48 protein-coding genes, 1 tRNA gene and 1 pseudogene (2 of these 50 only partly in view) are annotated in these 57671 nt (G+C 39.1%); 20 read left to right on the top strand and 30 right to left on the bottom strand.

The window, feature by feature from the left end; genetic code table 11:
* The 4 genes from FZF08_RS04775 to FZF08_RS04760 all read right to left on the bottom strand — a co-directional run.
* A protein-coding gene (locus tag FZF08_RS04775) for a FecR family protein (protein WP_159467500.1) crosses the window boundary here: on the bottom strand, positions 1–84 show its 5' portion. It extends 999 nt beyond the left edge of the window; only the first 84 of its 1083 coding nucleotides appear in the window; its start codon is at positions 82–84; its stop codon lies beyond the left edge, outside the window.
* 182 nt (positions 85–266) lie between these two features.
* Positions 267–878, bottom strand: a complete 612-nt coding sequence (locus FZF08_RS04770; RefSeq protein ID WP_159467499.1) for an RNA polymerase sigma factor — start codon at positions 876–878, stop codon at positions 267–269.
* Positions 879–1047: 169 nt separating this feature from the next.
* On the bottom strand, positions 1048–3042 hold the full coding sequence (locus FZF08_RS04765) for a plastocyanin/azurin family copper-binding protein (RefSeq protein WP_159467498.1): 1995 nt from the start codon (positions 3040–3042) through the stop codon (positions 1048–1050).
* Positions 3043–3086: 44 nt separating this feature from the next.
* Entirely contained in the window at positions 3087–4811 is a 1725-nt protein-coding gene (locus FZF08_RS04760; RefSeq protein ID WP_159467497.1) for a family 16 glycoside hydrolase, read from the bottom strand.
* 565 nt (positions 4812–5376) lie between these two features.
* On the opposite strand from FZF08_RS04760, the gene FZF08_RS04755 reads away from it, so the two are divergent.
* A complete protein-coding gene (locus FZF08_RS04755; protein WP_159467496.1) occupies positions 5377–5550 on the top strand; it encodes a LysR family transcriptional regulator in 174 nt (57 codons plus the stop codon).
* Between the two features lie 15 nt (positions 5551–5565).
* Here FZF08_RS04755 and FZF08_RS04750 read toward each other — a convergent pair whose 3' ends face one another.
* Positions 5566–5955, bottom strand: coding sequence for a hypothetical protein (locus FZF08_RS04750; protein ID WP_159467495.1), 390 nt, complete (start codon positions 5953–5955; stop codon positions 5566–5568).
* 127 nt (positions 5956–6082) lie between these two features.
* Here FZF08_RS04750 and FZF08_RS04745 point away from each other — a divergent pair, with 127 nt between their 5' ends.
* Entirely contained in the window at positions 6083–6991 is a 909-nt protein-coding gene (locus FZF08_RS04745) for a LysR substrate-binding domain-containing protein (protein ID WP_159467494.1), read from the top strand.
* A 70-nt stretch (positions 6992–7061) separates the two neighbouring features.
* The gene (locus FZF08_RS04740; protein WP_159467493.1) at positions 7062–8252 is read left to right on the top strand and encodes a threonine synthase; all 1191 of its coding nucleotides are present in this window, start codon (positions 7062–7064) and stop codon (positions 8250–8252) included.
* A gap of 121 nt (positions 8253–8373) precedes the next feature.
* Here the strand turns inward: FZF08_RS04740 and FZF08_RS04735 are convergent, their stop codons facing one another.
* The 3 genes from FZF08_RS04735 to polA form a co-directional block, all read right to left on the bottom strand.
* The gene (locus tag FZF08_RS04735; RefSeq protein ID WP_159467492.1) at positions 8374–9954 is read right to left on the bottom strand and encodes a SusD/RagB family nutrient-binding outer membrane lipoprotein; all 1581 of its coding nucleotides are present in this window, start codon (positions 9952–9954) and stop codon (positions 8374–8376) included.
* Between the two features lie 20 nt (positions 9955–9974).
* Positions 9975–13328: a SusC/RagA family TonB-linked outer membrane protein gene (locus FZF08_RS04730; protein ID WP_229216415.1), complete on the bottom strand. Its 3354-nt coding sequence runs from the start codon at positions 13326–13328 to the stop codon at positions 9975–9977.
* Positions 13329–13888: 560 nt separating this feature from the next.
* The gene (gene polA / locus FZF08_RS04725; protein WP_159467491.1) at positions 13889–16771 is read right to left on the bottom strand and encodes a DNA polymerase I; all 2883 of its coding nucleotides are present in this window, start codon (positions 16769–16771) and stop codon (positions 13889–13891) included.
* A gap of 161 nt (positions 16772–16932) precedes the next feature.
* Between polA and FZF08_RS31500 the strand changes: the two genes are divergently transcribed.
* Positions 16933–17481: a hypothetical protein gene (locus FZF08_RS31500; protein WP_200837029.1), complete on the top strand. Its 549-nt coding sequence runs from the start codon at positions 16933–16935 to the stop codon at positions 17479–17481.
* Between the two features lie 102 nt (positions 17482–17583).
* The gene (locus tag FZF08_RS04715; RefSeq protein WP_159467490.1) at positions 17584–19734 is read left to right on the top strand and encodes a S9 family peptidase; all 2151 of its coding nucleotides are present in this window, start codon (positions 17584–17586) and stop codon (positions 19732–19734) included.
* A gap of 121 nt (positions 19735–19855) precedes the next feature.
* Here the strand turns inward: FZF08_RS04715 and FZF08_RS04710 are convergent, their stop codons facing one another.
* From FZF08_RS04710 to FZF08_RS04690, 5 genes are all read right to left on the bottom strand, one after another.
* Positions 19856–20401 carry an NADPH-dependent FMN reductase gene (locus tag FZF08_RS04710; protein ID WP_159467489.1) on the bottom strand — a complete coding sequence of 182 codons (546 nt, stop codon included), beginning with the start codon at positions 20399–20401 and terminating at the stop codon, positions 19856–19858.
* A gap of 21 nt (positions 20402–20422) precedes the next feature.
* Positions 20423–21388, bottom strand: coding sequence for a hypothetical protein (locus tag FZF08_RS04705; RefSeq protein ID WP_159467488.1), 966 nt, complete (start codon positions 21386–21388; stop codon positions 20423–20425).
* Between the two features lie 112 nt (positions 21389–21500).
* Positions 21501–22451, bottom strand: coding sequence for a YafY family protein (locus FZF08_RS04700; RefSeq protein WP_159467487.1), 951 nt, complete (start codon positions 22449–22451; stop codon positions 21501–21503).
* A gap of 23 nt (positions 22452–22474) precedes the next feature.
* Entirely contained in the window at positions 22475–23488 is a 1014-nt protein-coding gene (locus FZF08_RS04695; protein WP_159467486.1) for an LLM class flavin-dependent oxidoreductase, read from the bottom strand.
* Positions 23489–23845: 357 nt separating this feature from the next.
* Positions 23846–24190, bottom strand: coding sequence for a DUF2141 domain-containing protein (locus tag FZF08_RS04690; protein ID WP_159467485.1), 345 nt, complete (start codon positions 24188–24190; stop codon positions 23846–23848).
* A gap of 319 nt (positions 24191–24509) precedes the next feature.
* Here FZF08_RS04690 and FZF08_RS04685 point away from each other — a divergent pair, with 319 nt between their 5' ends.
* Positions 24510–24740, top strand: a complete 231-nt coding sequence (locus FZF08_RS04685; protein WP_159467484.1) for a hypothetical protein — start codon at positions 24510–24512, stop codon at positions 24738–24740.
* Positions 24741–24805: 65 nt separating this feature from the next.
* Here FZF08_RS04685 and FZF08_RS04680 read toward each other — a convergent pair whose 3' ends face one another.
* Positions 24806–25399, bottom strand: coding sequence for a peptidylprolyl isomerase (locus FZF08_RS04680; protein ID WP_159467483.1), 594 nt, complete (start codon positions 25397–25399; stop codon positions 24806–24808).
* 170 nt (positions 25400–25569) lie between these two features.
* Here FZF08_RS04680 and FZF08_RS04675 point away from each other — a divergent pair, with 170 nt between their 5' ends.
* Together FZF08_RS04675 and FZF08_RS04670 are read left to right on the top strand one after the other, a co-directional pair.
* Positions 25570–27693 (top strand): Tex family protein, encoded by a 2124-nt coding sequence (locus FZF08_RS04675; RefSeq protein ID WP_159467482.1) that lies wholly within the window; start codon positions 25570–25572, stop codon positions 27691–27693.
* Between the two features lie 129 nt (positions 27694–27822).
* Complete coding sequence (locus tag FZF08_RS04670; protein ID WP_159467481.1) at positions 27823–28278, top strand: SRPBCC family protein; 456 nt, start codon at positions 27823–27825, stop codon at positions 28276–28278.
* Between the two features lie 76 nt (positions 28279–28354).
* Here the strand turns inward: FZF08_RS04670 and FZF08_RS04665 are convergent, their stop codons facing one another.
* The 6 genes from FZF08_RS04665 to FZF08_RS04640 all read right to left on the bottom strand — a co-directional run bounded on the left by FZF08_RS04665 (position 28355) and on the right by FZF08_RS04640 (position 35476).
* Positions 28355–29686, bottom strand: a complete 1332-nt coding sequence (locus FZF08_RS04665; protein WP_229216414.1) for a porin — start codon at positions 29684–29686, stop codon at positions 28355–28357.
* Positions 29687–30220: 534 nt separating this feature from the next.
* Positions 30221–30658 carry an SRPBCC domain-containing protein gene (locus tag FZF08_RS04660; RefSeq protein ID WP_159467480.1) on the bottom strand — a complete coding sequence of 146 codons (438 nt, stop codon included), beginning with the start codon at positions 30656–30658 and terminating at the stop codon, positions 30221–30223.
* Positions 30659–31202: 544 nt separating this feature from the next.
* A complete protein-coding gene (locus tag FZF08_RS04655; protein ID WP_159467479.1) occupies positions 31203–31856 on the bottom strand; it encodes an NAD(P)-dependent oxidoreductase in 654 nt (217 codons plus the stop codon).
* A gap of 68 nt (positions 31857–31924) precedes the next feature.
* Entirely contained in the window at positions 31925–32335 is a 411-nt protein-coding gene (locus FZF08_RS04650; protein ID WP_159467478.1) for an Rrf2 family transcriptional regulator, read from the bottom strand.
* Between the two features lie 396 nt (positions 32336–32731).
* Positions 32732–33154 (bottom strand): DoxX family protein, encoded by a 423-nt coding sequence (locus tag FZF08_RS04645; protein ID WP_159467477.1) that lies wholly within the window; start codon positions 33152–33154, stop codon positions 32732–32734.
* A gap of 114 nt (positions 33155–33268) precedes the next feature.
* Positions 33269–35476: a gliding motility-associated C-terminal domain-containing protein gene (locus tag FZF08_RS04640; RefSeq protein ID WP_159467476.1), complete on the bottom strand. Its 2208-nt coding sequence runs from the start codon at positions 35474–35476 to the stop codon at positions 33269–33271.
* 61 nt (positions 35477–35537) lie between these two features.
* Here FZF08_RS04640 and rlmD point away from each other — a divergent pair, with 61 nt between their 5' ends.
* The gene (gene rlmD / locus FZF08_RS04635; RefSeq protein WP_159467475.1) at positions 35538–36941 is read left to right on the top strand and encodes a 23S rRNA (uracil(1939)-C(5))-methyltransferase RlmD; all 1404 of its coding nucleotides are present in this window, start codon (positions 35538–35540) and stop codon (positions 36939–36941) included.
* A 161-nt stretch (positions 36942–37102) separates the two neighbouring features.
* Here rlmD and dnaB read toward each other — a convergent pair whose 3' ends face one another.
* The gene (dnaB, locus tag FZF08_RS04630; RefSeq protein ID WP_159467474.1) at positions 37103–38734 is read right to left on the bottom strand and encodes a replicative DNA helicase; all 1632 of its coding nucleotides are present in this window, start codon (positions 38732–38734) and stop codon (positions 37103–37105) included.
* 237 nt (positions 38735–38971) lie between these two features.
* Here dnaB and FZF08_RS04625 point away from each other — a divergent pair, with 237 nt between their 5' ends.
* The 3 genes from FZF08_RS04625 to FZF08_RS04615 are packed head-to-tail and all read left to right on the top strand — an operon-like array spanning position 38972 to position 43337.
* Complete coding sequence (locus FZF08_RS04625) at positions 38972–39919, top strand: PhoH family protein (protein ID WP_159467473.1); 948 nt, start codon at positions 38972–38974, stop codon at positions 39917–39919.
* The gene (locus tag FZF08_RS04620) at positions 39900–41234 is read left to right on the top strand and encodes a M43 family zinc metalloprotease (protein ID WP_159467472.1); all 1335 of its coding nucleotides are present in this window, start codon (positions 39900–39902) and stop codon (positions 41232–41234) included. The genes FZF08_RS04625 and FZF08_RS04620 overlap by 20 nt, the downstream gene beginning before the upstream one ends.
* A gap of 9 nt (positions 41235–41243) precedes the next feature.
* Complete coding sequence (locus FZF08_RS04615) at positions 41244–43337, top strand: ComEC/Rec2 family competence protein (RefSeq protein ID WP_159467471.1); 2094 nt, start codon at positions 41244–41246, stop codon at positions 43335–43337.
* On the opposite strand, the gene FZF08_RS04610 is transcribed toward FZF08_RS04615, so the two are convergent.
* Positions 43326–44441 (bottom strand): hypothetical protein, encoded by a 1116-nt coding sequence (locus tag FZF08_RS04610; protein WP_159467470.1) that lies wholly within the window; start codon positions 44439–44441, stop codon positions 43326–43328. The two genes, FZF08_RS04615 and FZF08_RS04610, sit on opposite strands and share 12 nt — an antisense overlap.
* A 42-nt stretch (positions 44442–44483) precedes the next feature.
* On the opposite strand from FZF08_RS04610, the gene FZF08_RS04605 reads away from it, so the two are divergent.
* Positions 44484–44957, top strand: a complete 474-nt coding sequence (locus FZF08_RS04605) for a dCMP deaminase family protein (protein WP_159467469.1) — start codon at positions 44484–44486, stop codon at positions 44955–44957.
* Between the two features lie 79 nt (positions 44958–45036).
* Here FZF08_RS04605 and FZF08_RS04600 read toward each other — a convergent pair whose 3' ends face one another.
* On the bottom strand, positions 45037–45552 hold the full coding sequence (locus FZF08_RS04600; protein ID WP_159467468.1) for a peptidylprolyl isomerase: 516 nt from the start codon (positions 45550–45552) through the stop codon (positions 45037–45039).
* A gap of 99 nt (positions 45553–45651) precedes the next feature.
* On the opposite strand from FZF08_RS04600, the gene FZF08_RS04595 reads away from it, so the two are divergent.
* Positions 45652–46248: an ACP phosphodiesterase gene (locus FZF08_RS04595; protein ID WP_159467467.1), complete on the top strand. Its 597-nt coding sequence runs from the start codon at positions 45652–45654 to the stop codon at positions 46246–46248.
* A gap of 52 nt (positions 46249–46300) precedes the next feature.
* The gene (gene holA / locus FZF08_RS04590; protein WP_159467466.1) at positions 46301–47320 is read left to right on the top strand and encodes a DNA polymerase III subunit delta; all 1020 of its coding nucleotides are present in this window, start codon (positions 46301–46303) and stop codon (positions 47318–47320) included.
* A 198-nt stretch (positions 47321–47518) separates the two neighbouring features.
* Here holA and FZF08_RS04585 read toward each other — a convergent pair whose 3' ends face one another.
* The 3 genes and pseudogenes from FZF08_RS04585 to FZF08_RS04575 form a co-directional block, all read right to left on the bottom strand.
* Complete coding sequence (locus FZF08_RS04585; protein WP_159467465.1) at positions 47519–48229, bottom strand: 2OG-Fe(II) oxygenase; 711 nt, start codon at positions 48227–48229, stop codon at positions 47519–47521.
* Between the two features lie 113 nt (positions 48230–48342).
* Positions 48343–50121, bottom strand: coding sequence for an ABC transporter ATP-binding protein (locus FZF08_RS04580; protein WP_159467464.1), 1779 nt, complete (start codon positions 50119–50121; stop codon positions 48343–48345).
* Positions 50122–50339: 218 nt separating this feature from the next.
* A pseudogene (locus FZF08_RS04575) lies at positions 50340–51092 on the bottom strand (SDR family NAD(P)-dependent oxidoreductase).
* Positions 51093–51222: 130 nt separating this feature from the next.
* Between FZF08_RS04575 and FZF08_RS04570 the strand changes: the two are divergent.
* Complete coding sequence (locus tag FZF08_RS04570; protein ID WP_159467463.1) at positions 51223–51579, top strand: helix-turn-helix domain-containing protein; 357 nt, start codon at positions 51223–51225, stop codon at positions 51577–51579.
* 96 nt (positions 51580–51675) lie between these two features.
* Here the strand turns inward: FZF08_RS04570 and FZF08_RS04565 are convergent, their stop codons facing one another.
* From FZF08_RS04565 to FZF08_RS04550, 4 genes are all read right to left on the bottom strand, one after another.
* Entirely contained in the window at positions 51676–52104 is a 429-nt protein-coding gene (locus tag FZF08_RS04565) for a VOC family protein (RefSeq protein WP_159467462.1), read from the bottom strand.
* A 291-nt stretch (positions 52105–52395) separates the two neighbouring features.
* Positions 52396–53535, bottom strand: a complete 1140-nt coding sequence (locus FZF08_RS04560; protein ID WP_159467461.1) for an FAD-dependent monooxygenase — start codon at positions 53533–53535, stop codon at positions 52396–52398.
* 78 nt (positions 53536–53613) lie between these two features.
* Positions 53614–54477, bottom strand: coding sequence for a helix-turn-helix domain-containing protein (locus FZF08_RS04555; protein ID WP_159467460.1), 864 nt, complete (start codon positions 54475–54477; stop codon positions 53614–53616).
* 236 nt (positions 54478–54713) lie between these two features.
* Positions 54714–54787 (bottom strand) — tRNA-Met (locus FZF08_RS04550).
* 199 nt (positions 54788–54986) lie between these two features.
* Between FZF08_RS04550 and FZF08_RS04545 the strand changes: the two genes are divergently transcribed.
* From FZF08_RS04545 to pnp, 4 genes are all read left to right on the top strand, one after another.
* On the top strand, positions 54987–55379 hold the full coding sequence (locus tag FZF08_RS04545) for an START-like domain-containing protein (protein ID WP_159467459.1): 393 nt from the start codon (positions 54987–54989) through the stop codon (positions 55377–55379).
* On the top strand, positions 55379–56875 hold the full coding sequence (locus FZF08_RS04540) for an LptF/LptG family permease (RefSeq protein ID WP_159467458.1): 1497 nt from the start codon (positions 55379–55381) through the stop codon (positions 56873–56875). Before FZF08_RS04545 ends, FZF08_RS04540 begins: the two co-directional genes overlap by 1 nt.
* Positions 56876–56975: 100 nt before the next feature.
* The gene (gene rpsO / locus FZF08_RS04535; protein ID WP_159467457.1) at positions 56976–57251 is read left to right on the top strand and encodes a 30S ribosomal protein S15; all 276 of its coding nucleotides are present in this window, start codon (positions 56976–56978) and stop codon (positions 57249–57251) included.
* Between the two features lie 117 nt (positions 57252–57368).
* Positions 57369–57671, top strand: partial view of a polyribonucleotide nucleotidyltransferase gene (pnp, locus tag FZF08_RS04530; RefSeq protein WP_159467456.1) — the beginning only. Its footprint extends 1833 nt past the window's final position; only the first 303 of its 2136 coding nucleotides appear in the window; it begins with the start codon at positions 57369–57371; its stop codon lies off the right edge, out of view.

The raw sequence follows: 57671 nt of genomic DNA, 5'->3' as shown, positions 1-57671 counted from the left end.
TTCACCAGATGGATCAAGCACCCATTGCCGAAATTTTTCATCGGTAGCGAATTCTTCAACAGAATAATTACGGTAATTGATCATAGAATTTTTGCAATAGAAATTATTGTCAGGTTTAGGAGTTGTGTGAATAGTGCAAGTTAAAATTTGTATTTCACCATTATTGTGATGCTTTTAGTATGTATGTCAGGTTTTTGATCATGGATAACCAAAAAAATCAAAATATTTTTTGAAATAATGCTATAAACTTTTGGAGCGGTTGAAAATCAGCAGAATGCGATAAAAATAAGTCCCCAGAAAAATTCTGCGGGCATCCAGATATCCTTGATTTCCTTGATGGTGCGGTGTAAAAGATTGGCCACGCTTTGACGGCCAAGGCTCATGATCTGAGCGATATCTTCATTTTCCAAGTTTTGATAAAAGCGCAGATATATGATTTCCTGCTGCCTTTTGGTAAGGTGGGATACGATTTGATTTAACCGTTTAATCTGATGTTTCAGATGTTCGTTTTCAATGATTAGCGATTCAATGGACAGGTCAGCCTCATCCGCGTCAAATGATAATTCTTTGGGTTCCTTGAATCTTTTTAAGCGGATACTTTCTTTGATAAGTTTATGCCGAAGTGCTTTAAGAAGATAAGATTTTACAAAAGCGGTTTCTGATAAAAACGACCGGCGTTCCCAGAGTTCCAGGTACAATTCCTGAATGCAGTCTCTGATAAATTCCGAGTCGGAAGAGAATTTTGTAGCATAGTTGTATAACGCACGGTAGTGTACCTGTGCCAGTTCGCCAAAAGCCGCCGCATCGCCTGACTTGAATTTAAGCCAAAGGTTTGCGTTTGGATCTGAGGTTCCAGATATTTTTATATCGTTATTCAAATGAAAATCTGGTAGGTAATGTTTAAATAAATCAATAAATAGTTATATTTTAAAAATCGTGTTTTTATTTCTCCGTTTTTAATTTATTATTTTAAAATAATTTGATATGGGGAGATAATCAATAATTATCTCCCTGCCATTTTGAAAAGGCAGGGAGATATGGGAGGTTTTACTTAATAACTTTTAGTTTTCCCTGCATCAACATGTAATGACCTGGGAACGAGCACAGATATTGATAAATACCAATTTGCTTCGGTGCAACGAAATAAATAGATTCTGTTTTTTCGGGTTCTACGATATTCGTATGGAAAAGAACATCATTTGTTTTTGGAACGTAATTCATTTCAGTTCCTTTCAAACCAAGATTAAGCCCCAGTTCACCAACAGTATTGGCGGTACCCGGTTTTACAATAACCAGATTATGAAGCATATCGTCGTTGTTGTTCAGGTTGAGTCTGATCTTGCTTCCTGCCTTCACCTGAATTTCGGAAATGTCAAATTTAAGACCTGGAACAGTTCCGATATTTATTACCTGATCAGGACCATTTGTCCATGATGCTGGCATTTGGGTAACACGTTTGGCAGAATTTGTTTCAGAACCTTTGGAATCAGAAGCCGTCATTGCACTCATATCATGCGCCATCGCAGGTTTTGTGCTGGCCGTATACTGTGAACTTGTTAAAGCCGCACCGCCTGCAATTTCATTCAAAGTATAATAACCAATGTTATGCAAAAGCGAAAGTCCTTCGGTTGACTGAACACCTTCTGCTTTTAATTCATGAATATATCCTTTTCTTAAAGTAGCCGGATCAAGAACAATACGCGCACGAAGTCCATCTTCTGATACTGAGATTCCTTTGATAACCAGTTCGTTTGTGTTGATAATCGGGCTACCGTAAATGTGGTGGTATTTGTAAGTGAAACTGCTCAGTTTATAAGAATCAGATTTTGAAGCCGTTGCTTTGTCAACCGGAGAAGTGAAAGTTACTTCAAAACCATCGGGCATTGAACGTATATTTTTCATTTCAAAAGGTGTTTGACCTGTCCAAACCAGACGCTGAATACCAAAATCGGCTTTCCCCGTTGCCGACCATCCACGACTTGTTTGGCCTACAAACATAGAACCGTCCAATCCCCAGACCATACGGATTATACCTGATTCAAAACCTTCACGGAATGGGAAACAAGCGCCTTGATAAACGCCATTTACTTTTTCCATATCTACGCGCATCACTTTGCTATGGCCCTGATCGCCAACAAATACTTGTCCCTGGAAAGGTCCGAAAGCTCCGCCTGTTGTATCTTCTTTAAAGTCAGAAGTTGAAATTCCCATCAAAGTATGCGGAAACCATACCGCTGGTGGTTTGATTCCCGGAACACGTTTGGCAACATCATAAAGTGGCTCTCCTGTGTCAGGTACATCTTCGGCTTTCAATTTTACGGGTGAACCCGGTTCACTGCTCCATCTCAATCCGGCAACATTTCCTGCAAAATCACCTTTTTCCAAATGCGTCATACGGCCTGAACCAACCCAGTCGCCTTGATTTTCCGTATAGAAAATATCTCCTTTGTAAGATCCAAATCCGGCAGGGGAACGAAGCCCTGTTGCATAAGGTGTTAAGGAACCGTCCTGACCAAGTTTCAGCATCCATCCCCTCCATTTTGACTGACTCGCACCACGCCCGATCCAGTCAAGGTTAAGGGTCACCAGCATTTCTCCATTCGGCATTGGAATAGGTCCGTATGAATACTGGTGATAATTGCCGGATAATGGCCAGCGCGCAAACGAATCATAAACATCTGCTACGCCATCATTATCCGTATCAACCAATCTGGTAACTTCTCCGCGCTGTGATAATAAAATGTCTTTTCCACGATAAAACAGACCTAGCGGCTCATGCAATCCGGAAGCAAAACGGTGGAAAGTTGGTTGTCCGTCACCTTTCATATAAGGATTGGAAATCATCCATACCTCCCCGCGACGTGTTGATGCGGCCAGTCTTCCATCAGGTAAAACCGCCAGTCCGCCTACTTCCATCTGAATATTTTGTGGAATCGGCATCGTGATGATCCGGTAATAATCATCTTCGGTTTTTGCTTTGCTCTGCGCCTGTGCAGCGAGACAGCCAAGAGAAAGCAGGGTGGTTATAACTATATTTTTCATTTACTACGATATAAAAATTTTAGACAAAAAGATAAAAAGAGAAACTACCAGAACATGGAGTAACTGCTTGCATTGGACACCGGCAGCAGCAATTCCTGGCCATCGCCGGAAGTTCTCAAAACCACTTTTGCCTTTTTATCAATTTGTATGTAATAACGGTTATCAATCTGATACAGGCCTTTTTCAATCATCTGAATTTCTTTTCCGCTTGCAAGCAGAGAAAACAGCGAACCGGCTGGCGTACCTTTTACTTCATAGGTTACAGTCAGTGCATCATTTGTTGCTGTGATGTGATCGCTCACGGTAGCAGAAGCAATAGCGTAGCGTATTGCAGGATAGCCTTGTGCATCCAATGTATAACCAAGATAATTGACATTTGCGGAATCTGGCCAGGCAGCTTTTTCATTTTCAAGAACGGCAAGATTACTTTTTCCTGAAACAGGAACTTTCAAACCTGCCGGTTCAAGTAGTTGTGGTTCACCGCGCTCATACCACATTTCGGTTACGTTAGCAAATTGTCCTTTCCATGCCTGTAATAAAGCACCCCGGTTAAGATCCATTGTGTAGCTCCATCCCGCAGGACTTCCCACAGAAATACAATGTGTCCGTTTGTACTTTTCACCATCCAAAAGAACAAATGAACGTACCATTTCAGGGCGTAACTCTGGTGTAACACCAATGTAAGGTTTTGGCTCAGGTTCAGGCAGTGAAGAAAGTGCGTGTAAGTCGTATGTACGAATTCCGGCTTTCTGAACTCTCAAACCCAATGCAGGCTGGCGCCATGGGAAACGCGAATAATGAATTTTAAATTTGTGCGTACCTTTTGTAAGATTTACAGAACCAGAATGAGATTCCTGAGATGTGCTTTCTCCGGCAGTAACGATCGGTTTTCCATCAATATCAAGTGTAAAAACATTCCCGGAATAAATTGAAGTGAAAACATAATCGCCATCTTCTTCAGCAAGCATTTCACCTTCATAAATCAGGTGGAATTCACGCATTCCGTTGGTTACCTCCTGTGTCAGACTGTTTGTTTTATCTTCTTTTTCTAGTTTTGAATAAGAAGTAGCATCCCATTTGTCGGAATACAGTTTATAACTTAGATTGTGCAGAGTCAATGGCTTACGGTCATTCAAAAGCTGATAACCAACGTTACGAAAAGCAATAGTGCCTTTTGTAACTTCCAAACCCAGCGCTTGGGCATCACTAACTGATTTTGACAGTGGCAAATACACACTTTCCAGGACAATTACACCATTTAATTTCAGAGAATTTAGACGGCCCGAATTTTTGATAGTCGCCACAGAAGCATCGTAAGCAAGTTCTATGGTTTGCCATAAACCTGGTGCTTTTGAAGCGTTTTGAATTGGGAACTGCCCGATATAACCACTGGTAAGCGCACTTGTTTCCAGTTGTTTGTTATCTGCAATACGAACACGTTGTCCGCCAGGAAGAATTATACTTCCTTCGGCTCCCGGTGAAAGCATGAATTCCGTATAAAAACGTAAATCTTTTGCTTTCACTTTTGTGGTTATGGCTGCACCAGCTGAGCCAATCAGGGTACCTTCGCCATTTTGGGTTTTGGCAGCTTCGGATTTTATTGGATGCATGGAAACATTCCCCTTAACAGACCAGTTTGAGCCAGCATTCTCGAAGGATGACAGATCTTTTAAAGCAATGGGAGAATAGTTTCCCTTTCCTGTTTGTGCTGTAACCGCGAGGGGAAAAGCAACGAGGAAAAGACAGAGTTTTTGAATGGTTGAACGCATTTTAAATATTAAGTGTAATGTTCACATTTAAAAAGCGAAGTTCGCGTTTTTTTCTACTATTATAATATGATTTATTATAAATTTTTTTAAACTGAATAATTTTAAAACAAAATTTGTAGTTTGATATTTTCAACCTGACAATATCAAAAAGGTCTTACTATTTAGGGCCGGTTTTACCTTTTTAGTTTAAGTCATTAGGTTTTGAGATTTAAGGTTTTTAGAAATACCTGAATTGTAATTTACCACTAAGCGCACTAAGTTTTACACGAAGGTTACAAAGTGTAAGAAATATAAAAATGGTATTTCCATTATTCCCGGAAAAATTAAAATGCAAATTTTGTACATCTTTGTCTAAAACTTTGTGCGCTTAGTGTTTAATTTCTGCCATAGCACGCAGAGAAACACCGGGCAAAAGTTATGTTATCAGATGTATTTACTTTTTGCTACCTCGTCATACTTTCATGTTTGTACCTCTATTGAAACAGAAAGCTGTCGGAATCCTTTTATATTTTTACCTCGTTGATCAGCTTAAAACAATACCTTTTAAAAACTGATTTTTAAATAAATGATCTCCTTCCGGCACGAAGTTTTTTTTGAGGTTGCAAATCATCTGAGCTTTGCAAAAGCCAGTCAGGTGTTAAATCTTAGTCAGCCTGCGACCAGCCGTCATATCAAATCGTTGGAGGAACTTTATAAAACCAGTTTATTCGGGCGGGTTGGGAACGCTTTTGTTACTTGATCATGGATTAAACAATTAATTGCAGCCTATTGACGTACATAATTCTGTACTATGTCCTGCCACGAGAGTTAAGTCCACAGAATTGGAGCCTAACATATAGTTTAGTCTTAGTGTTTGTCCATCTTTTGAAAGATTTCCATTCAAGGCAATCGTATCATTACTAAATCCGGAACCATCAAATGAGTGGTAAATTGCCATTGTTTCAAAAGGCTTGTCTTTCTGGATTCTTAAATTAGGTACATCCATGAATTGACAAGGTAAACCTCCAAGCTGATAGCCGTCCAGATTTTCTCTAAATGAAATACAATTTCGGTGCCATTCGCCTTCTGGAAAAATCTCTTTTTCTGATTTGCACGAATTTGACAGAACTGCGCAGATTGTCAAGGAAATAAATAGTTTTTTCATGGCTTAATTGATTTGGATACATTTCTTTAAGAGACACGGAAATGAGAAATACGTTGGAATCGTTTTGAAATTAGCTTCTATGGATCAGCTTAAAACAATACCTTTGAAAAACTGATTTTGAAAAATAATGATCTCCTTCCGGCACGAAGTTTTTTTTGAGGTAGCAAATCATCTGAGCTTTACAAAAGCCAGTCAGGTACTGAATCTAAGTCAGCCTGCGATCAGCCGTCATATCAAATCGTTGGAGGAATTATATAAAACCAGTTTATTCGAGCGCGTTGGAAATGCTGTGAAATTGACGTTGCCGGGAAATCTACTTCTTGATCATTTACGCCAGGCGAAGGAAGTCCAGATCCGTTTGTCTTATGCCCTTAGTACACATCACGACGAATATAATGCAAAAGGCGAATTGCGCTTAGGAGCCAGTACGACCGTCGCGTTGTATATCATTCCGGAAATTTTATCAGCCTTTCGTCAAAAATATCCCAATGTAAGGATCACACTTTTAAACCGGAATTCTGAAAATGTTTTGAAGGCTTTGGGGAACAATGAAATTGATCTGGGAATTATTGAAGGTCAAACAAAAACCACATCTGTAAGTTACCGGTACTTCCTTTCCGATGAAGTAATTGCTGTTTGTTCTCCCAAAAGTGAACTCTGGTTCCGGGAATCGATTACTTTGGAAGAATTGAAAAACTATCCCGTTGCGTTGCGGGAGCGTGGTTCCGGAACGCTGGACTCCGTAAAAGCGTCTTTGGCAGAAGTTGGAATGAAAATCTCGGATCTTAAAAACAATATATCTCTGGGTGGGACTGAGGCGTTAAAGAACTTTTTGCTCGTGGATGATTGTCTTGGTTTTTTACCGTTGCGATCTGTTCAAAAAGAGCTGGCATCAGGTACTTTAAAACAGGTTTTAATTGAAGGCCTGCATGTTGAGCGGGAATTTTATTTTATCCAGCGGCATGGTTCTGAAAGTGATCCGTTTGGACAGGCTTTTGTACGATTTGCTTTACTGGGTTATAACAAGACGTTATAGTGTATATTGAAATAGCATTGGTTTTGCTATACTTGAACATCTACTTTTGACAAAAAATAATGTCAAAAGCATGGAAAATACGATGACACTTACTTCGCATGTTTCGCACCTGGAATGTGCTGTCAGCAAAAAGGAATTTGATCACCGCCAGATACAGACTTTCTGCTCCAATGATGCCGAAGGCTGGAAAGCGCCCCTGTTTGCCAAATACGATTTTTCTCAATATGTTGATAAAGAGGTTCTTTTAGACAGGGAATCGTCACTTTGGCGATATTTTGAATTTTTGCCTGTACTTGATCCTGCTAATATTGTAACGCTTGGCGAAGGCATGACACCACTTTTGCATCTGGAAAACCTTGCCAAAGAATTCGGTATCAATAAATTATTGTTAAAGGACGAATCACTTAATCCTACCGGATCCTTTAAAGCGCGTGGCCAGGCGGTTGCTGTTTCGAAAATGAAGGAATTGGGGATAAAACAATGTATCGTTCCAACAGCCGGAAATGCAGGTGGTGCCTTGGCTGCTTATGGAGCAAAAGCAAATATTGAAGTGACCGTTGTAATGCCTCGTTTAACGCCCGAAATTTTTAAACAGGAATGCCGCTATTTTGGTGCGGAGCTTATTCTGGTTGATGGTTTGATCAACGACTGCGGAAAGCTGGTTGCAGAAATGAAAGCCGAAAACGGCTATTTTGATGTTTCTACAATGAAAGAACCTTACCGTTTGGAAGGAAAGAAAACGATGGGTTTTGAAATTGCAGAACAAATGAACTGGGAATTACCGGATGTAATTTTTTACCCGACGGGTGGAGGAACAGGACTGATCGGTCTTTGGAAAGCATTTGAAGAAATGAAGCAAGCTGGCTGGATAACCGGGAAATTTCCACGACTGATAGCTGTTCAAACCGAAAACTGTCAGCCTATTGTCTGGTCGTATGAGGGAAAGCATAAAAATGCATCAGCTTACCAGGCAAAACCTTCGATGGCAAATGGACTGGCCGTTCCGTCTCCTTTTGCAGAAAGACAAATTTTGGAAATCCTGAAAGAATCCAACGGATTTGCTATTGCCGTAAGTGAGCAAGAGCTGCTTGATGGTGTTAAAACTTTGTCGAGAAGAGAAGGATTATTTGTGGCACCGGAAGGAGGCGCACTTATTCCCGCAATGAAAAAGGCGATCGAAAATAAATGGGTCAGCCCTGACGAAACGATTTTACTGCTAAATACAGGAAGCGGCTATAAATATGCCGAAAACCTGCTATGATATTACCATTCCTAAATCCTGCCTTTTAAAAAAAAGCGGCCCGAAATATTTTCGGGCCGCTTTTTTATGCTTTGAAAGTCGATATATATAACTTTCAACTCAATTTCAATTTCAAAAATAACTATTTTAAAATCCACATTACTCCATTAATATCATCATTACCAGCAAATTGACTAGTGAGTGCTGATTTGTAATTAACGGTGTTGGCAGTTCTTTCAGTTGAAATATATTGAAAACGTTTTGCGATACGCTCACTGTTTCCTGTTCCTGGTCCCGTTGTAAAATTAGGAACGCCAGTACGACGATAGGTGAAATAAGATTCCAAACCTGAGTGACGGAATAAGGCCAGATAACGTTGGTTCAATATTTCTGTCAAACCCGTAGCACCTGCTGCATATTTAACAGACGACTGAGCATAGTACGTATCAAAAGGTGTATTGACCGGATAGCTATTGTAAACAGCCGTACTTCCAGGACTTCCCGAGCCAATGAAATAAGCTGTAAAAGATCCTGACGCAGGAATACCATAAGCCGACCAGGAAGCAAGAATTCCTGCTTTGTAATAATCCTCGGCAGTGCCTAAGGCGCCTTTTGCGGCCCAACCCCTGTTGATTGCTTCGGCAATATTGAAACACATTTCAGGATATCCGATCTGAACACTAGGTTCGCCGGTGAAAGTCTCGTAATAATGCTTACGGTTGATAAGTGAATATTCACCAGCGTTTGCTTTTACATACATAATACCTAAATCTTCACCTGGATCCGCGCCAAGGAATGCGCTGAAACTTGTAGGGCTTGTTCCGGCAGAAACTTTCGCAGAAGCAGGTTCCGTGGTGACAAAAACACGGGGATCCATCAATTTTGTAAGCAAGCCAACATAGGTTGCAGAGGAATTTTCGCGCAAAGCGTTAAAACCAAAAGAACCTGGATTTTCAGGATATTTATTCGTCGGGTTGATGTACGTATATTGAAGATTATCATCAGTGCTAGTCATCAACGGATATTTTACCGGGTCAGCCAAAATTGCAGCGAATTGCGTTTTGATGTTCAAATCCGTATCACTTTCTTTTTTGCTTAAATGTATCAATAGTCTCAAACGATAAGCATTGACCGTTTTCTGCCATTTTGCTACACTATTACCGAAATAAATATCACCAGCCAAACGGGTATCCGATTGTGCAACCAAAGTTCCAAGCTGCGCATTGGCTTCGTCAAGCCATTTCAAACTTTGAACAAAAACAGTTTTTTGAGAATCATAAACTGGATTCAGGTTTGTACCACCCAAAAGTGCTTCCGTCATAGGAATATCTCCCATTTGAAGGCTCATTTGTGTGAAGAAGTAAGCTCTGAAAAATTTACCCAATGCAGCGTAAGGATTTACATCAGTTGTATAAAGTCTCGCTGCTTCCTCTTCCATTTTGATCACGTTTTTCAACGTAGAGTATTTGTCTTTTCCTGATCCAAATACGTACTGATTATTTCCATAGTAATCGTAGTTGATCAGGAAATATTGATCCCATTTTTCATAATCACCAGCCGGAGCATCGTATAAATCATTCAGGATTCCTGTCAGAAGTAAAGAAGGCGGAACCGTAGTTGGCTTATTTGCATTCAGGTTGAGTTCATCAAAATTCCCTTCACAACCTGCCAGCAGGATCAGTGCCACCAGGGGCAATAATCGTAGATATATTAATTTTTTCATTTTTAATGCTTTTGTACTGATTAAAATAATACGTTTAGGTTGAACCCGTATCTGCGCGTGGTTGGGGACTGTAAGGCTGTATCCGTTCCTCCCGTATTGTACTGGTCAAGATCAACGTCTTTAAAGCGCTTGTCTTTGTAGAAATAGATAAGGTTACGTCCAACCAGTGAAACGGTTACTTTTTTGATAAATGAATTACCCAGGATTTTTGCCGGGATTGTGTATCCAAAAGTTACCTCACGCAGCTTGGCGTATGTTTTGCTCATCAAGTTTGCCTCAGTTACACCGTAATACGAGCTTACCCATGACTGCACAGATTTTACACTTGTATTAGGAGAGAATTGCAATTCGCTATAATTCAAAATAGCACCTGTCTGAGAATCAAGGTTGATAGCTTGTCCATTTGCAACAACAACACCATCACCCACATAACTTCCTTTGTAATTTGGATCACCTGCATGTTGATCATCCAGGTCACGTGCTACACCAAGTGCGCCCGAAGTGGTTTCGATATTTCTTCCGCCACGCATGGTTTTGTTGTGCATGTAATCTGCCGTTTTTCCACCAACACGGCCGTCAAACTGGAAACCAAGAGAGAAACTTTTATAAGCAAATTTGTTATAAACGCTCCACGCAAATTTGGCATTTAAATAGCCAAGGAACTGCTGTGTTGAGTTTGCCAACGGTGATCCTGAGCTATTGTAAATTACTTTTCCATCCGTAGTTTTCAGGAATGCGCTGCTGTAAAATTTGTCAACACGATCTCCTTTGTGGAAATAAGTTTTATAAACAGATTGTCCTTCCGGTAATTCATTATAAACTTCTTTGAAAGAACTGTAATTCACCAAAACGTCCCAGCTGAAATCGGCTGTTTTGATAGGTGTTCCTGTCAAGGAAACTTCATAACCAGTTTTCTTAGTCTTCAAAGCATTCAGGTAATAGAAGCTGTATCCGGTCGCAGAAGAAATCGGGTTTTGCAAAATTTTAGGACCGTCAAGATATTGGAAAGCAGTAAGGCTAAGTCCCAAACGATTTTGTAAGAATTTGGCATCAACACCACCTTCAAAGTTTACACGGTTGAAAGTCTTAATTCCAGGGTCGTAAATATTGCTGGTGTAATAAGCGGCAGTCTGACTGTTATATGGCTTTGCTGTTGAATAAACCGAAGAAAGAGAAAAATCCGGTCCGCCATAAGGAGACTCATAGTTGCTTCCATAACCTAATGGATAATCGGTCAAGGAATTTCCTGTTGGGCTTGCACCAAGTGCTGTAATGGAATTAAAAGGAGCAACACCAACGGTTGCACTGGTAGCATCTCCATGGATTGCAGCAAAAGATCCTCTAACTTTCAGGAAAGAAATAATTTCCGGAAGTTTAATGTAATCAGAAATTGGAGAAGCAACAGATACGCTAGGGTAAAAATAGCTATTGTTTCCACTTGGCAAAGCAGAAGATTTGTCAACACGACCAGTAAGGGCAAGTGTGGCATATTTTCCGAAAGATGCATCCATAGAAGCATACCCGCTATAAACTCTCATTTTGGAGTCAAAACTGCTCGCCTGAATTGCATTAAGTGAATTACTGAAACTGTAAACGCCCGGAACACTCAGATAATCCGTAGAAGTAAAGCTTGAATTGTAAGTAAACAAACGTGCATTTCCACCCACAAAACCGGTAAGATTGAAAAATTTACCAATATTGTAATTGTAGTTAAACTGCGCATCTGTGTTATTTTCAAACAAGTTTCTGCGGTCTTCACGGTAATCACCTTTGTTTTGATCACGTCCATACGGGTGAGCAGAATAAGGCATTTTTTCAGTCCGAAGTAAGTTGTAAGTCGTTACCTGGGTACGGGCGTTGACGTTCAGATGCTCGTTAATTTTGAAATTACCCGAAACATATCCGAAAATGTCCGTTTTGTAATGACCTCTGGTCCATTCTTTTACCTGGAACCATGGATTGTGGTAACGCTGATATTCTGCAAATACAGACTGCGTTCCCACTTTTCCATCCTGCCAGATTCCTTTAATATCAGGAGATTCAACATCCCAGTCAGCACCTGTCCAAACCGCTACGTTATAGATCAAACTATTCGGACCGTAATCAACATCCGGGAAGTTTGGAGAATACTGACGGTTCAAATTTAAGTTTGCATCAATTTTCAAACGCGTTGTAGGGTTGAAAGAACCGAACATGTTGAAGTTCGTAATGTTAACTGCGTTGTTTGGAATAATACTTTTTTGTGTTGAATGCGAAGCTGAAAAACGCAGACTGTAATTATCACCGCTTGTGCTCAAAGAAATATTATTTGTGCTTTGAAAACCTGTTTGTAAGAAACGTTGCAGGTTATTTTTTCCACGCGCCACGTAAGGAGTAGGAGTGATGTGTCCTTTATACTGATATCCGCCAGGGAAGGTTGTGACAAATTCCTGATTCGGATCGTATTTACCGTCATACTGCGGAATTAACTGACCACGGAATTTTGGTCCCCAAACATCATAGTCATTGTCATTAAGTCCGCCACCTTTTCCGTCACCGAACGCATAAAGCTGGTTTTCTCCACCGCCGTATTCATCCTGCGTTCTTGGAAAAGCAAGAAAACCTTTGTCGATGGCATTCGTTGAGTTGAATTCAACATTCCATCCTTTTTTCTTGTTGCCTTTTTTTGTAGTGATCAAAATGGCTCCGTATTGGGCGCGGCTACCATAAAGTGCAGCAGCAGTTGGGCCTTTCAAAACGGTATAGGTTTCAATATCGTCCGGGCTTATGTTCCATGTGTCTGAGCTAATAGGCACACCATCAACCACATAAAGGCTGATTTCGTTACCCCTCAAAATGACAGTTGGCTTTCTTAACATTTCAGCAGAAGGTCCAACTGACAAACCAGCCACTTTTCCGATAAGTCCGGTAATAGGGTTCTGGTCACGTGCCATGGTAAGGTCTTCACCTTTTACTTCCTGTACTGAGTAACCAAGTTTTCTGGTTTCTTTTTTGATACCAAGGGCCGTTACAACCACTTCCGACAATTCGCGGGTATCTGTTGCCAGGTCAATATCCATCATCGATTTGTTCCCAACAACCATTTCCTGTTTGAGGAAACCGATCGCCGAAAACATTATCGTACTGCCACCATCTGCAACAGTGATTTTGTAATGACCATTTTCGTCAGTGTTAGTTCCCGTCGTTGTGCCTTTCAATACAATAGAAGCACCAGGGATTGGCTGGCCGTCTGAAACTGATTTAACAGTTCCTTCAACGGTACGCACCTGGGCGAACAAATCCGGGACAAAACACAACTGGATCATGAGCAAAGCAATCAGGACCTGCCTCCAGGGCAAGAGCATCCTGTTTCGCACTCGTAAAGATCGTTTCATAAAGTTTAAGTAGTTAAAAGTGAAAAATTTTGGGCAAAAGATTTTAGGACATAAAAAGGACTTGAAAAGGCCTGAATTATGAATGCGCAAAATTACTTGTATAGTATTACTTAATTATTAATGAATTATTAACAAACCAAAATACAGGTAATAATTAGATAATCAAATTATTATTTTAAAATTTTTCTAATACAACATATTAATAATGAGTATTATAAGATAAAGTTAATAATATTAAAAAATTTAATTTACTTACTATAAGTTATGATTAATCACTATTGTTTGTTTACAAATTTTAAATATTTGATAAAAGCATAACGATTTCCTGAAATTCTATGACTAAATTTTATTTGTAACTATAAGATGATTTATTTTTTAATTCGAACATCCTTTCAATTCCTTGTTTTTTAAATTTGTGCAGCTCAGAAATCGATGACATTTAACAAGGTGACAAGAAGATAATGAGACAAAAATAAGTGCAGGGTAAAAACGGAAAAAGCCCTATTTGCATCGTTTAGATACAAATAGGGCTTTTTAATTGATCACTTTTAAGTGTTATATTAATGTGCTTCGAGCCAGTTGGCACCGATGCCGATACCGGTTTCCATTTTAACTTGCAACGGAATAGCATTACGCATAAGTTCGTCAACTTTCTCTTTCAAAAAATCAACTTCATCACGATGTACGTCAAATACAAGTTCATCATGAACCTGTAAAATCATGCGGGATCTCAGGTTTTCGTTTTTGATAAAATCATGAATATTAATCATCGCGACTTTAATCATATCAGCCGCTGAACCTTGTATCGGCGCATTAATTGCATTTCGCTCCGCAAATCCACGGTTTGTCTGATTGCGGGAATTGATATCGGGAAGATATCTTCTTCTTCCTAAAATCGTTTCTACAAAATGCTGGTCACGTGCGTCGAAAACGACCTTGTCCATGTACTGTTTTACTGCTGGGAATTCTTCAAAGTACGATTTGATTATTTCCGAAGCTTCGCCACGTGGTATAGACAGGCGTTGCCCAAGTCCAAATGCTGAAATACCGTAAATTATACCAAAGTTGACCATTTTGGCTTTTCTGCGCATATCAGAAGTCACATCCGTCAAATCGACTTTGAAAACTTTACTGGCCGTTGTCGCGTGAATATCCCGGCCTTGATTAAAGGCTTCGATCATACTGGCGTCTTCACTGAACGCTGCCATTATACGTAATTCTATTTGCGAATAATCCGCCGATAAAATCTGGAAATCGTCATTGTCAGGAATAAATGCTTTACGGATTTCCCGCCCTCTTGGCGTACGAATTGGAATATTTTGAAGGTTAGGATTTGTTGAACTTAACCTTCCCGTCGCTGCAACTGCCTGATTGTATGAAGTATGAATTCTCCCGGTGCGTGGACTTACCAGCGTAGGCAGCGCATCCACATAGGTGGATTTCAGCTTTTGCAGTTCGCGGTAATCAAGAATTTTCCGGGCAATTTCAAATTGTCCTTCTAGTTCAGAAAGAATCTCCTCGCCAGTAGCATATTGCCCGGTTTTGGTTTTTTTTGGCTTTTCGATCAGCTTCATTTTATCAAACAAAACTTCACCCAATTGTTTTGGAGAACCAATGTTGAACGACTGACCGGCAATTTCAAAAATCTCGGATTCTGTTTTTCTTAAATCACCTTCCAATACCAGTGACATATCTGCCAAAGCGCCAATGTCGAGACGCACTCCCGTATTTTCCATCGTAGCCAAAACCTGTACAAGAGGCATTTCTACGTCTTGAAATAACTTTTCAGCGTTGTATTTTGGAAGTTCTTTAACAAAAATATTGTTAAGCTGTAAGGTAATATCGGCATCTTCACCAGCATACTGCGTTGCCTCTGCAATAGAAACATCACGCATATTTCCTTGTTTTACCCCTTTTTTTCCAATTAAAGAAGTGATTGATACGGGTGTATAATTCAGGTAACTTTCAGCCAGGATATCCATTCCATGACGTTTATCCGGTTCAAGAAGGTAGTGTGCAATCATGGTATCCTGCAACTTTCCTTTTACTTCAATATTGTAATTTTTCAGTACCAGAATATCATATTTTACATTCTGTGCAATTTTTTCAATTTTTTCATTTTCAAAAACCTCCCTGAAATATTCTACAATTTCCTGTGCTATTACTTTGTCAGCCGGAACAGGAACATAAAAAGCCTCTCCCGGAAGATAGGCAAATGATAAGCCTACAAGTTCGGCGTCAATAGTTTCCAGCGCCGTTGTTTCAGTATCAAAACAAAAAGCAGTTTGCAAACTCAGATAATGCGCCAGACTTTTTAGCGCTTCCGGCGTATCAACAGTATGGTAGCGGTGGAAAGTATTGTCAATCGTCTTTTTCGCCAGAAGCGGAATATCAGATTCTTCTCCTTCAAAATTACCCGAAACGGAAGATTCGAAATTAGAAATATCGGTGTTTTGCTGGGTAGCTACCGTTTCGCTGGCAACGGCATTTCCAAATAAATCGTACTGTCCTTTTTTATCAACCACTTTTGTCTGTGGCGCTGGCGTGTTAACAGCAGGCATCCCACTTCCTAAAATGCGCTGGCGTAATGTTTTAAATTCAAGTTCATCAAACAGCGCATTTACTTTATCAGGATTAGCACCGCAAATGGTCAGATCTTCCGCATCAAAAGGTACCGGAACCTGAATATCAATGGTAGCCAGTCTTTTGCTTAAAAGTGCCTGCGCACCATGTTCACGAACTTTTTCACCCAGCTTTCCCTTTATTTCATCCGCATGGACAAGAAGATTTTCTATCGTATCATATTCAGCAATGAGTTTTTGTGCCGTTTTTTCTCCCACACCCGGAATTCCCGGTATGTTATCGACCGCATCACCCATTAACCCCAGCATATCAATAACCTGGTCGATACGCTGGATTTGCCAGCGTTCCAAAATTTCATTGATACCAAGTTTTTCAGCGCCTTTGCCCATGAACGCAGGCTTATATATATGTACATGCTCCTCCACGAGCTGGCCAAAATCCTTATCGGGAGTCATCATGAAAACTTCAAAATTAGCTTTGGAAGCTTCCTTTGCGATTGTGCCAATAATATCATCAGCCTCAAAACCATCCAGAATTAAAATTGGAATACACATCGCTTCCAATAATTTTTTGACATAAGGAATGGCCACGCTGATATCCTCCGGCTGAGCTTCGCGCTGTGCTTTGTAGGCAGGATATTCAATATGCCGGAAAGTAGGTGCGGAAGTATCAAAAGCTACACCGATGTGCGTTGGTTTTTCCTTTTGCAAAACTTCCAGTAATGTATTGGTAAAGCCAAATACCGCACTGGTATTCATGCCTTTCGACGTAATTCTGGGTGCTTTGATAAAGGCAAAATGTGCACGGTAAATCAACGCCATGGCGTCGAGCAAAAATAGCTTCTGGGTGGGTTTCTCCATAAGATTCTTTTATAAACGAAAATCAAAGATAATGCAACGCTGACTATTTTAAGACTTACTTACCTAAATGCAGGTCAAATTTTGCTTATGATTCCGCAAATTGGCATCTTCGCTTTATTTTTAAGGCGAGACTTATCAGTTATTAGAGAAAAATGAAAGCAATGAAAAAACAAATTACGTTAGCGGTTTTGTGTTTGGGATTGGTAATGATGCAGGCTTGCAAAGGACCGGAAGGGCCAGCAGGTCCGGCAGGAGTTGGAGCCACAGGGCCAGCGGGAGCAGCCGGCGCAGCGGGAGCACCAGGAACTGCCAATGTATTTTATTCAAGCTGGGCAGCGGCCGGTCCATGGACTGGAATTAATTTTAACAGTGTTCAGCGTTCTTATATTGATATTCCGGTTGCGCGTATTACACAGGATATTCTGGACAAAGGTGTTGTGCTTGTTTATGCAGATCTAAAACTCGGAGATACGCAGATCCGTCAGCTGCCGGTAACTGTAAAATCTGGTTTTACCGAGGAATTGATCGATTTTTCATTGGCTTTAAATACGCTTAGAATTTGGTCAACGCCATTTGACGGGAATGCGCAGCCATCTGCGACATACCAGTTCCGTTATGTGGTAATCCCTGGCGGTCAGGCAATTCGAATGATGAACTATGAAAACTTGTCTTATGAAGAAGCCGTAAAATTGTTTAATATTCAGGATTAAGATGGGATTTAGAAATTCAGAAAATTAGCTGAAAATATTAAAGCTGCCGTTCGTATCTTGTATACCGGCAGCTTTCTTTTTTGTTTTTAAACCAGGATTATTATGCAAAAACGAATTATTTTACTCATTTTCGCCGTTATCTTTTTTTCCTGTAACCATAGTAAAGAAGTGAATCAACAATATAAATGGCCTGACGTAAAACCTCCTGTTGCAGATCAAAAACCGCACGAAACGGGAATGCACGGAGATAAAAGAAATGATGAATATTACTGGATGGCTGATTTTTTTACCGAAGGCCCTGATAGTAACAAGGTAGTGGATTATCTGAAAGCAGAAAATGCTTACACTGATACTATGATGGCTGCCACAAAACAATTTCAGACAAATCTTTTCGCTGAAATGAAAGGCAGGATCAAAGAAAAAGATGAATCGGTTCCGGTTTTCAAAAATGGTTTTTTCTATTATACCAGAAGCGAAGAGGGAGAACAATATTTTAAATATTGCCGCAAAAAAGGAAATCTGGAAGCTGCGGAAGAAATTTTGCTTGACGTAGATGCGATGGCGAAAAATCATCCTTATTATTCTGCGTCCGGTTTCAATATCAGTCCGGATAATAAACTTTTGGCCTACGGAGTCGATACAGTTTCGAGACGTCAATACACGATTTATATCAAAAATCTTGAAACTGGCGAAACTTATCAGGATGCAATATTTCCAACAAGCGGAGGATCTGTCTGGGGAAATGATAATAAAACTTTATTTTACACGGCAACAAATCCCAAGACCTTATTAAGCGAGGAAATCAAAAGACATACGCTGGGAGAGGATGATAAAAAGGATGTTGTTGTCTATAAAGAGAAGGATAACAGCAACTATATTGGCGTAGGGAAAACTAAATCCGGCAAATATATTATCATCGGTTCGTCGGCCACGGTTTCTTCGGAATACAGCATTTTGGAAGCGGATAAACCGGAAGGAAAATTCAAAGTATTCCAGCCAAGAATGAAAGATGTGTTGTATGATATTGATCATCAGAATGATAAGTTTCTGATCGTTACCAATAAAGATGCGCTCAATTTCAAATTGATGGAAACGCCTTTGAACAAAACGGGTGTTGAAAACTGGAAAGAAGTAATTCCAACGAGCAAAGATGTTTTGATTGAAGGTGTCGAAGTTTTCAAGAAATTCATGGTTGTTACGGAACGAAAAAATGGTCTTTTGCAATTACGGATCAAAAGCGTAGAATCTGATTCTGAGTATTATGTAGATTTTGGCGAGCCTGCTTATGCTGCATATATCGGCGCCAACCCGGAATATAATTCTGAAACGCTACGCTATTATTATACTTCACTAACCACACCTGGTTCGACCTACGACTACGGTATGGTTTCCAAAGAAAAGCAATTGTTGAAGCGCCAGGAAGTCGTTGGAGGGTATGATCCGGAGCAATATGTTACCGAAAGATTGTACGCCACTTCTCATGACGGACTACGAATTCCCGTTTCTCTGGTTTATAAAAAAGGAACAAAACTGGACGGAAACGCTCCGTTGTTGTTGTACGCTTATGGTTCATACGGAAATAGCATGGACGCCGGTTTTAGTACAAACCGTTTAAGTCTGCTGGATCGTGGATTTATTTTTGCCATCGCGCATGTTCGCGGTGGACAGGAAATGGGACGTCAATGGTATGAGGACGGAAAATTGTTTAAAAAGAAAAACACCTTTACTGATTTTATAGATTGTGCCGAATTTTTGATCAAACAAAAATATACCTCAACGGCTCATTTATATGCGGAAGGGGGAAGCGCAGGAGGATTATTGATGGGTGCGATATCAAATATGCGTCCGGATTTATGGCACGGAATTATCGCGGATGTTCCTTTTGTTGATGTTGTTACAACGATGCTGGATGAAAGTATTCCGTTGACGACCAACGAGTTTGATGAATGGGGTAATCCTAAAAATAAAGATTCATATGACTATATGAAATCATATTCACCTTATGATAATGTAGAAAAAAAGGATTATCCGAATATGCTTGTCACAACGGGACTTCATGACAGTCAGGTTCAATATTTTGAGCCGGCAAAATGGGTGGCCCGTTTAAGAACCCACAAGACAGATAACAATATTTTGCTTTTAAAAACCAATATGGAAGCCGGCCACGGCGGAGCTTCCGGAAGATTTGAATATCTGAAAGAAATTGCCCTTCAATATGCTTTCATGTTTGCCTTGGAAGGAATAGACAAATAGAAAACAGACTGCCGGATACTTTCATACCCGGCAGTCTGTTTAAATTATGTTAAGCCTGGAAAACGGGCTTTTTTATACCAAAAAGTTAGCGAAAGTGAGATTTGTTTGCTAATTAGATTTTTCAATCTGATTTTTGGCTGATTTGTTCCAACAAGTTACTTAAAATCAATTTCAATTGGTTTTGAAGTGCGTGGTCAGTCAGTTTTCCTTCCTGACTAATCTTCTGTTTGATATTAGGAATGGATAAATACGATTTTTCATTTTTCACCGTACCAAGAGCAGTAAAAGTGAGCAGAAGAGAAGCAAGCGCTTTGTCGCCGCCGGTGTTTAAAGGAGATGCGCTTATGACGGCAACAGGTTTTTTATTAAATTCTCCCGTGGAAACAGTCCAGTCCAGGGCATTTTTTAGAACCCCGGGTACTCCAAATGCATACTCTGGCGTGCAAATGATTATGCCGTCCGCTTCTTTGATTTTGGTTCTGAAACGCGAAACACTTTCGTTATCCTCGGCAACTTCTGGGTTAAAATGTGGAAATGTATCCAATCCTTCAAAAATCTGAAAGTCAATGGATTTATCAGCCATTTCGCCAATCGCTTTCAAAATGTGTGTATTGGTCGAAGTACGTCTCAAACTTCCTGAAATGGCTAAAATCTGAATACTTTTCATGTTCTTTTTAAAATTGATAACTTATCTGTCGGTGTTCAGATTATTCAATTCCGACAATAAACTCTGCATATCCTGATTGATAGACCGAATTGTCGATTGTAACTGATTTAGCATGGTTGCTCTTGTATGAAGTTTGTCGGCGTCATAAATTCCTCCGTTTTTAAACAAAATATTAATTGTTGTAGTGTCAATATCCTGATCAAGTTCAAATTTATTCCAACGGTTTTTTATGGTTTGCAGTAAGGGTTCCTTCTTACTGTTACTGAATCTTTTTTCATTTAGCATGTACCAGATAAAAGGCGGATAAACCTTAGATTTTTCAGGGGCAAACCAGATGTCTTCAAGGACATTGCGCGTATGCATATAGCTTATTTTTTTACCATGTGGTTTTATAGTTAACACCGCCAGTCCTGCTGAAATAACCCCGCCTCCAATGGTAATGCCGTTTTGCAAGCCATCGTTATGAACAATCACTGCAGCTACTGTAGCCAATGCTGCAATCACGATTGAGGCACCCGTCAAACGTGCTGTTTTTTTATCGTTAAGATTATCAAGGTAGTTCGCGAAAAGATCCGCCCGTTCACCTTCACAATCCAGTTCTGCTGCAATTCCGGAAATTTCGGTAGTCAGTAAAAGAAGATGATTTTGTATTTTGTTAATGATTTCCAATCGATTTATTCGTCCATTCAACGTTGAATCTTTATTTGAATTGACCAGTCGATTTATCAATGAAAGCGTCCCGGTTGCATTCGCCATCAGGATATCATGTTCAGACAATTTCCCCGATAGAGATTTACTATTTATCAAAATAGAATCCGTGTTGGAGTATGGTATAAAGTCAGGATTGTAGGTGTACACTATCGTTGGGGCACAATATTGACTCGAAACATTTAGCTCTAAATGCCTGGTGATATTTGCATTCCGGCAGGATAAAAGCTGAGAAGCTCCTATCAATATGTAAAAAAAACGTGATAAAGTTTTTTTCATTCTAACAATACGAAATAGGAGGTCTCAATATATTTCAGATTTCACCGCTATGTATTGCTGCGTTTATCTATGACTATGTAATTTGGCAGGATAATACATCGTTGATCCAAGCTCAGGAAATGTTTAAATGTTTTGATATTTTACAAATATTTTCTTTCAAAAGTTCAGTCAGACTTGCTGGTTGGACAATTTCACCATATTCGGCGAACATCATAAACCATCTTGAAAAAGAATTGAGATAAGCACTTAGAAACGTGAGTTCCATTTTATCTCCCTGCCGTTTTTCCGATATAAAACCATAGTAATATTTCTGGTTCTGGATGTAGGGCATTACGTGCCTTTCTACTTTTATGATAACCGTTTCCAGATTTTCATACGAGGGCACATTGGCCAGATATTCTTTTAGTGAAGTATGTTTCTGGCTAAAAGTTTTTTCAGTCAGTTCAATGGTATGAATGCGGTCCGTTCGGAAATTCCGGTAGCTCTTTCTTAATAAGCAATATGCGATAACATACCAATAATTGTTTTCATGATAAATGCCCACAGGCTCAATTGTCCTTTCCGTTACTTCGTCTGATGCAAAAGCGATGTACTGGATTTTTGAAACTTTTTTTTCGGCGACACTTTTTAGTAAAATTTCAAGTGTATTATTTAGCGTTGGATTAAAAAGCGTATACCGCTGCCTGATTTCAATATGCTGTTCCATATCTTCAAGCAGATCTTTTTCCGTACTTTTCAAAACCGCCTTAACCTTAAACATAGCCGATTGGTAGTGAGATTTAGTGGAAGGATCCGTAAACTTTTCCATCAGTTTTTCAGCCGTAATGAAAGTGCGGGCTTCTTCTTTCGTAAACATGACAGGAGGCAATCGGTATCCCTCCATGATCGAATAGCCAATACCCGCTTCTCCAATAATCGGTACACCTGCCTCGGACAGGGTGTTCATATCTCTGTAAACAGTACGAAGACTGATCTCAAACCGATCAGCGAGATCCTGAGCCTTTACAATTTTTCTGGATTGTAATTGAATTAAAATGGCGGTGATTCGATCAAAACGGTTCATAGGAGCCCTGAAGTAACAGTTATTTAGCGCACTAAATTAGTCAGATTAAATGCTTCTGATACTAATTCGAAAGAACGTTTTCTGGTTTTAAAGCTGTCAGTCATGGATGAAATTATAATTTCCTCTACTTCAAAGTCACCGGCTAGTTTTGTAAGCTGTTCTTTCACAATATCTTGGGTGCCTGAAATGATCCTGCCGCTATTGTATTTCAACCGTTCAAGTTCACCTGCAGTGAAACGATATTTTCTAACAATCTCGGGATCGGGAAAGGGGCCGGATTTTCCCTTTTCAAATTCAATCAAAATATAATCCATCGTTTTCCGCATAGCTAATGCCTGTTCTTCGGTTTCACCGCAGATCACAAAAATAGAAAGTATAGCTTGCGGAGTTTCAAATTGTGCCGATGGCTTAAAGTTTTTGCGATAGGTTTCGACCACATCGGGCCCTACAAAACCGCTAATAAATTTGGCAACAACCAGTCCCATTCCAAAACGGGCAGCAATTTTACTACTACCGCCGCTCGAACTCAAAATCCATTGCATGGGAGTAGTCAGGGATTGCGGTGTAGCGTAAATAAATCCTCGCTCCGTTCCGGCGGTGTCTCCGAAAAAGTGCTGCAAATGTTCCAGTTGCCTTAAATAGCTTGACTCACTGAAATCGTTGGAAGGATTTAAAATTGAGGAAGTTATCCGATCCGTACCGGGTGCACGTCCCATACCCAAGTCAATTCGGCCGGGAAAAAGGGTTTCCAGCATCCTGAAATTTTCCGCCACTTTTAGTGCACTATGATTGGGCAGCATAATTCCTCCGGAGCCAATTCTGATACGGCTGGTTTCATCTGCCAGTTTTACCATCAAAACCTCGGGTGCGGATCCGGCAATAAAAGTGGAATTGTGGTGTTCAGATATCCAAAAACGGCTATATCCGAGTTCTTCAGCTATTTTAGCTGTTTCAATCGTTTCAAGAATTGCATCTCTTACATTGTTATCATGACGCACAATCGACTGGTCAAGTACACCAATTTTTATATTATTCATGGTAATATTTTCTCTTTTTAGAAGAACAATAGCGATCTGGTTTCTATTCCAAATAAAAAAAAGAAAGAATTATGACTTTGAATTACGAAAATAACAATCGTTGAAAGTTCAATTTTATTAGGGTAATTAAGTTTAGACTTTTAATTCTTTCCAATGCTATTATAGAAGAAATGTGATACAAGGCAACGTTAATTTATCAACTCAGTTTATATAAAATCGGTCTTCGTTAAATGTCAAAGGCGTTTATATCAAAATTGATTTCCTTTGGATAATCTCAATTGTTTCTACCTCAAAAAGGTAATTTTTAACACGTGAAGCTGGATTTTTTGCAATAACGATCAATGAAATTTTGTTGAATTATTTTAAACGGATAGCTATTATTTTGGATTTTCCTTGAATTTCAAAGGCTGCTTCTTTGAAATTAGCGGCACGTGTCAGAGGAAAAACGTTATTAGAAAAACCATATTTTTCTTTTGGTATACCTAAAAAATTAAGATCTAGCTTTCCGTTATTATTTTCATCCAGAAAGATGGAGATTCCATATTTGCCGTCAGGGATATTGTCAAAAGGAATACTGATCTCTGATAAATTATAGATTTCTACCTCTTTTTTGAATTCAGGATTTTTTCCTGAAAAAGTATCTTCAGAACTATACCAGCCTATAAAAAGAGTTCCTTTTTTATTTTCAAGGTTGCTTACCAACAAAGTTTGTTTTGTATTGGAAACCAATATCAATGAGGAAAGGAAAAGAAATGCAAAAGTGGCAGTGTATTTCATTATGTGACCGGATGGTAAGGAGTATTTTCTATATTGAATTTTAAATTGCAAAAAACCATACCCAGCTTGTCGAAAAAACGACCAAGACATGGATCATTGTAAGGTTTTTCTGTGCTTTCTTCTGGAATTTAATAACTCTCATAAATTTATTTTATTGTAAACAAAAATAAATAAACTGTTAATCAAAATCAGGCACAGTTTTTATTAAACATAGTACAGAATTACACTAAATCATATAAACATCATGATGGAATTTCAGTACAACGATTTGTTCAGCTCAGTAATGAGCGAGTTTCCGGGAACTCAACTACCAGATAGTTATCCCAACACAAACAACCCTACGATAATGCCGCCAATGAATCCAACTCCCGATGTTCCTGGTCCGGATGCGCCAGAGGTAGTGCCGGGAACAAATGTGGAACCACAAACTGAGGATGGAGATGATGTACCGGCAAAGGATGGTAAACCATCGTGAGTGAATGAACTGGATTATAAAATATATTTATCTGATTATTAGATAGATATATTTTTTATTGCCGATTACATTAGGATTTTCATCTTAATAATTCTGACAGGTAATTTAAGCGACTGATTTTTTTCTCCATCTCCCGTTTCTCTTGTCTGGATTTTCTTAACCACGTCCATACCTGATATCACTTCGCCGAAGGCTGCAAAACCTTGCCCATCAGGATTTCTTTTTCCTCCAAAATCGAGTTCTGGCTGATCATTTATACAAATAAAAAATTCGGAACCTGCTGAGCCAGGTACATTTCGGGCCATGGACAATGTGCCATTCAAATGTTTCAAGCCGGTAATGTTGGTTGATTCGTGCTTGATTCTGGGAAAGTTTTTAGTTGAATCGTCACCAAGACCTCCTTGGATTACTTCGATTTTTATCTTTTTATTTGCCTGGTTATCCATTCTCACCGTTCTGTAAAATGTAGCGGCATCATATCGATTTGCGTTTACATACCTAAGAAAGTTACTGGAAGTCAGCGGTGCCTTTTCCGGATTTAACTGTAAAACAATATTTCCCATTTCTGTCTCAACTAAAATCTTTTGAGCAAAAACGGTGGACGTTAGAAATAATAGTCCTGCTAAAAGGAATGGAATATTTACTTTGAAGTTTTGCATTTATTATAATAGTCTTGGTTATTGCAAGAAGTGAAAATTTTGTGTGAGAATAAGTCGGAAATTAAGAATTTTTAGGCGAAAAATTCTTATCATAAATCTGCCGGATAAATTGAGCATATAAAGAATACGTCATTACTTTTACAAAATAGTAACACAGCCAAAATCTTGATATGAATTACCCCCTGATTGCCCAACAAACTAACATTTCTGAAAAACAAGTTCGTAATACCATACAATTATTTGACGAGGGCGCAACGCTTCCTTTTATTTCACGATACCGTAAAGAAGCAACCGGAGGATTGGATGAAGTGCAGATCGGAGCGATAAAAGATGCTTACCAAAAACAACAGGAAGTTGAGAAGCGCAGAGAGGCGATCCTGAAAAATATTGAAGAGCAGGGAAAATTGACACCGGAATTGAAAAAGCAAATTTCCGGAGTTTTTTCGCTTGTAGAATTAGAGGACCTCTATTTACCATATAAACAGAAGAGAAAAACACGTGCGTCCATGGCGATTGAAAAAGGCCTGGAACCTTTGGCAAAGCTGATTTTTGAAGGTCGGGAATCTGATCCTGAAAGAAAAGCATTATCTTATTTAAACGATCAGGTTGGAAATACAGATGATGCCTTGCAGGGAGCGCGCGATATTATGGCGGAATGGATCAGTGAAAATCAGGATGCACGCGGCCGGGTTCGTTCCATTTTTCAGCGAAATGCCTTGATAACTTCGAAGGTTAAGAAAAAGAAAGAAGAAGACGGGGCCAAGTATCGAGATTACTTTGAATTTTCGGAGCCACTTTCCAGAATTCCGTCGCATCGTTTATTAGCGTTGAGGAGGGGTGAAGAAGAAGGTTTTTTGAGTGTCGATATTTCACCGGATGAGGAACAGGCGATCAATAACCTTGACCGGATTTTTGTAAAAGGAACTCCCGGAAGTAAAGATCAGATTGAGATCGCAATTCGTGATAGTTATAAAAGATTGCTCAAACCGGGAATTGAAACTGAATTTACAAATCTTTCGAAGGAAAGGGCTGATCAATATGCGATCCAGATTTTTACAGAAAATTTGAGACAATTGCTTCTTGCATCTCCCCTCGGACAAAAAAATGTACTGGCCATCGATCCAGGTTATCGTACAGGCTGCAAAGTTGTAGTTTTGGACAGCCAGGGAAATCTCCTGTCGGATAAAGTTATTTATCCATTTGACAAATCAAATGAAGCAAATGCTACTTTATCTGATTTAATTCAGAAATTTAAAATTGAAGCCATAGCGGTTGGTAACGGAACAGCCGGACGCGAGACGGAAGATTTTGTAAAAAAACTTTTGTCTTCCATGAAACAATCGGACGAAATCGGATTGTTCAGTGTAAGTGAACAAGGTGCCTCAATTTATTCGGCGTCGGACGTTGCGCGGGAGGAATTTCCTGATAAGGACGTTACCGTTCGTGGTTCCATTTCGATCGGCCGTCGTTTAATGGACCCACTTGCAGAATTGGTAAAAATTGATCCGAAGTCAATCGGAGTGGGACAGTATCAACATGATGTCGACCAAAAAGCATTGAAGAATGCTTTGGATGTAGTCGTAGAAAGCTGCGTAAATTCCGTAGGCGTAAATCTCAACACGGCAAGTAAGCATTTATTACGATACGTTTCGGGCCTTGGACCCGCTCTGGCGCAGAATATAGTGGATTTTAGAGCAAAAAATGGTGATTTCAAATCGCGTCAGCAATTGTTAAAAGTGCCGAAATTAGGAGCAAAAGCTTTTGAACAGGCTGCTGGATTTCTTCGTATCGAAAATGGAGCTAATCCATTGGATAACAGCGCTGTACATCCGGAAAGCTACCCAATTGTTGAGCGAATGGCCAAAGATGTCGGTGCAACGGTCAAGGACCTCGTTCAAAAATCAGAATTACGCAAAGAAATTAATCCATCTAAGTATGTATCTGACGCCGTGGGACTTCCGACGTTGAAGGATATTTTACAGGAACTTGAAAAACCGTCGCGTGACCCGAGAACGCCGGTGAAAAAATTTGAATTTGATAGTTCTGTCAGAAAACCGGATGACCTTCGGGTTGGAATGGTATTGCCCGGCATTGTTACAAATATTACAGCTTTTGGTGCTTTTGTGGATATTGGTGTAAAACAAGACGGACTGGTTCATTTATCCCAACTAGCCGATCGTTACGTTAAAGATCCAAACGAAGTAGTGAAGCTTCAGCAAATCGTCACAGTAAAAGTGACGGAGGTTGATTTGGGAAGAAAAAGAATTGCGCTAAGTATGAAAGGTGTAAATTGATAAGTAGTTGGATAATAGAATTTTTTGGAGCTTTCTTAAACGGAATAATAGATTTTTTTTTAGAAATCAGGGCACGATTGTTTACCTATTTATTTAAAATATTCAAAACATAATTTCCCTACTTACTTCATGCAAGAATTATATTTTACGCAGCAGTTACCAATTTCGCTGGATGACGCATGGCAGTTTTTTTCCAATCCGGCAAACCTGAAAGAAATCACCCCACCGCATATGGGTTTCGTAGTTACTTCAAAACATTCGGGTGACGTAATGTATGCAGGGCAGATTATTCGTTACATTGTAAAACCTGTTCTTGGGATACCTTTAAAATGGTGCACGGAAATAACACATGTAGAGGATAGAAAATATTTTATCGATGAGCAGCGTTTTGGTCCTTATGCTTTCTGGCATCATCAACATCATTTTACGGAAGTAGAAGGCGGGGTATTGATGGAAGATATTTTGAACTACAAATTGCCCTTATGGTTTTTGGGAGATATTGTTGATTCTGTTTTTGTCAATAATGAAGTGAAAGGGATTTTTACTTATAGAAAGAAAATATTGACAGAACGTTTTGGTTCCTGATAAATTTTGGAATTACATTTTATAAAAGGACCGGACCTGGAAATATTTTCCAGGTCCGGTCCTTTTATATTGATTCTTAAAAATTGTACTGGACCCGGGCTGTGAAAACGTCATCTTTTACATCTTCCGTAAAACCTGTCAAAGCTGATTTTTCATTCTGTACAAAATCGTAGTAAAACATAAATTTCAAAGATTCATTGGCGCGGTAAACATAGCCAACGCCAAGGGTGTTATACCTCAGATCAGCTTTACTAAAACCATTTGCCGAGGTTACTTCTTTTCCGGAAACCTTTTTATTGGGATCATACCAATCATATTTTACTACAAACTGGTGATCCACACTGTTCAGATTTTGAAGAAAATAGAAATAAGCTCCGTCAAAACTTCTTGTATATAAGGGATCCTTCAAGCCATTTGTGGTGGGATATGTTCCGGGTGTTTCACTACTTAAAGCGGTTGCCGTCTGCTTTCCTTTGATATATTCTGCCCGGAATTCAGTTTGTCCACGCTTGTTTGGTATTACAAACTGAATGTCGGCACCAGCGTAATTCCGGGGTGTCGCTTTTCCAAAATTACTTTTGGAGCTGTCACGAACCATCTCATAAGTATCACTTTTTCTCTGAACCTTATAGAGCACATTCGACTGACTTGTAATACCTCCTGCATATCCGGAAACGGCAGCAGAAATTAATAAGGGTGATGCAGGAATGAGTTTTTTCGGCTTCATACTTACTCTTGCTATAACATCTTTGTGGCTGTCGTAGTCTGTTGGTCCCGACATTCCCTGACCATTAAATACGCCAATGTCCATTTTGAAATCGGAAGAACGTCCATTTTTATGCCTTTTGTTAAGGGTTAGCATCACCCCAATATCACGTTCCGTTTTCATCAGGATTTGCGACATTCTTCCTCTTTCGGGAGTTTCACGATTGGCAGAAGAAAGGTTAACTTCATAGCCAAAAGGTCTTGCGAACATACCGGTGGTCAGGGCAAAAAGTTTGAATTTATTTTCATAAAACCTTCCCCAGAAATCCCGTATTGCGACGCCTCTTTCAGTTCCGTCAAATTGAAAAACGAAGTAAGAAGTGGGTTCTCCTTTTTCATTTAAGTGGGCATAATCCACACGCAATCTTCCGCGTCTCAGCATAAAACGATTGCTTGAAAGTTCTGAAAAATTTCCGCCCGCAAAACTTTCCGCACCTTTGGAATTTGTAAATTGAAACTGAGGTTGGATATAACCACTGATGCGAACGCGGTTGTAACGTTCATATATTGATAACATTCCTTTTCCCATGGTATTGGTAGTGTCAACCAGATCCATTAAAAATCGCTGGGCAAAAGTGATATTTGGCTTTAGTAATACAAGAAGAAACACGAATCCCAGGATCCATTTTTTTATAAAGTGCAAGACTATTCTTTTTTATGGTGTCAGTAGTTAATTGAGATTTAACCCAATTGTTTGTATGTAAGCATTTTACGATTATATATTATTTAAAAGTAAATTTATTTTAATACTTTTTGATAATATTAAAAATACTTATAGTATTAATAGGTACGTTCTTTTTATAAGTATTATACAAATGAAGCATAATAAATGTATTTATGATAAATGATGTCAGATTAAACGTGCAAATAACAGCAATAATTAGGACATCATGTTACGTCAACGTTAAATAAAGATTCGCCAATAATTAATATACAAGGTTGGCTGTTGGCTTTTTGAAGAAAGTATACTGCTGGTTAAAATGGTATACACGGTCTTTTTGAAGGGATTTGTTTGACTTGCAGGATCGGGATTTAGCAATGCAGGAAAGGGAATTTATTGCTATTTGTTTTGCATTTGCTGTCGAATTATGACGAAATTTTTTGTCTTAATTCTAACCTCTGTAAAAATAAAAACCGGTATCCTAACTACAACTAGTTATGATACCGGAGGTTTTTTTTAGTGTGTTTTCAGTTCCAGAATCTTTTTCAAATGTGTTAAAGTTTTCATCCAGTTTTCTTCTGCTGCGATAACTTTTTCGTCTGTTTCTATATTATCCTGTGTTACGGTTAAGGTTGTTTCGTCATCATAGGGAGAAATATGATAAGTGATAATCGAATAATTATCCTCAAAATCTTCTGTTCCTGAGAGAGGACTCCAATACGTATAACTCAAAACTCGTTGCGGAATTATTTCGACAATTTCACCTTTATCAATGTACGGAACACCTTCCCATTCTCCTCTGAAAGTAATCGGCGTGTTAAGTTCCCAGGTTGTCTGAGTTTCTGTTCCGTGCATATATTCCTTGATAATGTCGGGATCAATCAGTGCTTTCCACACTTCAAGAGGGCTCGAAAATATTGAAATGGACGTGGTGGCTATGAGTTCTCGGTTCATGTTTTCCTGATTTTGGTTAAATATTTCTTACAAAATACAAAGAAAAATCATGCCATTCTATTCAGTTTTCAAGTTATTAAATCATGTTTTATAAAGAAAAAACAGGCCTGCTAGGATAACGTTAGAACTGATCGGCCAATCATCATAAATTTTAAAACCGGCGTAAACCGATACGTACAGAAGTCATTGTTAGATAGCTCCTTAGTGCATTGTCATTAAAAATGGGAGCCTGTTCTTTATATTGTGTAGTCTATGAGAAAGTAATTAAGCATAATAATGGCCGGTAACATATTATGAGACAATCCTTGAATATGCAGCATATTTCCGATGCTTATAACTAAAACTTCCTTCTTTATCCAAAAGGCTGGTTTTTTTGAGAGAGTACATTGGTAAGTTGCGGGTTTGCGTAATTGATACTGGATTGTAAAACAGGAAAAGTGGCTTTTAGGGAAATTTGAAAACCACCGACTTATTCAAAACAAAAGGACTTGGAAATATTCAAATTATAGCCCTTTTGTTTTGAAAATGAGATACAAGAAAAAGATCAGTACGCTGTTGTAAAACGTTTTTTAATGAACTTTGGCTGCTCTAATTCATCCACAATTGCCAAACTCATATCCTCAACAGAAATGACACTACGGCCATTTTCGTCAAAAACAGGACTGTTTTCTCCAAGTCTGTAAACACCCGTACGGATGCCAGCTGTTCCTTGGTGCATTTCAATAGCAGGGCTTATGACAGTCCAGTCAAGTTCGGTTTCGTTCTTTAAAATGTCATAATATTCGCGCGCTGCGTTTGCGCCTGGTTTGATCTCTACCGGGAAACCTGGAGTGTCGATAAGCTGTACACCTGGAGCGACTTCAAGGCTGCCCGCTCCACCAACTACGAAATATCTTTTTACCCCTGATTTTTTGGTAGCGGATTGAATGGCTGCTGATCCTTTCAGGAATTCAGCATAGATATCAGGATTTGTCCATCCCGGATTGTAAGCGCTTAATACGACGTCATTTCCAACTAATAAATCAGCCAGGTTATCTTCGTTAAAAACGTCTCCTTTTACCACTTTTAGTAATGAACTTTCTGTCGTAACTTTTTCTGGACTCCGTACAATGGCGGTAACTTCATGTCCGCGGTTTGTCAATTCTGTTAATAAATGTGAGCCTACAAATCCTGTTGCTCCGATTAATGCTACTTTCATTTTTATGGAATTTTAAATTGAAAAGAATATTACTGAAATAAAAATTGTTACAGTTTAGTTCAAAAAAATTAACTGAATTTTTGAAGAAATCCGGCCAGTGTCATATTTTCCAGGCTCTTCATTAACGCCCGTTCTGATTCAAGATACAGGTTGTCCAGGTGTTCGTTGATTTGCCTTCCAATGGTGCAGGCAGGGTTCGGGTCGTTGATACTTTTCCCCAAGAACTGCTTTTCCCGAACGGCTTCATAAATGTCCGACATGGCAATCAATTCTGCTGGTTTAGCCAATGTGCTGCCACCGGATTTTCCTTCCTTACTTATAACTAATCCATGATTACGGAGATTTACCAATTCCTTCCGAACCAGGACAGGATTAATATTAATGCTGCCCGAAAGATATTCGGACGAACAATATTCTCCCGGCTCGCTTGCAAGCAATGTTAATATATGGACAGATATGGCGAATTTTCCGTTACTCATACTGTAATTTTTATTATTACAGTACAAAGGTAAAAAACATTGTTGAAATAAAAACTTTTTTATTGAAAATATCAATTAAACATTTAAGGTGAGAAATTGGAAGGAGAAAGTGATTTTAATTCCGGGAAGTCTTTGGTTATTATTTATTAAATCGTTGATAATTTGTAGGTTACGTATCTACTTAATAATAAATTAGTATTTTTTTAACATACTATTAGTATTAAAAGTATAATATTTAAAATACTCAACATATGATAGTAAAATATAAGATGTTGAGTATTTCAAATATACAAGTAGAAATAATTAGTATTTAATGTATAGTACTTTAAATGGGTACAAAATATTTTAAAAGTATTATACTTAAATGACTTTCAATAAATATCATTAGTAAGATAGTTATAAAATGGCAGCCTGCCTGTTACGCTCTAATACAGAATCAACGGCAAAGGTGTTATATGACTTTTCAAAGGATAGCAGGATAGTGAAAAAAGCAGCATGAATCAATTGAGAAGGTATGGCGCCCCATTCCTCAATCATCGAACTTCCAAAAATAAGGGCGATCATAACCACAGAACCTGCCACCAATGTTTGCCTGGTGAAAAGTCCGATCAGCAGAAATATGCCAATAAGTAATTCGGCAATTGGAAGAATATAACTGAATGGAGTTACAATAATTGAAGGCAATATTGATTTTTCAAATTGACTAACCATGCCGTTGCTGAAAACCTGAAGCTTGGGAAGTCGGGCCAGTCCATGACCAAACATGCTCATGCCGACAGAAAGTCTGGCCAGAAGAAATGATAATTGTGGTGAATTCATTTTGTTGAGTTTGTTGGTAAAATGAAGAATTAAAGTATAGGTTTTGAGAAAAAATTTATTTGAGCATTCTTTAAAAAAATCATTCTTTGAAAAATGATAATCAATAAAAATACATTATTTCAAAATGGTCAAGCCGCCCTTGTAAGTACTTTTTGAGTATTTGATGACGTAATAATAATAGCCTCCGGAAATTTCATTCGGGCACCAGTCTTTTGTTTTGTCTTTGGAATAATAAATCTGTTTTCCCCAGCGGTTAAAAATCGTCACATCTTTAAACTGATCGTTGCAGCTGCCTGTTGGAAGTTCCTGTAAAACCAGGCAATCATTTTTCCCGTCACCGTTTGGCGTAATCACATTTGGTAAATCAATTTCAGATTTTGTTTCCAAATCGTTTATCGAAATGGTAACCGAGATTGTGTCAAGGGAAGCAGTACAACTCTTGTCTCTGGCGATAAAATCAATCGTAAAAGATCCACTGCTATCTTCGCTCATGAGGGAGCAGTCGGGAAACCAGGAAAAATCAGAAATTAACTGCTTCGTCCCGGTTTTATTTTCAAATGATATTCCCACAGAGTTCAATTGAAAACCTCTTCCGGATGCACTGAGAGAAATTGTATTGGTATCCGGATCGATGGCTTTGACCTGAAAAGTAATTCCTCCTGTTGCTCCCAAGGTGTAGCTGACATCCGACTGTACAAGTGAAGTTGTAATAGCGGGCGGATGATTGGGGGATTGGTCAATAATAAAATAAATGGTTTTTGAGGAGCTTAGGCCGCTGCCTGTGCATCGAAGATCTTCTGCCGTAAAATTGACTTTCACCGTATCTCCTTCAACGGCATTGCAGGGAGGAATCCAGCTAAAACCGGATTGGACGGAAGTTTTGCCGCTTGTTGTTTTGAAAATCATAGATTTTGAAGACAATGTAAAATTTTCTCCTGCCCCGGAAAGGCTGAGACTATCCGTATCCGAATCTTTCCCGAAAACCGTAAAACTGACAGGGCTTCCCGCTACAACATGAACATAATCCGTTTGCAATGAAGTTGTTACAACCGGTGGATTGTTTTCGCTAATCGGACGCCGGATGTAAATAACCAGGGTATCCATCAAGGGAATCGGACAGCTTTGATCCTGCGCAATTAATTCGATACGAATCGGCCGGTTGTCGTAGGTAACAAAACATTCATCCAGACAAACCTGAACACGCATGGTATCGTTGGCAATGGTGGTTTGGTATTCGAGTGGGAAAAGTGAAAAGTAGTCGTTGGTCTGATTAATCGCATGACCCTGAATTTTGATCAAATCATTAATTGTTGGATCAGTAATCATAATTTCAAAACAATTCGGATCGCCGTCTTTTAGGGTAATAATCTGATTGCTGTTATAAAATGTGCTGCTTCCTTTTGGTTTGAATAGTATTTTAGGCGGACTCATTTTAGGGCAGTCAACAACTTTCAGCTGGAAATCCCGGGTCAAAGTTCCTATTTTAACTCCATTCCTGAATTCGTCAACCTGAACAGCAAAAACATAAAGTCCCAGGTTTGCTGCGGTCACAGACAGCATACCGGTTTTTGTGTCGACAGTTAAGGGCTTAGGACCAGGGATAATATTGGCGTTTGTAATCCCGTCAATCCAGGTTAAAGTAGGATAGCTGGATGAACCAATCGCCTGAACGCTGGGCCGGTCTTTGGTAGAATATCCCTGCAACGGAGTAATCAATCGGTATGCCAAGCTGTCTCCGTCGGCATCCGTTCCGCCAAAATTGAAAAAGAAAGGAGAGTTTACGCAAGCATAATCACCCACAATTTCCGGGAAAACCGGAGAAGAATTTTTGAAAGAAGTATTGTTTTTGACGATGGGTGGAAATTCCAGATAAAACAAACTGCCAGCGTTTCCCGGTGATTTTATATTGGTGATTGCCCCGTTTCTGCAACATCTGTCCCAAACCATATAATACCCGCCAGGATCGTTAAAAATGGCAGATTCCAGCAATACATCACTGGCATATGTGATCATAATTGTCTCGGTCGAAGATATTCCGCACAGTGGATTTGCGTAGGTGACGTTTTTTCGTTCTATTTTTGGGGCTGAAACGTAACCCATAGATGCATTATCTCTTTTTCGGAACACGTAAATGTAGACAACATCGTCTTCTGCGCCCGGATTTCCATTGAGTGCATCGAAGTACATGGTGAGCCCGATCTTGTAATTGTAGGAACTGTTTTTGTTTTCAGTGATGAAGAGTTGTCCGCCCACAATGTGCGTCGCTCTTGCTTCGAGAATGCATAACAGAAGTACGAAGGATAAAATCAATCGGTTTTTCATAGCAAACGCTTCAGTAGATATTAGGCGATAATAATAAAATTTAGAAATTAAAAAGGAAAAAATGTCAAAGGGTACCAGGTATGAATACGTTGAAATTACTGATTTCGCGGCAGAAGGCAAGTGTATATTTAAATCGGAAGACGGTGTAATTTTTATTGAAGGTGATGTGGCGCCAGGTGATATTGTGGACCTGGAAGTGGTGCGGACGAAAAAGAAATTAAAGGAAGCGATTGTAACAAAAGTACATTCTTTTTCTAAGTTGAGGACGGAGCCATATTGCCAGCATTTCGGTGTTTGCGGTGGGTGTAAATGGCAGCATATTGCTTACGAGCACCAGATTGGCTTTAAAAGACAGCAAGTGGTTGATCATTTTCAACGTATTGGTAAAATTAAAGATGTTGAAATCAACCCGATTTTAGCCGGGCCGAAGACTACTTTTTACCGGAATAAACTGGAATTTACGTTTTCAAATTATCGCTGGGTAACTAAGGAGTATCTGGATACAGGAGAAAAATTTTCAAAAAATGCTTTGGGCTTTCACGTACCAAAACGTTTTGACAAAATTTTTACTGTAGAAAAATGTCATTTGCAGCAGGATCCATCCAATGCGTTGCGGAATTCGCTTCATGCGTTTGGAGAAGCTCAGGGTATTCCATATTACGATGTGAAATACAATGTCGGAACGCTACGGAATCTAGTGGTCAGAACGGCAAATACTGGCGATGTTATGGTAATCGTTCAGTTTGGTGAACAGAATGATGAGGCGATTGATCTTGTCATGAATTACATGAAGGATACGCATCCTGAAATTACTTCGCTGAACTATATCGTCAACCTGAAAGGAAATGATTCGTATCAGGATCAGGAAGTAATTAATTTTTCGGGAGAAAGAACGATTCGGGAAACGATGGAAGATCTTACGTTTTTGGTTGGTCCCAAATCATTTTATCAGACAAATTCCGAACAGGCCTATAATCTTTTCAAAGTCACCCGGGAATATGCAGGATTGACTGGAAATGAATCCGTGTATGATTTGTATACCGGTACAGGTACGATAGCTAATTTTGTTGCCAGACAAGCGCAAAAAGTTGTTGGTGTCGAATATGTCGAGGCGGCCGTTAAGGATGCTAGAATTAATTCTGCTTTAAATGGTATTACGAACACCGAATTTTTTGCCGGTGATATGCGCTGGATTATGAACGAATCCTTTTTGACAAAACACGGAAGACCGGATGTGATCATTACGGATCCTCCACGCGCCGGAATGGATGTGCCGGTAATTGAGACAATCTTGAAAGCTGCGCCGGATAAAGTAGTTTATGTGAGCTGTAATACGGCTACGCAGGCAAGAGATCTGGCATTGATGTCGGAGGATTATGAAGTGACGAAAGTGCAGCCCGTAGACATGTTCCCGAATACACATCATGTAGAGAACGTAGCGCTTTTGCTTAGAAAAGACAGATAAATTCATAAGAGCGGAATAGAATTATTTCTATATCAGAGCTGCTGAAAACCGGGGTTTAAACCAAATATGTTGTATTATACCAATAAAAAGAAAATCGCCGGAGAAACTTTTCTCCGGCGATTTTTCTTGTAAATATCACTATGCGTTTTCGATAAATTATATCAAAACGGAGGTTCGCTATCCGGACCTTTGTAATCGAAATTGCTTAAATCATTTGCCCGGCTTCGAAGCGTTCCGCCGGTAGCGGGATTGTTTGGCGCCGGGTTATTTCTTCCCTGGCTTTCAAAAGAAGAAATCGGGTTTGAGTTTGTTATCGGACGGTCAACTGAAAAAGGTGCAGGTGCAAACTGGGCATCCAGATCGGCGAATTTGGTATACTTACCAATAAATCTAAGCTGAACGGTTTCCAGAGATCCAGCCCGGTTTTTGGCAATAATCACCTCACCAACTCCCGCTACTGAATTGCCTGTTTCATCTTCTGTAATTCCATAATATTCAGGGCGATAAAGGAAAATAACCATATCGGCATCCTGCTCGATAGATCCGGATTCCCTTAAATCTGAAAGCTGAGGTCTTTTTTCTCCACCACGTGTTTCCACGGCACGACTTAGCTGCGATAGTGCGATTACTGGTACGTCAAGTTCCTTTGCAAGGTTTTTTAACGAACGTGAAATCATAGCAATTTCCTGTTCACGGTTACCGGCTCCTTTTCCACCCGTATCGCCGGTCATCAGCTGCAAGTAGTCAATCACGATCATCTGGATATCATGCTGCGCTTTCAAACGGCGGCATTTTGCACGTAATTCCAGAATGGATAGGGCAGGAGTATCGTCGATATAAATAGGAGCATTGGTAAGTCTGTGGATCCGGTGGTGAAGTTGTTCCCACTCATGGGGCGCAAGGCTTCCTTTCCGGATTTTTTCACTGTCAATTTCAGCCTCTGCTGATATAAGACGATTCACCAACTGAACCGAGGACATTTCAAGAGAGAAAATCGCTACTGCCATGTTGAAATCTACCGCAGCATTACGAAGTGAGGAAACGACAAATGCCGTTTTTCCCATACCGGGACGAGCCGCAAGAATAACCAATTCTGTTTTTTGCCATCCGGAAGTAATCCTGTCCAGCGCAGAAAATCCGGAAGGAACACCTGTTAGTCCGTCTTTGTTATTTTTCTTCTGATCAAGTTCTTCCAAAGCCTGGCGCATCAGAGTACCCATATCCGAATAGTTTTTCTTGATATTGGATTCTGAAATCTGGAAAAGAGCCTGTTCTGTCTTATCAAGCAGTTTAAAAACGTCGGTTGTATCTTCAAACGCTTCCTTTTGAATCTCGGAAGAAATTGTAATTAATTCCCGCCTGATTGACGCCTGCGTGATAATCCGCGCGTGATACTCAATATTGGCCGCTGAGTTAACTTTGGAGGTAAGTCCAATGATGTAAGAAGCTCCTCCAATGATTTCAACTTCACCAGTACTCCGCAATTTGGAAATTACGGTCAGCATGTCAATAGGCTCAGAATCAGCGAATAGTGTTAATATTGCTTTGTAGATACGCTGATGCGAATCTTTGTAAAAACTTTCCGGTCGGAGAATATCCACCACGGCAGTTAATGCATCCTTTTCGATCATTAAAGCACCAAGAACGGCCTCTTCAAGATCAGTAGCCTGAGGTGGAAGTTTGCCATAATTCTGGTCAAAACTTTGGGTGCGTGTATTTACAGACCTTCCGTTGGAAGAACCTGTTTTATTACCTGTCTTGGTGTATTGATTTGGTGCCTTGTCATTTTCCATGTAACACAAAATTAATCATAAGGCAGCTGTGAGAAAAGGAACTGCCAACAACTATTTTTTTTATTAATTCCAAACTGGACCTGTATGGCTGATACTGAAATAGTTGATCAAAATATATTTATTTAACGATGTTAAAATGAGGCATGAAATTTTTAATTATGCATCATTATCGGAAATTTGTTGGTTATTATTACTAAATTTTATGAGAATTTAAATCACGCTAAAACGATCATTCATTTGCTAGAAAAAATCATCACGCTCGAAGACGTCTCTATGGTCGATTTTTTGGGCATTCACAATTCGAATATTAAAGAAGTATCCGCTGCTTTTCCAAAAAGCAAAATTATTTCCCGCGGAAATGAAATTCGTATCCAGGGTACTGCGCCTGAAATCATGCGTATCACTGATATAGTTGAATCGCTGGTCGCTCATTACCAGAAGTACGGAAAAGTTACCAATGAAAACGTTAAAGTTTATTTAAACGGCATTTCAAGGCCAGCCGTTCACAATGCAGAGGATGATGCGGACGTACTGGTTTATGGGAACAAAGGGCTCGTTGTCAAAGCGAAAACGGCAAATCAGAAATTGCTGGTTGAGGCAGCTGCAAAATTTGACCTTGTATATGCAGTAGGACCGGCAGGAACGGGGAAAACTTACACTGCGGTAGCGATAGCGGTGCGCGCATTGAAAAACAAAGAGGTTAAGAAAATCATCATAACGCGTCCGGCGGTTGAAGCGGGGGAGAATCTGGGTTTTTTACCGGGCGATTTGAAAGAAAAAATAGATCCTTATTTAAGACCAATTTACGACGCGCTGGACGATATGATCGCCCCGGAAAAGTTGAAATTATATCTTGAAAACCGCACGATTGAAATTGCGCCGCTAGCTTACATGAGAGGCCGGACGCTGAACAATGCTTTTATTTTGCTGGATGAAGCGCAGAATACTACGCCTATGCAAATGAAAATGTTTCTGACACGTATGGGGCCAAGTTCAAAAGCCATTATTACCGGTGATAAATCTCAGATTGACCTTCCAAAGAATCTGAAATCCGGCTTGATAGATTCTCTGACGCTTTTGAAAGGTATAAAAGGAATCAGTTTCGTTGAATTGGACGGGTCTGATGTTGTGCGCCACCGTTTGGTTAAAGACATTCTGGCTGCGTATGAAAAAGCTGAAAGCTAAAATAAAACTTCTTATCGGTTTAGGAATCATAGGATTATTGAATTCTATGCATGTCCAAGGGCAAGTAGCCGATACGATGTTGATCCGCTGTTTAACGCATGAGCGGGATGTTATCAGAGCTAAAAAAAATCCTGATTATCAGCAGTCTCAAATCAAAACGGAAGAGGCGATACAGGAATATTTATACAATAACCGGTCGCAGCTTCGTACCGCCGCGACCGGTGAAATTATACGGATTCCGGTAGTAGTCCATGTTGTATACGACGGTGCAGTTGGTAAGATCGGCGGAGAAAATAATCCGAATATATCGGATGATCAGATTCGAAGTCAGATTGCCGTTCTTAACGAAGATTATCGCCGAAAGTCAGGTACAAAAGGTTTTAATGCCGATCCTGTTGGTGCAGATACGGGTATTGAATTTTATTTGGCTGAATATGATGATAATGGGAAAAGCACAACCGGAATTACCAGAACCCAATATACGGAACGAAGCCTATTTAATCCGTTATCAGACGACGATCTGCTTGCCAGTATTGTATATTGGCCGTCTGATAAATACCTGAATATCTGGACTTGCAGGTTCATTGATAGTTATTTAGGTATATCTCAATTTCCGTCCGTGACAGGTGTTGATGGTTTGACTACTAAAAATGAGTTGTACGAAAAGACCGATGGTGTCATTATTGACTTCCGTTATTTTGGAAGAAACGGAAGCACAAATACCAGTAAGATTTACAATCTCGGAAGGACAACAACCCATGAAATCGGCCACTGGCTGGGTTTGATTCATACGTGGGGCGATGCTAATTGTGGTAACGATTTTTGCAATGATACGCCGCCTGCGGAAGGATCCAACCAGACGACTGTTTGTACTGATAAATATTCAAACTGCTCTGGTTTCAGAACCCGGAATATGATTGAGAATTATATGGATTACTCTCCGGATTCTTGCATGAATATTTTTACTTCGGATCAGTTAGCGCGAATGAAAGCTGTTTTGGCACTTAGTCCCCGAAGGATTAAGCTGGTGGAATCAGCTAAAATTGGTCGTCTTGATCCCTCAGATAATCTGCTCGTTGACGTTTTTCCAAATCCGGCAATTTCAGAAGTGAATGCAAATGTCCGTTTTGCCGAATTTCAGAATTTTTCTGTTACGCTTTATGATCAGCTGGGTAATTCTATTCAGAACCAGAGTTTTATAGATGTCTGGAGCCGAAAAGTTACGGTTGATATTAATAAATTTCAAACCGGATTATACTATTTAAAAGTGACCACCGACAAAGAAACCGTCACAAAGAGGATCGTAATTAAATGACAGTGCAGTATGCTGCCACGTGTTCCTTTTGTAAGTTTTGTACTGGTTTTTGTTCTCGGAATTTTGATAGGAGATTTCTTCATCTTCTTGAATTTCTTTAATGTAAATTCATTTTCCTATTTAGCAACGGCTGTAATCGTATTGATTATGGCCGTTGCTTTTTGGTTTTATCAAAAAAGAAAATATTCTAATTTTGGGATAAGCTGTCTGCTTTTTCTCTTAATTTCCGGTCCGTTATGTATTGATTTACGCCATGTTGACCTGAATAAAAATATTCAAAAACTGGCTGAAAACAAATATGAATTTTACGAAGCCGTAGTCACTTCTTTGCCCGAAAAACGGGTTAAGTCTTTAAGGGTTGAAGTTTTGATTAGCCGTATTCATATCTCCAAAAAATGGGTTAGAGTAGATGTGAAGGCACTTTTAAGTATCCCACTTGATGCTTCACTTATTCCTACTGCTCATGATATTTTGATTGTCAAAGGCAACCTCGAACAGCCCAATCCGCCGATGAATCCCGAAGAATTTGACTACAAACGATATTTGTGGAACAAAGGAATTGTATGGACGGATTACCTGCCGGAAGGTTCATATCAGCTCGTTAGAAATCAGAAAACATACGGAAACATAAAACTTTGGGCCATACAAATTTCAGAATGGGCGGATCTGCAATTCAGGACAAATTTGAAAGATGAAAATTCGTATGGCTTAGTAAAAGCAATGCTTCTGGGACGTCGTGACGATCTGCGTTCAGATCAGATTGACGATTATACAACTTCCGGGACCGTTCATATTCTGTCTGTTTCCGGAATGCATGTTGCCATTATATTCTGGGTCTTAACGTTTTTGCTGGGCTGGCTCAAAAAGCTAAAAGGTGGGAAATATTTCTATCTCGCAACGGTGATTTCGTTGATGTGTTTTTACGCTTTGGTAACGGGTCTTGCGCCTTCCGTTTTGCGTGCTACATTAATGTGCATCGTTTTCGTGCTGGCCGAAGTTTTTGGTAAAAAGAATAACGGGATGAATACACTGGCGCTATCTGCTTTTATCATCCTTTTAATTGATCCGCAAGCCTTATTTGATGTTGGTTTTCAACTTTCCTATCTGGCTATGGCGGGGATATTTCTGCTTTATAAACCCATTGCAGCGATCTGGTCGCCGACCAGCCAACCAGCAAAATATATTTGGCAAATAACAGCACTTTCTTTTGCGGCTCAGCTGGCTACCTTTCCGCTGAGTTTGTATTATTTCCATCAGTTTCCATTTTATTTCTGGCTGGTAAATCCCTTCGTCATAACTTTTACAAATGGACTGTTACCTGCCGCTTTATTCCTGCTATTAATCTGTCTGGCGCCATTTCCCGCTCTTCATTTGTTGGTTGGTAAGCTAGTAGATTTTCTATCTCTTTTGACGAACTTTTCCGTAGCGGTTCCAAAAGCCTTACCAGGCTATTTGATTGAGAATTTATATTTGGACAAAGTAGAGGTTTTGATATTGTACGCTTCATTATTTATAGTTTGGCTGGCCTATGAATCTCAAGAATTCGGAAAGCTGAAATATGGATTTTTAATGATTTTTATGTTCATACTTTATTCGTCTTCCATGGGCATCCAGACCTATATGAGTCCCAAAGGAATGATACATGCTGTACCAAAACATGCCGTGATGAGTTTTAAAAAAGGTAATAAAATGTATATTTCTTCTGATAAAGCATTTGAAACAGATACAAATGCTTACAAATTTTACATCAAAAATTATGCTGTAAGTGAAGGAGTTACGGAGATTATTTTTCTAAATAATACGGTAGTTAACCAGACTAAAAACTTGTTAACACGACATCTGGATACGGGTGAATTGTTTTCCTGGCGAGGGAAATTAATTTACAGAGGAACTTACATTCCTACCCTGGCGGCTTTGGATTACGCCCTTATTTCTTCTCCCAAATATCCCAAATTTGAAACAATCCAGGCAAATCAAAACACAATTTTTCTGTTGAGCGGAGAAGTGAAAAAGAAAACACAACAGCGCTGGCTGGATTTAATTGCGCAAGGAAAGTATCAAACTCATGATCTTCTAACGAAAGGCGCAATTCTATTGCCTTGAATAAATTTCCAGGATTTCCTTCGAAATTTTTCTATCCCACGCGGCTTGTTCTCCGGCATTTAATCCGTGACCTGTCGCATTGTCATAGGCTTCCTGTTCCGTGTTCATTTCACGGAAAGCTTCCAGGAATTGATATTGAATTTCGCTGTCAAAATCTTCAATGGTAAGTTCCGCCGTTTCCAGTCGTTTTTTGAAACGCTCAACTACAATTCTGGTTATGTCAAAATGGAGTTGCTCGTGACGCAGCGTTCCGGCATTTTTAGCTTCTGCTAGTCCCCAGGACATACTTTTAACCATGAAAGTTTTTAAATCAAGCTGTAAAACAATGTCATTATCCTTTGCATAGGAGTGACCTTCATAAGAAAAACTGGTAAAAACAGCCGCTGCGTAACGGCTGCCCGGCCTGTTTTTCTGTCCCTGAAAATCGCTCCATACCAAAGGGCGACGAATGCTATAAAAAACTGTATCTGATTTGTCTGTGGATGTTATTTCATTAAAAACCAGTTTCAGATTTTTCGCCAGCGCCGGATTTTTTCCGCTATTCAAAACCATCCATTTCTGAAAATGTATGAGAGCAGGATCCAGTAATTGTTTAACAAGTTTGGGATAATCAAAGTCCTTTTCCGGGCGGGTATAAACCGCGGAAGTCTGGTAATTTGTCAATTCAACGGGCACCATATTGCGATAATACCTGAAAGTGACTTCCAGTTTGATGTCTCCCGTCACTTTATTGGGTCCGGCACGTTTCTCATTAATTTGAAAATCTTTAACGGAAATGTAGAGAGGCAAAAAGTCGTCATTTCGTTTCGGGGCAGAATATGACCAATAAGACAGAAGTTCTTTTTCCATCGTATTACTCAGGGAAACAGGCTTTTCTCTCCCAAAAACGATCAACTTTCCAAAACCGGAACCTTTTATTTTTCTTTTGTCTTCGACATTTTGAACAAAAAATTTGTTGTTTTTCAGAATGGATGAAGCATCTTTTGAAAGTACAATAATTTCAAGTTCATTTTGGGCAAATGAAACGTTTGTTATTGTAATAAACAGGATCATTGGCAATATACTTCTGAGCTTATTTGCCAATCTATATTGAATCCAATTCATGCTTTATCTAAGTTTGCAGGTAATTTTAAGTTTAAGAATCGAATGAGCACAGACATAACGAAAATCAGGCCGGAATTTGATGATATATTTATGGAGTTGGCTAAAAATTTAGCACAACGCTCGCATTGTATCAAAGCTCAGGTTGGTGCGGTACTTACAAAAGATACGCGGATTATTTCAATTGGTTACAACGGCCCACCAGCCGGAACGCACAATTGTGACGAAGAATTTCCCGAAGTTGGTTGTCCCCGTGATGCAAAAGGAAGTTGCTCACTTGCGCTTCACGCAGAACAAAATGCAATTCTATTTGCAGTTAAAAATGGCTCAAACATTGAAGGTGCAACACTTTTTGTCACCTTGGCACCATGTATCGCATGTGCCAGAGTAATTTACACCATGAAAATAAGCAAAGTGATTTTTCTGCATTCTTACGCAGCATACAAGGGAATTGCAGTAGAGGAAGGCGTTGAATTTTTAAGAACTTTTGGAGTGGAGGTTGAGCAATACGGTAAATAATGGTTAATTGTTAATGATCAAGGGTTAATGTAATCCACTAACTTTTAATCATTAACAATTAACCATTAATAATTAACCATTATTCGTGGTGATGACCGCCTTCTCCGTGAACGTGTCCGTGGCTTATTTCTTCGTCGGTAGCAGGACGAATTGAAAGAATTGAACCTTCAAAGTGCATTTCTTTTCCAGCCAATGGGTGGTTGAAATTCATCACGACAACATCATCTTTTACTTCAACAACCTGTCCGTGCATACGCTCACCGTCTTCGTTTGTCATTGGAACAATATTTCCGATTTCAAGAAGCTCTTCCTGATCGATATCGTCCGACTGGAAAACCGCTTTTGGTAATTCTACGATTGCTTCCGGATCAAATTCGCCATAGCCTTCTTCAGGAGCTACCGTGAAGTCAAAAGTATCGCCTGTGGAAAGACCTTCAATTTTAAGTTCAAAGCCTTCCGGAAGTCCGCTGATGCCTTGGATAAAATACATCGGATCTTCTTCCGTTACTACTTCTACGATATCCATTTCGCCGTCATTGTCCGGAATTCTAAGACTATATATGAGTGCTACGACATTATTCTTTTCGACTTTCATTTGCTTGTCTGGTTAAAATATTGGTTGTTGTAAAATAATTGTTCCATGGTCCAATAGGAAAAACAAACGTACGGGAATTTTGCCAAAATGTCTTTTTTTATGAATTTTTTAGCGCATTTATTGCTTTCCGGGGATAGTGAGGAGGTTATAACAGGTAATTTTGTCGGAGATTTTATAAAAGGCAGATTGTCCGGTGAAAAAATTATGGGTTGGAGCGCTGATTATCTGCTTGGTCTGAAATTACATCGCCATATTGACATGTATACCGACGGGCATCCAACGGTGAGAGAAGCAAAAAAAATGGCCGCCAATGTTTTAGGGAAAACCGCCGGAATTGCCACAGATATTTACTTTGATTATTTTTTAGCCAAATATTTTGACCAATTTTGCAACGAATCTCTAAAATCATACAGCGACCGGATGTATCTGGTAATCTCAAAAAATGACAGATTAATTCCTGAACATATGAAATCCATGGTTAGAACCATGATTCGCCAGGACTGGCTTAATACCTATGAAACACTGGAAGGAATAAAAATCACTTTCAACCGATTGTCCAGGCGCGCTGATTTTCTGGATGTCCTGGTATTGGCCGAGGAAGATCTGGCTAACAATGAAGAATTTTACCATAACAAATTCAATATCTTTTTTCCTCAATTGCAGGCAGAGGCGGCACGTTTTATTAGGGAAAACTGAGATTTGAATTTAAATGTTGACTTATACTATTTTCAAAATTTAGATTAAAAAAATGGCTCAAACGCCTGATATAGTTCTTAAAGAAATTAAAACCAAAAAGTTTAAACCCGTCTATTTTCTTTATGGGGACGAACCATTTTATATCGATGCCATTTCGGATGCACTTGAAGCCCGGGTGGTATCTGAGTCCGAAAAGGGTTTTAATCAGTTTGTTTTGTACGGGAAAGATACCGACGTGGCCGGGGTTATTGGATATGCCCGGAGGTATCCGTTTATGTCTGAACGTCAGTTGATAATCGTTAAAGATGCAAATAAACTTGGCGGTATCGAGCAAAAAGATTTTCAGGCCAGATTGGAAGATTATGCTTTAAACCCATTGAGTAGTACCGTGCTGGTTTTGTGTTTTCATGCGAATGCAGATGAGCGTAAAACGTTTGTGAAGGCATTTAATACGCATGGTTACGTGGTGCAGTCTAAAAAGATGTACGACAATAAATTGCCAGATTGGGTTGCGTCTTATTGTCAGGGGGAAGGTGTGAAAATCAGTCCCAAAGCCGTGCAAATGATGGTGGATAATATTGGGAATGATCTGAAAAGATTGACCAATGAAATTCGTAAAATCATGGTCAATCTTCGCGTTGATCAGGGAATTGATGCAGAAGTAGTAGAACGTTTCGTCGGTATTAGTAAAGAATACAATGTTTTTGAATTTCAAAAGGCTTTACTGATGCGTGATGTTATCAAAGCAAATCGTATTGCGTCTCATTTTTCTTCCAATCCGAAAGACAATCCTTTGGCTCCAATTTTAATCATTCTTTTCGGTTTTTTCTCTAAAGTTCTTTTGGTACATGCAAGTCCCGACAAATCTGAGAAAGGTTTGGCAACGGCATTGAGCGTCAATCCGTTTTTTGTAAAAGATTATTCCCTGGCAGCACGGAATTATCCATTGCCAAAGGTCGCTCACATCATCCATTATCTACGTGAATGTGACGCTCGTATGAAAGGGCTTGATGGAGTAAGCACACCAGAGGGAGAATTGTTAAAAGAACTCGTTTTTAAAATCGTTCATTGATAATATTGTACAAATCTATTGGTGATAGATTATCTTACTTTGGAAGATAATCTAATTTGGAAGCATCAGATATCTTTCCTGAAAATCACTGTTAATAAATTCTATAATATTTCAAGGCTCTGTTTTTATATGAAGAAACAAAATTTAGCTTCTTAATCGTTGATAACCCTTCTTTGTAAACCCTCTAACAGAGAAAATTCAACTCAAAGCATCATGAAATATAATACCAAGCGTACAGCGATTTCCTTCATGGATCTCACTTACACCATGTTTCATATTTGCCCGGTAATAACCTTTACTTCGTTTTACAGGACGGAAGTTTGTTGTAAAAATTAAGATGTCTCCTTTTTTTGGTTTCAAAACAATGGCTTTGGATTGTGCCCTTGGTGTTTGCTGCATCAGGACAAATTCTCCTCCCTGATAATCAACTTCGGGTTCGTTAAGAAAAAGGACCAGCTGCATGGGGAAAAATATTTCGCCATAAAGATCCTGATGTAAGGTATTAAAACCTCCTTTACCGTATTTGAGTATCAGAACAGTTGGCTTGGTCTGATTGTTCGCGTGACACAGAACTTGAAGCTCAGAAAAAGAATCAGGGAAGGTTTTGTCAATATGCAGGACCTGCATCCATTTGTTGGCAATGGTAGCGAGTTTTGGATAAATACTTTCGCGGATGTTCTGGATCAGATCGGGAAGTGGATATTGAAAATATTTATATTCTCCCGATCCAAACCGGTATCGCTCCATGACGATGGTTTTTCGGTAAAAAGCCGAGTTGTCATAGCTGTTGATTAACGCATTGCAGGCATCATCATGTACTATTTTTGGAAGCAGACAATAACCGTTTTCGTGCATATGCTCAGTAACCGCACTCCAATCAATTGTATCTAAATTTTTGTAATCAGCCATTATTTGGGTTTTATTATGATAAGACAAAACTATCAAACCCCGGAAAGCTGAAAAACCTGAATCTTGCTCAGTTTGGAGCAAAATCCAGGTTTGAAATAAAAACTTGGCGTCTTTTACGATTGAAGCGCGTGGGTATCTTTTCGCTCTCCAATTTGCTGGCGCCACATGGCGTAATAAAGACCTTTTTCTTCAAGCAGAGCATTGTGGCTGCCGGTTTCTATTATATTTCCCTTTTCAAGAACATAAATCCTGTCAGCGTACATAATCGTTGAAAGCCTGTGCGCGATCATGACGGTAATATGCTGGCGCTGGCTGGTGATACTTCTTATTGTTGTTGAAATTTCTTCTTCCGTAAGGGAATCCAATGCAGAAGTGGCTTCATCAAAAATCATCAAATGTGGATTTCTCAAAAGTGCTCTTGCAATGGATAAACGTTGACGTTCACCACCGGATAGTTTCAACCCACCTTCTCCAATAACCGTATCAATTCCATTTTCTGCGCGTAATAAGAGATTATAACAGGCAGCCTTTTTCAATACCTCGGTAATCAATTCATCCGTAGCAGACGGATTTACGAAAAGGAGATTTTCCTTGATTGTCCCTGAAAAAAGCTGCGTATCCTGAGTCACAAATCCGATCTGATGTCTTAATTCATCAAAATCAATGGAGCTGTTGCTATGGTTATTATAGTAAATGTGGCCACTGTTGGGGTGATATAACCCAACCAGCAATTTTACAAGTGTTGTTTTTCCCGAACCTGACGGACCTACAAACGCGATTGTTTCTCCTCGTTTTACTTCAAAAGAAATACCATTAAGTGCAGGTATGCGGGCTGTCTGATGCTGAAAATGTGCATTTTCGAAACGTAAGTCTTCAATGGCATCAATTCTTTCCGGATGCTCTGGTTTCTTTTCAATAGGCCGACTTAGTAATTTTTCAAGATTAATAAGCGATGCTTCCGCTTCACGATAAGACAAAATTACATTTCCTAATTCCTGCAACGGTGTGAAAATAAAGAAGGAATAGAACTGCATCATCATCATTTGTCCGACCGTAATCTTTTCGTGAAAGACAAAGTATAACAGCGAAAACATGATACATTGTTGAAGGAAATTCACGAAAGTTCCCTGGATAAAGCTGATCGAACGAATACTTTTGACTTTTTTCAATTCCAGTTTTAGGATTTTGAAAGTAGTAGCATTAAGGCGGCGAATTTCCTGCTGGGTTAATCCAAGACTTTTAACGAGCTCAATATTTCTAAGTGATTCCGTTGTCGAACCGGCAAGGGCAGTCGTTTCTTTGACGATATTTTTTTGTACTTCTTTTATTTTTCGGCTTAAAACACTGGTCAATAAAGCGAGCACGATAGAGCCGATTAAATAAATGACCGGAAGCATCGGACTCAATTTAAAAGCAATAATGGTTACGAAAACAATACCTACCAGCGTGGCAAAAAGTACGTTGACGAAGTTTGTGATGAACTTTTCACAATCTGCACGTACTTTTTGAAGTACAGATAAAGTCTCCCCGCTTCTCTGATCTTCAAAATCCTGGTAGGGAAGGCGTAAAGCGTGACGAAGTCCATCGGTATATAAATCGGCTCCGAATTTCTGAATTACAACATTCACGACATAATCCTGGAAAGCTTTTGCAATACGGGAAACCATGGCGGCGCCTATGATCATGAGCAAACCGATAGAAATACCCCGAAAAAATTCATTGTTCAGACCATTTTTCCGAAAATAATCCGCTTTGTTGGCAAACGGATCAATCAATACATTCCCTAAAATATAAGGGTTAAGTAGCGAAAAGATCTGGTTTATTGAAGCTAGTAACAAAGCGAGAAGGATAAGCCCTTTGTATCGGCTTAAATATTTTAGTAATAATTTCATTTGTCTTGATTTGCGGAATATAGGCTCGTATAATAATCAAACCGAAAAGCGTGGCATTTAATTCTGTTGAAATAAAAAAGACATCTTATTTAGAAGCCTCCTACGATCACCCAAAAGTGTATCATCAGGTGCTTACTGGTAACCGGGTTTTGAGTAAATTACATTAAAAGAAAAAATGCTGCCCTTGACGGACAGCATTTTTGATAAAGAAGAGATTGTTAAAGCAAACCACCGGCAACAGTAATTCTTTCACCGGTAACCCAACTGGCATCATCGGAAGCAAGAAATACTGCAACTTTTGCAATATCTTCCGGCTGTCCTACACGGCCTAATGGCGTCATTGCAACCATTTGTTTTTCCAGATCTCTACCAATGATACCGGCAGTATGATTTCCTTCTGTATCTGTAACGCCAGGCGCAATTGTATTTATCCGTATATTTTTCGGTCCCAATTCCTTGGCTAATACTTTCGAAAAAGTATCAACGGCGGCCTTTGCAGCACAATATACAATTAAACCTGCCATCGGATTTGTACTTACAGTTGAACTGATATTTATGATACTTCCGCCACGATCACCAAACATTTCAACTGCCTTTTGTGAGCATAACAAATTGCCAAGCACGTGCGTGTTAACTTGTAAATGGAAACTTTCCTCTGTAACAGCGCCTAATGGTTCAAAAGTGAAAACGCCGGCATTGTTTACCAGAATATCCAGTTATCCAAAAGTATTTTTGGTTTCATCAAACAGTCTTTTTACATCGGCCGACTTGGTGACATCACCCTGAACAGTCATGGCAATACCGCCATTTTTTGTGATCTCATTGACAACCTTATCTGCACCATCCTTACTAGACGCATAATTGACAACAACTTTTGCTCCCGCCTGTGCAAATGCTTTTGCAATCCCTGCTCCAATTCCCTTTGAAGCACCCGTAACCACCGCTACTTTATCTTTTAATTTCAAGTTCATTTTAACTATTTTCTTTAATGAACTGCAATACTAGATAGTTTGTATACTTTTGACAAGTATGTACTTATTTGTATCTTACATACTAAATAGTATGTATCGTTGATTATAAGAAAGTTATAAGAAAATATAAATGAAAAATAAACCAGAAATTCCTGAGTGTATACAAAAGTGCGGAGTTGAATATGCTTTCAAGAGAATAGGTGGAAAATATAAAGGCCGGATTTTGTGGCATCTCAGCTTAAAAACAGTATTGCGTTATGGGGAATTAAGCAGGACTTTGCCTGATATTACTACGAAAATGCTTACCCAGACTCTGCGAGAGTTGGAAGAGGATCAATTGATTATCCGAAAAATGTATCATGAAGTTCCGCCGAAAGTAGAATATTCACTGAGCGAAACAGGGCAGGAGTTAATTCCCTTTATAGAGCATTTGCACAACTGGGGTAAGAAACAACTGGAACATGAAGAATTAGCAGGTCTAATTTGAATTGGAGTAATATCAAAAAAACGACATGGTATGACGTCATTTTTTTGATAATCAAGTCTATTAGTTTTGATAAGAATCTGCAAAAATTTTATTTTATTATTGAGGCTCCCACAGTTCAATTTTGTTGCCTTCTGCGTCCATTATATGTACAAATTTTCCATAATCGTACGCTACAATGCTGTCGAGTATGGTTACTCCATTAGCTTGGAGTTTGTCTACCAATCCTTCAATATTCTGAACCCGGTAATTAATCATAAAATCTTTTTTGGACGGAGCAAAATGCTCAGTTCCTTTTTTAAAAGGACTCCATTGAAGAGGGATTATGGTCTCAGGTTTGTTCACGTCTCTGTATTCAAAACTTACAGAACCCCATTCATTCACGTCAAATCCTAAATTTTTGGCATACCATTCTGTTATTTCCTTTGTATTGTCTGAAATAAAGAAGACACCACCAATTCCTGTCACCTTTGGTGTTGTGTCAGCTTGTGAAGTTGCGTTTTCCGTCGTTTTTTTTGAATCGTCCATTTTTTTTATTTTTTTGGTTTTGGAATCGCAGCCTGCAATGAGTATTACAAGCGAGATTATGGTAAATAGTCTTTTCACCCGTTCAGGATTTAGCTTTCAATGAGTAAGATAGAAACAAATGTTGATATCGGTTATGTTAGTTTGCTGTTAATTTGGAACAAAATTAATGTAACGCTGTTTTTAATAACGGGGGATTTGAGCCAAATATATAGGCAGTTTGTGACTATTACTTCTGATTTTGGCTTAAATTGAGAAACAGGGTTTCAAGCCCTGTTTCTCAGTAACAAATTTTTACCAAGGCTCCGTTTGCATGTTTCTTTGACGAATAACTTCTTCCGTTCTCGGAATAAAATTTTCCTTTACATTTAATGTGGCCGTCGCCTGCACTTCTTCGATAAACGGCCGTAGCGTTGTGTTATACTCCTGAAATGCCAGTTCGAAATCTCCGTTGTGTTTTTGCAAGGCATCAGCTAAGGCAGCCGCTCCTTCAATAGACAAAGATGCGCCCATACCAGCTGCTGCTGAAGCGCAATAACCTGCATCACCTACCAAAGCTACCCTGCCTTTTGTCCAAGACGGCATTTTAATCTGACAGAATTTATCGAAATAAAAATTCCCTGAATGCTCTAATTCTTGCAATAGCTCATTTGTACGCCAGCTTTGTCCGGCAAATTGTTCGATAATAATTTGCTTTTGCTGATCGGCATTCCGATAATCATATGGAATTTCTTTTTCCGAAAGAAAACAAAAAATAATGTCAGTTTTGTTTTTATACGCATTGAGCATAATACCCTTTCCCGGCACATTATACATCTGCATGGTTTTTTGCTTCACCAATAATTTATCGACGATCGTGATGGAAAAATACGCTTCCAGAAAATGGGAGTATTCTGTTTCGTGACCGAAGTGAATATTTCTAACACCCGAATGAATCCCGTCGCAGCCTAACACCAGGTCAAATTTTCTGGGCTTACCATTTTTAAAAGTTACTTTGATATCGTCTTTTGTCTCGTTTAAATTTGTGATGCGATCATTAAAAATAAATTCAACATTGTTTTTGAGCTCATCAAACATGATGGTCACAAATTTATCCCGTTCGATTTCTATCTCAACATCGGAAAGTTCGGCACCTTCATTGATCAGCGAAATTGAGCCTTCTGTTATGTCTTCTGCATTTTTGAATTCAACCCGTTCAACATTTAGTCTGTTTGCTTTTAGTTGCTCAAAAATGCCCATCCGTTTCACAATGTAGATGGTAGTTCCCTTTATATCAATGGCTCCACCATTGACTCTGGGTTCGGTTGCCATTTCAACAACGCTTACCTTATAACCTATTTTAGTCATCCAATATGCCGTTGAAAGTCCGGCTATGCTTGCGCCTGAAACCAAAACGGTCTGCTGCTTAATATTTTTTTTAATTAGTGATTCCATTTGATACGATTTTTTTGTTGATGTAAAGCAACGTCGTATTCCTGGTGGATGCAATGTCAATACGAAGTAGGTATTGGACTAATCGAAGTTTTTGTTCCGGAAAGTCAATGCCGACATTCTCGTGATTTTGGTAAACAATCTCGAAAAATAAGGGTAGTCGTCATACCCAAGTTCGGACGCAATCTCTTTTACTGATTTATCAGAATGATACAGAAGGCGTTTTGCCTCCAAAATAATACGTTGCTGTATATGATGTGAGACAGAATAACCCGTTGTGTTTTTGACACATTCGTTTAGATACGGAGTAGATATATTCAGTTTTTCAGCATATACGGTTGGACTTTTGGCGGAAGTATAATTACGTTCCAATATTTCTTTGAAATTTTTGGTAACAATTTCAAATCGTGAAAGTTTGTCGGGTGATTTGGATTGTTCCAGATATCGCGAAATGATCAAGGCGATCAATGCATTACAGCTGTCTTTCAATGCCGAATGATAAAGTTTTTCGTTTTTCCTTTCAAAAAATCTAATGCAAAGTGAAATTGCTTCTGAAATGATGGAAAGCGTTTCTTTATCCAGTGCCAACGGTTTTGCAGGTGTGATCTCCTCCAGTAATTTTAGATAGTCCGGATTCAGATTTTCATTATTGACAGTCAATGCACACACGATCACGTTTTCAAATATACTGGTACGATGGACCTGGTCAGGATGCATATAAATTATAGACGGGGACGTCATTTCGTATTTTTGAAAATCAATTTCAAGTTGAACGGATCCCTCTTCCAACAAAAAAAAAGAATGACCGTCGTGGCGGTGAGATTGTTTTGCATCTTCAATTTCCAGAGGGGGTAAATCCTTAAAGGCTATTCTTTCAATGGCAATTCCTTCACCGAACTCGTCAGCCATAGGATTTACAGGAATAGATGTAGTTCTTTTACGCATGAATGATTTAGTTCATGTTGTAAAGTTATTTGTTTAAATGATTTGATTGCGGAGATGAAAAATTTTTTCCGGATTGATTTTTGATTTACTAGAAATAAGGCAATATTTTAAATGTCTTATTATGAGCCATTTAAAATAAAATTTCGTGAGGTATATATTGGTTGAGAAGTAAAAAAGCCTTGAAAGTTTCTAATTCTTTTAGAGAATTTTGACTTTCAAGGCTTTGGCCAATTTCGTAGCGGGAAGCAGGATCGAACTGCTGACCTCAGGGTTATGAATCCTGTGCTCTAACCATCTGAGCTACCCCGCCGGACTGTTATCGTGGTGCAAAAGTATGTTAAATTAATTTATGACACAATAGTTTTAGAGAAAATTCTGTTAAAAAAGTAATTTAAATTAAAAGGAAAAAGTACATTGCTGCTTTTTATTAGTGAATTATGCTATATTACAACTTTTAAGATCAGCAGGTTAACATTCAAGAAATGGACGCACCATTAAACCCAGTCAATATGGAAAAATTTAAATTTATTACTGAATTTGAATTACGCTCTTCCCCAAAAGTTTTGTTCCCATATATATCAACGCCTTCCGGACTTGAACAGTGGTTTGCAGAGAAGGTAATTGTGATGCCAAATCAAAGATTTGATTTTCAATGGGACGGTGACAGTCATTTTGCAAAACAGACTGGTTTGCGAATTAATAAAGGCGTAAAATTTGAATTTGAAAATACAAGTCCTGATGAACTTGACAATAATCATCTGGAAATAAAGTTAGAAGTAAGTGAATTAACCCAAACAACGTTTCTGAGAGTGATCGATTATTCCGCAAATAGGGATGAGGCTGAACTAATATCGTTGTGGAATGGGTTTATGGATAATCTAAAAGAAATTGTAGGGAGTTGATGAAAAAGCTTGATAAGCTTATACTAATGTCCTTTTGGGGACCGTTTTTGGTTACTATGTCGGTGGTGGTTTTCATATTTTTGATGAAGATCATGATTTTTTACATTGACGATTTTGTGTCTAAGGATCTTGGCATTTGGGATTACTCAAGGTTGTTCTTTTTCTTCAGCCTTATTACCGTTCCCACCGCTCTTCCGCTCGCGATGCTACTGTCTTCACTCATGGCATTTGGGAATCTGGGCGAATTTTTTGAATTAACTGCCATTAAAAGCGCGGGAATTTCGGTTGTGCGTGCTATGGCCCCTCTGTTCATTGTCGCTGTTGCGATCAGCATTTTTTCTTTCTTTTTCAATGACAGGATTTCGCCGTGGGCTAACCTGAAGGGGTATAGTCTTCTTTATGATATAAAAACAACCAAAGCGACGTTGAAAATCAAGGAAGGTATTTTTTATAATGATCTTCCGGGTTACAGTATCAAGGTTGATAAAAAGATGGCGGACGCTCAATCCATGAAGGGAATGGTGATTTACAAACACGATAACCGTTCTTACGAACATGGTAATACACAGATTATTCTTGCGGATTCAGGTAAAATGTACACGATCAACGAGAATTCCAATCTTGTGATTGAGCTGTTTAATGGCACGATGTATTCGGAAGATAATGACAATGGGGGCCGTCCTGCCTATATTGTTTCACCGGTGGGCCAGGCTCCTCCGGCGCATACAAAGTTTACCCGAAATATTTTTGACCATTACAAGCTTATAGAAAGTCTTTCCTCATTTGGTATGAAACGTACCGATGAAGGGCAGTTCAAGTATCATGAGTTTATGAAAAACATCAATGATCTGAACCACACTTCCGATTCTATCAGGACTTCATATGACGAAACGAAAAAGAATTTGCTACCGAACAGCCAGCAGTATTTCTCGTACAATTATAAACAGGGGACTGATAAAACTTTGAAACCAGGTAAGTGGATTGATTCACTATTGGCCAAACCTGTTACGGATAGTTTAAAGAAAGAAATTCTTACAAATGCCAAAAGTTCGGCGGCCAGTATGCAGAGTTATGTAAAATCCAATGCGGATTATTTGCAGGCAAAAATGAAGGATGCCAGTAAATACGAATTGGAAAAACATCACAAATATACGCAGGCACTTTCCTGTCTGGTGATGTTCCTGATCGGTGCTCCGCTGGGTGCAATTATCAAAAAAGGAGGTTTTGGAGTTCCTGTACTGGTTTCGGTTCTGTTCTTTATTTTGCTCTATGTACTTATTAATCAGGGCGACAAGTGGGTGAAAGAAGGATTGGTGATCGTGCCGGTAGGGGCCTGGATGGCCAATACCATATTGTTTTTAGCAGGAATGTATTTTATCGACAGGGCGCGAAGCGACTCCCGTCTTTTTGATAAGGATGTTTACCAGATGCGTATCAAAAGAATTAAATCTTTTATCGCAAGTAGATTTGGTAAAACGCCGCTTATCAATTCGTAGTAAAATTATATTTTCATTATAGTAAAAGAATTTGTACTTTTGCGACCTTGTTTACAGTATAGTGCTGTAATTATCATTTATTTAATCTGTTGTTACAATCATGTATTTAACTACGGAAAAGAAGATTGAGATCTTCGAAACCAAAGGTTTTAAGAAAGAAGGCGGAGACACTGGATCGGCCGAATCACAAATTGCTTTATTTACGTACCGTATCAATTATTTGAACGAGCACTTAAAGACGCACAAAAAAGATAATGACACTCGTCTTGGACTACTTAAAATGGTAGGAAAGCGCAGAAGATTATTGGATTATCTTAATAAAAACGATATTAGTCGTTACCGTGCGATTATCGCGGAATTGAACATCCGTAAGTAATTTATTAGACCAGGGAACTTGCAGCATCGTAAGTTCCCTGATTTTTTGCGGAATTTGACAGAATTTACAGGAAACGTTCTGGTGACGTTTTCACAGCTACCAAACATTACATATTCTATGCTATTTAACATAGTGACCAAAACGATACCGTTGCCTGATGGTAGAGAAATTACAATTGAAACAGGAAAATTAGCAAAACAGGCAGATGGATCAGTTGTGGTACGTATGGGTAATACCATGCTATTAGCGACTGTGGTTGCCAATAAAGATATTAGAGAGGGAATCGATTTTTTACCTCTTTCGGTTGATTACCAGGAAAAATTTGCTTCGGCAGGTAGAATTCCAGGAAGTTTTATGCGTCGCGAAGGTAAACTTTCTGACCATGAAGTTTTGGTGAGCCGTTTGGTTGACCGCGTTCTT

This window comes from Dyadobacter sp. 3J3 (assembly GCF_009801115.1).
GTDB lineage: Bacteria > Bacteroidota > Bacteroidia > Cytophagales > Spirosomataceae > Dyadobacter.
The sequence above is the reverse complement of the archived record's forward strand: the minus strand, read 5'-3'. Positions and strand labels throughout refer to the sequence as shown.

What these genes read in the sequence shown, in the direction of transcription:
- FZF08_RS04740 (WP_159467493.1), top strand. Translation starts at nt 7,062, where the DNA reads ATGGAAAATACGATGACACTTACTTCGCATGTTTCGCACCTGGAATGT.
- rlmD (WP_159467475.1), top strand. Translation starts at nt 35,538, where the DNA reads ATGTCAAAGGGTACCAGGTATGAATACGTTGAAATTACTGATTTCGCG.
- FZF08_RS04570 (WP_159467463.1), top strand. Translation starts at nt 51,223, where the DNA reads ATGAAAAATAAACCAGAAATTCCTGAGTGTATACAAAAGTGCGGAGTT.
- FZF08_RS04565 (WP_159467462.1), bottom strand. Translation starts at nt 52,104, where the DNA reads ATGGACGATTCAAAAAAAACGACGGAAAACGCAACTTCACAAGCTGAC.
- polA (WP_159467491.1), bottom strand. Translation starts at nt 16,771, where the DNA reads ATGGAGAAACCCACCCAGAAGCTATTTTTGCTCGACGCCATGGCGTTG.
- FZF08_RS04710 (WP_159467489.1), bottom strand. Translation starts at nt 20,401, where the DNA reads ATGAAAAGTATTCAGATTTTAGCCATTTCAGGAAGTTTGAGACGTACT.
- FZF08_RS04680 (WP_159467483.1), bottom strand. Translation starts at nt 25,399, where the DNA reads ATGCAAAACTTCAAAGTAAATATTCCATTCCTTTTAGCAGGACTATTA.
- FZF08_RS04705 (WP_159467488.1), bottom strand. Translation starts at nt 21,388, where the DNA reads ATGAAAAAAACTTTATCACGTTTTTTTTACATATTGATAGGAGCTTCT.
- FZF08_RS04695 (WP_159467486.1), bottom strand. Translation starts at nt 23,488, where the DNA reads ATGAATAATATAAAAATTGGTGTACTTGACCAGTCGATTGTGCGTCAT.
- FZF08_RS04730 (WP_229216415.1), bottom strand. Translation starts at nt 13,328, where the DNA reads ATGAAACGATCTTTACGAGTGCGAAACAGGATGCTCTTGCCCTGGAGG.
- FZF08_RS04755 (WP_159467496.1), top strand. Translation starts at nt 5,377, where the DNA reads ATGATCTCCTTCCGGCACGAAGTTTTTTTTGAGGTTGCAAATCATCTG.
- FZF08_RS04655 (WP_159467479.1), bottom strand. Translation starts at nt 31,856, where the DNA reads ATGAAAGTAGCATTAATCGGAGCAACAGGATTTGTAGGCTCACATTTA.
- rpsO (WP_159467457.1), top strand. Translation starts at nt 56,976, where the DNA reads ATGTATTTAACTACGGAAAAGAAGATTGAGATCTTCGAAACCAAAGGT.
- FZF08_RS04685 (WP_159467484.1), top strand. Translation starts at nt 24,510, where the DNA reads ATGATGGAATTTCAGTACAACGATTTGTTCAGCTCAGTAATGAGCGAG.
- FZF08_RS04760 (WP_159467497.1), bottom strand. Translation starts at nt 4,811, where the DNA reads ATGCGTTCAACCATTCAAAAACTCTGTCTTTTCCTCGTTGCTTTTCCC.
- FZF08_RS04670 (WP_159467481.1), top strand. Translation starts at nt 27,823, where the DNA reads ATGCAAGAATTATATTTTACGCAGCAGTTACCAATTTCGCTGGATGAC.
- FZF08_RS04585 (WP_159467465.1), bottom strand. Translation starts at nt 48,229, where the DNA reads ATGGCTGATTACAAAAATTTAGATACAATTGATTGGAGTGCGGTTACT.
- FZF08_RS04580 (WP_159467464.1), bottom strand. Translation starts at nt 50,121, where the DNA reads ATGAAATTATTACTAAAATATTTAAGCCGATACAAAGGGCTTATCCTT.
- dnaB (WP_159467474.1), bottom strand. Translation starts at nt 38,734, where the DNA reads ATGGAAAATGACAAGGCACCAAATCAATACACCAAGACAGGTAATAAA.
- FZF08_RS04700 (WP_159467487.1), bottom strand. Translation starts at nt 22,451, where the DNA reads ATGAACCGTTTTGATCGAATCACCGCCATTTTAATTCAATTACAATCC.
- FZF08_RS04640 (WP_159467476.1), bottom strand. Translation starts at nt 35,476, where the DNA reads ATGAAAAACCGATTGATTTTATCCTTCGTACTTCTGTTATGCATTCTC.
- holA (WP_159467466.1), top strand. Translation starts at nt 46,301, where the DNA reads ATGGCTCAAACGCCTGATATAGTTCTTAAAGAAATTAAAACCAAAAAG.
- FZF08_RS04715 (WP_159467490.1), top strand. Translation starts at nt 17,584, where the DNA reads ATGCAAAAACGAATTATTTTACTCATTTTCGCCGTTATCTTTTTTTCC.
- FZF08_RS04750 (WP_159467495.1), bottom strand. Translation starts at nt 5,955, where the DNA reads ATGAAAAAACTATTTATTTCCTTGACAATCTGCGCAGTTCTGTCAAAT.
- FZF08_RS04605 (WP_159467469.1), top strand. Translation starts at nt 44,484, where the DNA reads ATGAGCACAGACATAACGAAAATCAGGCCGGAATTTGATGATATATTT.
- FZF08_RS04595 (WP_159467467.1), top strand. Translation starts at nt 45,652, where the DNA reads ATGAATTTTTTAGCGCATTTATTGCTTTCCGGGGATAGTGAGGAGGTT.
- FZF08_RS04660 (WP_159467480.1), bottom strand. Translation starts at nt 30,658, where the DNA reads ATGAACCGAGAACTCATAGCCACCACGTCCATTTCAATATTTTCGAGC.
- FZF08_RS04735 (WP_159467492.1), bottom strand. Translation starts at nt 9,954, where the DNA reads ATGAAAAAATTAATATATCTACGATTATTGCCCCTGGTGGCACTGATC.
- FZF08_RS04600 (WP_159467468.1), bottom strand. Translation starts at nt 45,552, where the DNA reads ATGAAAGTCGAAAAGAATAATGTCGTAGCACTCATATATAGTCTTAGA.
- FZF08_RS04560 (WP_159467461.1), bottom strand. Translation starts at nt 53,535, where the DNA reads ATGGAATCACTAATTAAAAAAAATATTAAGCAGCAGACCGTTTTGGTT.
- FZF08_RS04765 (WP_159467498.1), bottom strand. Translation starts at nt 3,042, where the DNA reads ATGAAAAATATAGTTATAACCACCCTGCTTTCTCTTGGCTGTCTCGCT.
- FZF08_RS04615 (WP_159467471.1), top strand. Translation starts at nt 41,244, where the DNA reads ATGCTGCCACGTGTTCCTTTTGTAAGTTTTGTACTGGTTTTTGTTCTC.
- FZF08_RS04610 (WP_159467470.1), bottom strand. Translation starts at nt 44,441, where the DNA reads ATGAATTGGATTCAATATAGATTGGCAAATAAGCTCAGAAGTATATTG.
- FZF08_RS04650 (WP_159467478.1), bottom strand. Translation starts at nt 32,335, where the DNA reads ATGAGTAACGGAAAATTCGCCATATCTGTCCATATATTAACATTGCTT.
- FZF08_RS04545 (WP_159467459.1), top strand. Translation starts at nt 54,987, where the DNA reads ATGGAAAAATTTAAATTTATTACTGAATTTGAATTACGCTCTTCCCCA.
- FZF08_RS04745 (WP_159467494.1), top strand. Translation starts at nt 6,083, where the DNA reads ATGATCTCCTTCCGGCACGAAGTTTTTTTTGAGGTAGCAAATCATCTG.
- FZF08_RS04620 (WP_159467472.1), top strand. Translation starts at nt 39,900, where the DNA reads ATGAAAAAGCTGAAAGCTAAAATAAAACTTCTTATCGGTTTAGGAATC.
- FZF08_RS04675 (WP_159467482.1), top strand. Translation starts at nt 25,570, where the DNA reads ATGAATTACCCCCTGATTGCCCAACAAACTAACATTTCTGAAAAACAA.
- FZF08_RS04555 (WP_159467460.1), bottom strand. Translation starts at nt 54,477, where the DNA reads ATGCGTAAAAGAACTACATCTATTCCTGTAAATCCTATGGCTGACGAG.
- FZF08_RS04540 (WP_159467458.1), top strand. Translation starts at nt 55,379, where the DNA reads ATGAAAAAGCTTGATAAGCTTATACTAATGTCCTTTTGGGGACCGTTT.
- FZF08_RS04645 (WP_159467477.1), bottom strand. Translation starts at nt 33,154, where the DNA reads ATGAATTCACCACAATTATCATTTCTTCTGGCCAGACTTTCTGTCGGC.
- FZF08_RS31500 (WP_200837029.1), top strand. Translation starts at nt 16,933, where the DNA reads ATGAAAAAACAAATTACGTTAGCGGTTTTGTGTTTGGGATTGGTAATG.